Source organism: Gracilibacillus thailandensis (assembly GCF_010994055.1).
In the GTDB taxonomy this organism is placed as follows: domain Bacteria; phylum Bacillota; class Bacilli; order Bacillales; family Amphibacillaceae; genus Gracilibacillus; species Gracilibacillus lacisalsi.
Genome location: NZ_WJID01000050.1, coordinates 1 through 51,291, shown reverse-complemented (window position 1 = coordinate 51,291; position 51,291 = coordinate 1). Strand labels below are relative to the sequence as shown.

Below are 51,291 nucleotides of genomic sequence, written 5' to 3'. Positions count from 1 at the left end.
TTTATTTTTTAATCTGTCTACTTAGAAGGGAGCATATCACTTTTCAGTTGCGTTTTTTTCTTATATGGAAAGAAATCAACGCTCCGACTAATTACTTTCCGTGGGCAACCGCCTTAACTAACTTTGCAAAGAAGAGCACTTTACAAAGTGGATTTTCGGCTCGCGCTATTCTCACAGGAGTTTACGTAATTAGTCTCCGCTATGAGAAGGTGCAACATTTCTTGTCAGAAGTAATAGGTTGACTTTTATAAAATAGATAAGAGCAAGAATCGCTATCCATAAGTATAAAAGCAGCAATGTTATTTCATGCTAGTGTTGTAGAGCAGAATTTAGCGAAGGCCGCCCACTTTCACTCCTGTGGAAACTGTTTGACCTGAAGATCCACTTTTTCGAGCGGTTTTGGTTCGAAAAAGTTAGCTGAAGGCCAAACCCCACGGAAAGGAAAGTGGGCAGCCGGAGTGGTGGTAAGGCTGTTCAAATATTTCAAAATGGATGCTAGAGAAATGGTAAACCTTTAGCTTTTTAGTCATAAGTGCTGAGCGAATTTTGCTCAGTTTTTCTTAACAAAGATAAAATGATCTTCAAAAATTTCAAAAAATTAATGCATAAATATAAATAATATAGTATAATTATAAACAACTAAAGATGAGAAGCTAATGGGAATTGAGATCATATATTGCTAGATATTGGAGGAGGAGCACAATGTCAGAAACTACAGGTTATCTTGTTTTAAATACGGGGGATGTCTTAGAAGGTAAGTGGCTTGGAACACATAAGGAAGTAGAAGGGGAACTTGTATTTAATACAGCGATGACTGGTTATCAGGAAGTGATGACAGACCCATCATATGCAGGTCAAATCGTTACCATGACCTATCCGTTAATCGGAAACTATGGCTGGAACGAAATCGATTATGAAAGTATTAAACCATCTCTGAAAGGTTTTATTATCTCAACACCTAGTCATAACCCAGAACATTATGAATCTAAAAATACACTAATGGAAATGTTGGAGGAGCACGATATTCCAGCACTTTCTCATATTGATACAAGAGCACTGACACGTATTATCCGTGAACACGGAGAAGTGTATGGCAAGATAACCCAGAATCCTAACGAAAAACCTGTCCATACTACCGTTAATTCAAATATTGTTTCCACGGTATCTGTTAAAGAAAAAAAGAGTTACAGCACAGAAACGTCGATAAATCATCCAGCACCACATGTGGTCGTAATGGATTTTGGTTATAAGCATTCCATCGCTAAATCATTATTAGAGTTGGGGTGTGACGTTACTGTTGTGCCTTATAATACCACTTTTGTCGAGATTCAATCATTGGATCCAGATGGTGTATTATTATCCAATGGCCCTGGTGATCCACAAGCATTGGCACATTTATCGGAAAACATTAAACAAATATCGGAAAGCTTTCCGACAATGGGGATTTGTCTTGGCCATCAGCTAATTGCACTGGCACATGGCGCAACGACTAAACGTTTACCATATGGACACAGAGGCAGTAACCATCCAGTGAAAGACTTACAGACTGGTAAAGTAATGATTACATCGCAAAATCATGGTTATGTAGTTGACTATGACTCTGTAAATATGAAAAATTGGTACGTTTCACACGTGAATGTTAATGATAAGTCAGTGGAAGGTTTAAAACATAAAAAGAAGCCTTTAATGACGGTGCAATTTCACCCTGAGGCACATCCTGGTCCGATCGATACTCATCATTTATTCGTAGATTTTATTCAGCAGTTTATTACTAAGGGAGAGAAACAGCATGCCTAAGAAAGACGACATAAAGAAAGTACTCGTAATCGGCTCCGGTCCAATCGTGATTGGGCAGGCAGCCGAATTCGATTACGCTGGTACCCAAGCATGTCTTGCTTTACAAGAAGATGGCGTAGAAGTAATTTTGGTTAATAACAATCCTGCTACAATCATGACGGACGAAAATATAGCAGACAAAGTATATTTGGAACCATTAACTTGTGAGTCGATCACAAAAATTATTGAAAAAGAAAGACCTGATGGTATTTTGCCTACTTTAGGTGGGCAGACAGGTCTTAACATGGCCGTTTTATTAGATGAAGCGGGTGTGTTGGAAAAATACGATGTTACATTATTAGGTACACCGCTTGAAACGATTCAAAAAGGGGAAGACCGTGAGATCTTTAAAGCGATGATGAAAGATATTGACGAACCAATTGCAGAGAGTCTTTCCACTTCTTCTGTTGACGAAGCTGTTCGTTTTGCTGATAAAGTTGGCTATCCGATGATCGTACGTCCTGCATACACATTAGGTGGTGCTGGTGGGGGTATTGCCAATAATGAAGCGGAATTACGTACTATCGTAAAAAACGGGCTTCACTATAGTCCGATCAGTCAAGTTTTGATTGAGCAAAGTGTGAAAGGATGGAAGGAAATTGAGTATGAGGTAATGCGTGATTCCAACGATACTTGCATCATCGTATGTAACATGGAGAACTTTGATCCCGTTGGAGTCCATACCGGAGACAGTATTGTTGTCGCACCATCTCAAACGTTAACAGATCGGCAATATCAAATGCTTCGTACTTCATCAGTAAGGGTTATCCGCGAGTTAGGTGTTATTGGTGGATGCAATATCCAATTTGCCCTGAACCCGGAGAATGATGACTATATCATTATTGAAGTAAACCCGCGAGTAAGTCGTTCCAGCGCGTTAGCGTCGAAAGCAACTGGATATCCGATTGCACGAATCGCGGCAAAAGTAGCACTAGGTTACTACTTGGATGAGGTGATTAACCCGATTACAGGAGATACGTATGCAAGCTTTGAGCCAGCGATTGATTACATTGCAGCCAAAATCCCACGCTGGCCATTCGATAAATTTACTGGAGCCGACCGTCTCTTAGGTACGCAAATGAAGGCAACAGGTGAAGTGATGGCGCTAGCACGTAACTTTCCAATGGCAATCAATAAGGCGATTCGCTCACTAGAAATTGGACTCGATTCATTACATTTACCTGGTATAGAAAAGTTGTCTGAACAGGAACTACATACCGCGCTAGATAAAGCGACAGATGAGCGGTTATTTGTGGTTGCAGAAGGTTTACGCAGGGGAATGACAGTGGAGGAGATCCACGACATTACAGCGATTAACAATTACTTTTTGTATGAGTTAGAAGCAATGATTGCAAAGGAAAAAGAAATAGCAACGAAAGATTGGGAGTCGATAATGAAACAAGATTTGAAAGATGCGAAAGCTTTTGGTATTTCTGATCTTACGTTAGCTAAGCTGCTTCATGTCGACGTAGCAAAGATTCAACAGAAAATAAAAGCAGAAAAACTGGCACCTTCCTATAAAATGGTTGATACTTGTGCTGCTGAATTTTCAGCAGAAACACCGTACTTCTACAGCTCCTGGAATGAATGGGATGAGGTAGAATCGTTGGATGGAGATAAACGGATGGTTGTGCTAGGCTCTGGTCCAATTCGTATTGGTCAAGGCGTGGAATTCGACTATTGCTCTGTTCATGCTGCTAAGTCTTTGCAAGGCCAAGGTATTGATGCGGTTGTCATTAACAACAATCCCGAAACCGTAAGTACCGACTTTAACACAGCAGATCATCTTTATTTTGAGCCATTAACTGTTGAAGATGTGTTACATGTCATTGAAAAGGAAAATGCTCAAGGTGTCTTGGTTCAATTCGGAGGTCAAACCGCGATTAATCTAGCGAACGGTTTACAAAAAGCAGGTGTTAAGATTGCTGGTACCGCACTGGAAGCTATTGAAGCTGTAGAAGATCGTGACTTATTTTATCAACTTTTACAACGATTAAATATTCCACATATTCCAGGTGACACTGTAGTGGCAGTAGAGGATGCTAAAGCAGTCGCTAGAGAAATCGGCTATCCAATTTTAATGCGTCCATCCTATGTTATTGGTGGTCAGGGTATGGTGATTTTGCATAATGAAAATCAACTTGTAGAATATTTAGCTGATTTACAGGCGAAAGCACATGATAATCGGATTTTTCCATTATTAATTGATCGTTACATTGAGGGATATGAAGTAGAAATTGATGCAATTTGTGATGGATCAGATGTATTAATTCCGGGTATTTTTGAACATGTGGAAAAAGCAGGGGTGCACTCTGGTGATAGTGTGGCTATTTTCCCGGCACCGACTTTGACCGAAGAACATAAACAAACGATTGAAATATATGCACAAAAGATTTCTCAAGAATTAAGTGTCAAAGGGATTATGAATATCCAATTTGTTTTAAGTGAAGACCGAAAAACGATTTATGTATTAGAAGTAAACCCGCGTGCTTCGCGGACCGTGCCAATTGCAAGTAAGGTTACGGGGGTTCCAATGGTGGATTTGGCGACTCGTGTACAAATGGGAGAACCGTTGAGCGATCAAGAATGGAAGCTTGGTCTCCATCAAGAAGTACCTTATTATGCAGTAAAAATGCCGATATTCTCTAATAACAAGTTACCAGGATTGGACCCGACTCTAGGGCCTGAAATGAAATCAACCGGAGAAGCGATCGGAATTGGTTCAACGGTGGAACAGGCAATGGCAAAAGCGTTTGGCTGGAAAGAAGATTGCCTGAAAGCATTACATGAACAAGATACCATTTTCTTATCGCTTGCTAAAATAGATGAAAAACTTCAGGAACAATTGAATGCTATAAAAGCAGCTATTGAAGCTGATGAGGAAACCGCAGCACTATTAACGCAACATGGTATCCAAGTTAATACGATCACAAAACTTGAAGAAGCACAACAAAAATGTTTAGACGAGAAGTATGCTTTTATTGCCGATACACACCGTACTGGTGAAAAAGATCAGCATGTTTCATTACGCGAGGCAGCATTACGTTCCGATACATTACATTTTACGGCGATTGACACGTTAAGTGCTTATATCGCAGCAACTAGGACAGAACTTGAATCACCGAGATCTATCCAGAATCACCGTAGCAATAAACTCGACTTAAACAAAAAGGAGCGTGCGATGCCGTGAGTATAAAAGAACAATTAAAGGGGAAAGACCTCCTGACACTTGCAGATTATTCCAAAGCTGAAATAGCATATATATTAGAGTTGGCAGTACAGATCAAAGAAAAACAGAAAAACGGTGAGTTGTATCAACCGTTAAAAGGAAAAACACTAGGGATGATTTTTGAAAAATCATCCACTCGTACCCGTGTATCATTTGAAACAGGGATTTATCAGCTAGGTGGAATGGGTTTATTTTTAAGTTCTAATGATATCCAATTAGGTAGAGGCGAGCCGATTTCCGATACGGCTAAAGTATTGTCCGGCTATTTAGACGGGATAATGATTCGAACCTTTTCGCAACAAGACGTTGTAGATTTAGCAAAGAATGCCTCCATTCCTGTGATAAATGGCTTAACGGATGATTATCACCCTTGCCAAGTATTAGCTGATTTGCAAACTATTAAAGAGGAAAAGGGGAAACTGGAAGGCTTAAAGCTTGCTTATATTGGTGATGGTAACAATATGGCTCATTCTTTAATGATCGGTTGTGCAAAGATGGGCTTGGATGTTGCTGTTGCGGCACCGAAGGGCTATCAGCCTCATAATGAGATTGTGGAGCAAGCACAGTCTTTTGCAGATGGTAGTGAAGTATTGGTAACCGAAGATGTTGTAGAAGCTGTGAAGGATGCGGATATAATATATTCCGATGTATGGGCAAGCATGGGGCAAGAAGCAGAACAAAAAGAACGTGAGAAAGCTTTTACCCATTATCAAGTGAATAAAGAATTGTTCTCCCATGCCAAGCAGGATGCCATTTTTATGCATTGTTTACCAGCACACAGAGAGGAAGAAGTAACCGCAGAAATTATTGATGGACCACAATCAGTTGTTTTTCAAGAAGCGGAAAACAGATTACATGCACAAAAAGCATTAATGGTTGCATTGATGGGCTAGATCTCTTTTTTAGAGATCTAGTTTTTTCATGTTTGCAGTTCATATTTTGTTATTGCTATAATAAAGATTAATTGTGTGGCATTACACAATAGAAAATTAAAGGATTGATCGCACATGAGTATCTTAAAAGAGTTACGAAATATTATAAATCCAGAACATATTTTGATAGATGAACAATTAAAGAATCATACCTATACGAAGTTAGGTGGAAAAGCTGACTTCTTTGTAACACCTTCTACTGTCGAAGAAGTTCAAGAAATCATCCGCTATGCTAAAAAAACAGAGGTCCCTTTTACATTGTTGGGCAATGGTTCCAATGTAATCGTAAGAGATGGTGGAATACGAGGAATTGTCTTAAGTTTAAAAAAATTTACAGGTATTAAAAGAGAAGGGAATAAAGTGATTGCAGAGAGTGGAGCTCGTATAATCGATGCATCACGATTTGCTTTGAGAGAACATTTAACCGGATTAGAGTTTGCCTGCGGAATTCCTGGAACAGTAGGCGGTGCATTATATATGAATGCCGGTGCCTATGGTGGAGAGGTGAAAGATTGCTTAGAAAGCGCCCTTGTTGTTGATTCTGCCGGAGACGTACATCGCTTTTCGGCTGACGCTTTTGACTTAGCATACCGTACAAGTAATATTGCTGAAAAAGGCTATATTGTATTAGAAGCGACCTTTAGCTTAGAAATCGGTGATTACCATGAAATCAAAGCAGTGATGGACGATTTAACCTACAAACGAGAATCCAAGCAACCGTTAGAATACCCATCTTGCGGCAGTGTATTCAAGCGACCACCAGGATACTTTGCTGGAAAGCTGATTCAAGACAGTGAATTACAAGGAAAAGGTGTCGGCGGAGCAGAAGTATCCACAAAACATGCAGGATTCATTGTAAACAAAAACAATGCGACAGCTACTGACTATATCTCTGTAATCGAAATGGTCCAACGCGAAGTAAAAGAAAAATTCGGTGTGGATCTAGAGCGGGAAGTTAGGATATTGGGGGAAGACTGAAGTAGAGTTTTAACCTTTGATCTTACGGACAAAAAATAAAAAGTTCCAAAAGAAATGTCCATAAGAATCAATCTTACAGACAAAATTGTTATACAATCAACAAAAGTGTCCGTGAGAATCATTCTTATAGACAAAAAACACAAAATCTTCTAGGAAGTGTCCATAAGAATCAATCTTACGGTCAAAAAAATTAAAAAAAGCAAAAAAGTGTCCATAAGAATTAATCTTATGGACACAATAGTTAAATTTTCTACAAAGTTGTCTACAATAATTTTTGTGTTTACCCGTAATCATACATAATAAACCCATTTATGATTCCCAACACTTTTAAAATATCTTTCCAAAAAGCGTTTTATACTTTTTTTAGAATAACCCTTACCACACCACTCATATACAAGATTAGTAGTTATTTTCTGGTCTGGAAATAGTAAGCATAGTTCTTTAATGTTTCGTAAGAGAGCATCAGCAACTGATTCTTCATGCTCACACTTGGAACAGAAGCAATTTCTCCCATTAATATTAATGGAGATATCATTACAATTAACGCAGCGCAAGCCCTTTTTTAACTCTTTATATGCGAATGTTGGTATTCTGGGGTGAGGATAATCTCCAATATCTCTAGTGATCAGATGTTGTGCTAACTTGTGTTGTTGTGATGTTACAGGAGGCTTGTGGTTCATGTTGTCGATGAATTTGTGAACTTGTGTAGGAAAAATAAAGTGCTGATTCAATGGAGCTTGATAGAGGGTAAACTCGGGGTTGATAAAAACATCAAAACATTCCATTGGTAAATCAATATGAAGCTCTAGCAAGACTTGTCGCATCAATGTTTCATTACGTTTCAGTTGAAGCAAAGGGTTACTGACTTCCTTACCCGGTAGCTTATACAACCGTTTATCTAAATATTGATAGTCGCCAGGAAAGTTTTTAACGTCGAAGAAGTAAAGAGTGGTACCTGATAGTATGATAGAATCAATTTGAAATGTGGTTGTGCCTATTTCAAATCTTAAATCACTGAGCACTAGCAAGTGGTCATGTAAATCTTTTTTCAATATTTGCTCGAATCGCTGTTCCCCTTGATAACCTTGTTTTAGATTATGATAGTATTTAAGCTCTTTGCTCGAAAACGTAATCCTGGATTCTAAAGCTTCAAAAACTTTTAGTTCAAATGGTTTTTTCAATGCTCGTACAATCATATTCTACTCCTTTCAGATATTACAAAGTTTTCGGCGAATCTGGGGGAATATTTGATAAAATGATATAAATAATAAAACCCGCTCATTACAAAAAGAAAAAGAAGACGGACCAGAAAGGATGATATACCAAAATATTCAGCAATACCACCACATACACCATGAACAGATCGATCACTACCTGACTTTCTCAGTCTTCGTCTCATGTCATCACCTCCTATCCTTTACATATTAACACATTTTTCCACAAACTAACAAAACAGATACTTTGCATTCAAAAGAAAAATTCTATATACTATTTACATAATAAAATAAGCGATTAAGATTCCTTTGGGGCAGGGTGTAATTCCCGACCGACGGTGATAAAAGCAAAGATGCTTTTTTAGTCCGTGACCCGGATCATTTGAAAAAATGTGAAGGTGGATTTGGTGAAAATCCAAAGCCGACAGTAATAGTCTGGATGGGAAAAGGAATTGGTGACGTAGTGACTTTTCTATGGGGAAAAGTAGTTTTTTTGTGTCCCTATAGCGATGTAACCACAAAACCAAGTTCTTTACTGTGAATTAAAATACACAAGCCCTAGGTATATTTCCTAGGGCTTTTTTAGATTTTATCGACAAAAGGTGATGATCAAGTGAGAACGAATGAAGAATGGATGGACCTTGCGCTCAATCTGGCTGAAGCAACGATAGGTCAAACAAGTCCGAATCCTTCAGTTGGAGCGGTAGTCGTGAAAAATGGTGAATTACTCGGTGTCGGTACCCATTTAAAAGCTGGTGAGGCACATGCAGAAGTTCATGCCATTGCTCAAGCAGGTGAGAAGGCAAAAGGAGCGGATGTCTATGTTACGCTGGAACCTTGTGCTCACTACGGTAAAACACCGCCATGTGCAGAACTCCTAGTGAAAAGCGAAGTAAAGAAGGTCTATATTGCATGTCTTGATCCAAACCCTAAAGTAGCAGGAAAAGGTGTAGAAATTTTACAAAATGTTGGTATCGAAGTAGAAATAGGTATTCAAGAACAGCGTGCCTTAAGAATAAACCAACACTTTTTTCATTACTTAGAAAAAAAGCGTCCCTTCATTACTTTGAAAGCAGCGACAACATTGGATGGTAAAACTGCTACTGCTACAGGTGATAGTAAATGGATCACGTCGACAGAAGCAAGAGAAGATGTTCATAAAGAACGGCATAAACATGATGCAATCCTAGTGGGGAGACAAACGGTAGAAAAAGATAATCCCAGTTTAACAACGCGACTGCCCCAAGGCGGAAAAAGTCCGATTCGCATTATTTTAGATACCAATTTATCACTGACAGGCGATCATCATATATTTGAAACTGATTCACCAACTTGGATGGTATGTGGTAATCAAGCAGATAAAGCACAATTTACAACAACGTACCCACATATCAAGGTGATTCAATTGCCTACTGAAAAAATTGCATTAACCGATTTAATGGAAGTCTTAGCAGAGGAAAAAGTCCAGTCCATTTATGTAGAAGGTGGCGCTACTATACATCAAGCTTTTCTCAGAGAAAGATTATTTGATGAATGCCATTGGTATATTGCACCAAAACTATTAGGAGGGCAGGATGCACAGTCCGTAATCGGTGGTGCATCACCGATAGCGATGAAAGAAGCGCAACAACTAGAATTTATAGAAATCCAACAAATTGGTCCAGACCTTAAGCTTATCGCAAAACCGAAGGAGGAGTCCTAATGTTTACTGGCATTGTAGAGGAAAAGGGAAAAATAGCGTCGATAACGCAGAATAATCAAGCTTTACAATTAAAAATACATGGAAAAAAGGTCACAGAAGATGTCTCGGTAGGCGATAGTATTTCTGTCAACGGTGTTTGTTTGACCGTAACTGAATTTGCATCTGATTGGTTTGCCGTTGATGTCATTCCAGAAACATTCCGTGGCTCATCACTATCGAAATTATCTTCACAATCTGAAGTTAATTTAGAACGTGCCATGCATGCCAATGGGAGATTTGGTGGCCATTTTGTCTCCGGTCATGTTGATGCAGTTGGAACGATTGAACGCACATGGCAGGAAGATAACGCTAAGTATTATTACATTTCCGTACCTGAAACACGTTATATTACACTGAAAGGTTCGGTCGCAGTGGATGGTACTTCACTTACTGTTTTTGGAGTGGATGAGAAAGGATTTACCATTTCACTCATCCCAGAAACACAAACAGCAACTGTCCTTGGAGCAAAAAAGCAAGGGGACATAGTAAATGTTGAATTTGATATGTTAGCAAAATATATGGAACGTCTCCTGCAAACATCTAATCAAACAACAGGTATTACAGAAGAGAAATTACAGCAATACGGATTTTAAGGAGGTGTAGCGATGAAGCACTCAGTAGAAGCAGCTATAGAAGCATTAAAAAAAGGAGAAATTGTTATCGTTGTGGATGATGAAGATCGTGAAAATGAAGGGGATTTTATTGCCTTAGCAGAACATACGACTTCAGAAGTGATTAATTTTATGGCTAAGGAAGGTCGCGGATTGATCTGTGCACCGATGACCAAAAGTTACGCTGACCGTTTTCAGTTAGGGGAAATGGTGACACGAAATACCGATGATCACGGTACTAACTTTACTGTCAGTATTGATTATCATACAACACATACGGGAATAAGTGCACAGGAACGCGCATTAACGATTCAGAAATTAGTCGATGATACGACGACAGCACAGGATTTTAAACGACCTGGTCATGTTTTTCCATTAATTGCAAAAACAGCAGGAGTACTGGAACGAACAGGTCACACCGAAGCGGCGATCGATTTAGCACGTTTAGCAGGTTCAAAGCCTGTGGCGGTTATTTGCGAAATTATGAATGAAGATGGAACAATGGCGCGCCAACGTGATTTAGAAAAAATGGCAGACAAACATAACATGCCTATGATTTCGATTCAAGAATTAATCCAATACCGCAAACGTTATGACCAATTAATTGTCAAAGAAACAGAAATTAATTTACCGACTGCATATGGTGACTTTAAACTTGTTGCCTATACAGAAAAATACACTGGTCAGGAACATGTCGCACTATATAAAGGTGAATTAAATCCTCAAGAACCGACATTGGTGCGTGTACATTCTGAATGTTTAACCGGCGATGTCTTCGGCTCGGAGCGTTGTGATTGTGGACCACAATTAGAAAAAGCATTAGAGGAAATCCAAAACACAGGGCGAGGCGTGCTCGTCTATATGCGTCAAGAAGGCCGTGGTATTGGCTTAATTAACAAAATGAAAGCATATAAATTGCAGGAGGAAGGCTATGATACGGTGGAAGCGAATCACCAGTTGGGCTTTCCAGACGATTTAAGAGACTATGCGATCAGTGTTCAAATATTAAGAGATTTAGGAGTTGGAAAGCTGCATTTACTCACGAATAATCCTCGTAAGCTTTCAAGTATTCAAGAGTATGGACTCGAATTAGTAGGAAGAAAAGCAATTGAGATTCCGGCCAATAAAAATAATGAGAGATATTTACAAACAAAAGTAGAAAAATTAGATCATTTATTACATGTAAAAGGTAATCAAGATGGAGGAGGAATTTAACATGACAAAAACATTTGAAGGTAATCTAGTAGGTACAGGTTTAAAAGTAGGGATTGTTGTAGGAAGATTTAATGAATTTATTACAGGTAAACTGTTAAGTGGCGCAGAAGATGCTTTCCGTCGTCACGGTATTTCAGAAGATGATGTCGATGTAGCATGGGTACCAGGAGCATTTGAAATCCCGTTAGTAGCGAAAAAAATGGCCGAATCAGGAAAATATGATGCGGTTGTAACATTAGGTACTGTTATTCGTGGTTCTACACCACACTTTGATTATGTTAGCAATGAAGTATCAAAAGGTGTAGCAGGTGTTTCTATGGATGCTGGTATTCCGGTTATTTTCGGTGTGTTAACAACAGATACGATCGAGCAAGCAATCGAGCGTGCTGGTACTAAAGCAGGAAACAAAGGAGCAGAAGCGGCAATTTCTGCAATCGAAATGGCCAATTTATTAAGAGAGATTAGTTAATTAGAAGAGTGACAGTTTGAATCTAAACTGTCACTCTTAACATTTTTACAGTAATTCTTTTAGGTCTTTTTCTATTTCTTTCGGTTCAGTCTTCGGTGCATAGCGTTTTACGACATTTCCATTCTCATCAATCAAGAATTTCGTGAAATTCCATTTGATTTGATCTGAGATTATTCCAGGTGCTTCTTTAGTGAGGTGCTGAAATAGAGGATGCGCATTTTTGCCTCGTACATCAATTTTTGCAAACATCGGGAAGCTGACTCCATAATTAAGGCGACAATATTCTTCCGCTTCCTCACTCGAGCCAGGCTCTTGATTCATAAACTGGTTACAAGGAAATCCTAAAATTTCTAATCCGTCATCCTTATATTTATTATACAATTCTTGTAGCCCATCAAACTGGGGAGTAAAGCCACATTTACTAGCGGTATTTACAACAATCATCGCTTTTGCCTTATAATCGTTAACTGTTTTTTCTTCACCTTTAACTGTTTCAATTGTAAAATCAAACAATCCCAATTAAATCGCCTCCTATATAAAAGGATAGCATATTAAGTTGGTAACTACGAGGAACAGCTTGTTTCAACGACGAAAAAAGTATAATAAAAAATCACGAGGATTAAACCTCGTGATTTGATTAAGATTCTTGCATTACGCCGTCTTCTTCAGCGATGTGATCCAATCTTGCTTGAATTTCTTCTTCAGAAAGATTGTGTTCTTCCACATATAGATTGCGAGGGTGAACACGGCATTCGTGTGTACATCCGCGCATATATTTATGTTCATTCTCTTCGGAGCATAAAATTTGTTTATTACAGTCAGGGTTAGCGCAATTTACATAGCGTTCACAAGGTTCACCATCAAAGTAATCATTTCCAACTACAACATGTTCTTTGCGGTTTACTGGAACTGAAATTCGTTCATCAAACACATAAAGTTGACCGTCCCATAAGTCACCTTGTACTTCGGGGTCTTTTCCGTAAGTGACAATTCCACCGTGAAGCTGTGCGACATCATCGAATCCTTTTTCTTTCATCCAACCACCGAATTTTTCACAGCGAATTCCGCCAGTACAATACATAAGTATTTTCTTACCTTCTAATTTTTCACGGTTATTCTCAATCCATTCAGGTAAGTCACGGAAAGTCTCAATATCAGGATTAATCGCACCACGGAAATGACCTAGTTCATATTCATAATCATTTCTTGTATCTAAAATAACAGTGTTTTCATCTTGCATTGCTTCATAAAACTCTTTAGGATCCAAAAAGTCAGCATTTTTTTCGCGTGGGTCAACATCTTCTTCACCTAAGCGAAGTGTTACTAACTCTGGACGATGACGACAATGCATTTTCTTAAAGGCATGTCCATCCGACTCATCAACTTTGAACATCATGTCACTGAATTTTGGATCATTATGCATTGCTTCCATATACTTATTAGTTTGTTCCACAGTTCCAGAAACGGTACCATTAATACCTTCTTCAGCTACAAGAATGCGACCTTTTAATCCTAAGTCTTTACAGAATTTTAAGTGTTCTTGTGCAAATGTTTCTGGGTCTTCAATTGTGACAAACTTATAATACAACAATACTTGATACTTTTCTTTGTTCTCCATTTTTTTACCACCTATCAATTCATATTTGCAAGATATAAATGTTTTTAGGTTGGTTTGTACTTTTATAATCTTGCAAGACAATATTCTAACATGTTTTTCTTGACTTCACAATCCATTTTAGTTCTAGTATATGTTCAGATTTTAACACCATTCATTAAGCCTTATACTCCTTCTTTTTCAAAACGATAAATTTCGGAGTTACGCCCCATCACAATTAAAAGATCTTCTTTTAATACTTTTTCTTCAGCTTCTGGTCTTACGATCATTTCTTTATCTCTGTGTATACCGACAATCGTGCATCCGAATCTTTCTCTTACACTCAATTCAGCCAAAGACTTATTATGTAATTTGTTAGTGGCGACGACTTCTACCATACTGTAATCTTCAGATAACTCTATATAGTCAATAACATTGTCAGATACGGTGTGATGAGCGATACGTCTTGCCATTTCTCGTTCTGGCTGGATAACCCTATCGACCCCAATTTTGCTTAACACTTTATGATGATAGTCATTTTGTGCTTTCGACCATACCCTAGGAACTCCAAGATCTTTTAACAATAAGGATGTTAAGATACTGGCTTCAATATTTTCTCCGAACGAGACAAAAGCATGGTCAAAATTCCTAATGCCAATTTCTTTCAAGGAAGCTTCATCAACGCCATTTGCTTGAACCGCATGTGTTGCAATTTTGGAATATTTTTTTACTTTGCTTGGATTTGTATCAATTGCCAATACATCTTCGCCTAACTCAGCAAATGATTTAACTAAATTTCCACCAAATTGACCTAGTCCAAATACTGCGTACTGTTTTTTCATTATTGTATCTCCTTTTTTAAACAGAAAGAGACCACCCTTAATAAGATGGCCAATGATCTCATTAACCCTTTCGCACAAATGCTGACGAGGTTAGCTGTCGGATTAGAGAATGAGGTATCCCTTCTTCACTAAGTATGTTAAGATTCATCCCAAGATAAACATGTAGTTTATCAAAAAAATGATTTCCTCGCTCATATGGTAATGCTTAAAGGGTAGTTTTATAAAAATGATAACTATACAATACTCTTGTAGATTTGGCTAGTCAATAGTAAGTTTGTGATAAAAAGTTTGTTATAGATTTCCTTCAAACCACTTAATCAATGCTTGCGTTCCTCGGTCTTCCAACCCTTTTTCGGCTAACTCTTCATATAATTCTAATGACAAAGCCAATCCAGGTGTTTGTAATCCCATTTTCTTCGCATTTGCTAAGGCAATCTTCATATCCTTAATAAAATGTTTGATATAAAAACCAGGATCGCTGTCGCCTTTGATCATTCGTGGTGCCAAATTAGACAGAGACCAACTGCCTGCTGCACCAGTTGAGATGCTTTTTAAAACGCGTACTGGATCAAGTCCAGCTTTTTTGGCATACATAATTGCTTCTGATACTCCAATCATATTGGAAGCTATTGTAATTTGATTTGCCATTTTCGTATGCTGCCCTGCCCCTGCAGGTCCTTGTAAGACTATATTTTCACCCAATTTTTCAAAGATGGGGCGCATTGCCTCAAAATCCTTTTCTTTGCCACCAGCCATGATGGTCAGTTTGCCATTTTTAGCACCGATATCACCACCGGATACAGGTGCATCTAAACTGTGCAGATCCTTCTTTTCAGCTGCTTGAGAGATTGTTTCGGCAAGAACAGGATCAGAGGTAGTCATATCAATTAAATAGGTTCCAGGTTGTGCATGTGTAATAATACCATCTTCACCAAGGTAAATGGTTTCAACATCGTAAGGATAGCCTACGATAGAAATGATGACGTTTACCCTTTGGGCTAGAGAAGCAATCGATTCTTCCCAGACTGCTCCGGCATCCAGAAGTTCTTGAGCTTTAGCTTTCGTTCGTGTAAAAAGATGAACCTCATATCCAGCTTCAATTAAATGTGTTGCCATACTTTTCCCCATTACACCAGTACCGATAAACCCGATTGTTGTTGTCATATTTCTCCTCCTTTTTCTTTTACTTTACCAAAAAATAGCCGGTTTCCCAATGGTTGTTTTTAAAGACGAGATAATGGGAATAGTTGCATAAGGGGAGGGTGAATATGAATCAAAAAGTATTAGATCATTGTAAACAACTCCTGGAAAAAAGAAAAGAAGAGTTGCATCGTGAACAATTAAGTAAAGATAATCCATTAGATGAAGCAGTAGGTGAACTGTCAACATTTGAGGATAACCATCCTGCAGACATGGGAACAGAGCTTTTTGAAAGGGAAAAAGATATAAGCATCGATCATCACTTGCAGGAAGAGTTAGCGGAGATAGAACATGCTTTAGAAGCAATTGTCAACGAAACCTATCCATTTTGTGAGAAGTGCGGAAAACCTATTGATGAGGATCGTTTGTTGGCTATTCCAACTACGAGATATTGTATTGAACATGGAAAATAGAGAAAACCCCAAGTATTCAAATGCTTGGGGTTTTCATCTTTATTACATATCTTTTTGTTCATTTAAAACTAATGTTGCAGTTTGTAGATTACCTTCACGATAGAAGGATATCGTTACTTCTTCACCAACTTCTGTTTCGCTATACAGATATTTCTTAAGATCTAACATGGATTCGATATCTTTGTCGTTAAGTTTTGTCACGACATCATATTGTTGTAGACCGGCTTCTTCGGCTGGTGAATTTGGCTCAACTTGTGCGATGACAACACCTTTTTCAACACTTTCATCTAATTGCAATGTTTCCTGAATATGACGTTGAGGAACAGTTGAGAGATCAACAGCACTGATTCCGATAAATGGACGTTTAACCTCGTTTCCTGTTTCAAGTTGTTCAACAATTGGTTTCGCATCATTAATCGGAATCGCAAAGCCAATTCCTTCTACGGTAGATTGGGCAATTTTCATGGAGTTAATACCAATCACTTGCCCATTCGTATTAATTAAGGCTCCACCACTGTTACCAGGGTTAATTGCTGCATCTGTTTGAATAACGTTTGTGGTCCAGTCTGGTTGTCCGTCTCTATTTAAGTCGACATCGACTGAACGATCCAACCCACTGATAATACCTTGTGTTACAGATCCAGCAAACTCTTGTCCGAGCGGGTTACCGATCGCAATTGCAGTATCACCTACAGTTAAATCATCTGAAGATCCCAATTCTGCAACTGTCGAAACTTGCTCACTAGGGATACGAAGGACAGCTAAATCGGTTAACGCATCTGTTCCCATTACGTTAGCTGCAACATGTTCACCATTTGTGAGAATCACTTCTACTTCTTGAGCACCCTCCACAACGTGATTGTTCGTAACGACGTAAGCATATTCGTCATCCTTTTTATAAATCACACCTGATCCTGTGCCAGCTGCATCAGATTCTTCCCACAGGCTGATTTGTTGAATGTTGGAGACACCAACTACTGCATCAGATACTTTTTCTACTGCACTGCCAATCGAGTTAGAGGATTGATTAGCAAGATTAGTTGTCGGTACAGCTTCCTCTGTTGAAGTTTGTTCAGTTTGCTCACCATTCTGATTGTTGTCTTCAGAAGAAGTAGCTTGATCATCATTGATCATATTAAGGAAAATACCACCGGTAAACAGTGCGGCAATTACACCACCTGCAACTCCGCTCATTAACATAGCTAATGTGTTTTTCTCTTTTTTCCCTTTTTTATTTTGCTCTGTTGTTTGTTCTTGATTGAATTCTTCATTCATTTATTATCACCCTTTCGCAGGAAATTTAATGTATCTTCTATTATTTATCATACCCGTTATATACGGCATGTTAATGGGATAATTGTATAAAAAATGTGTAAAAGGAATATTTTATCGCTCGTTGCTTAATTTTTCTTTGTAAATGTGCGAAAATAAGAGCAAGTAAATAGGGGTACAATAGGAGAGGTGAAGCAATATGAATCAACACATCTATATTGTAGAAGATGATGCAAATATTAGAGATATCGTAAAAGCTTATTTAATAAAGGGAGGATTTCAAGTAACCCTTTTGGAGAATGCGGAAGATGCATGGCAGCGTGCTCAGAGTGGACAACCTGATATGTGGATTCTTGATATTATGTTACCAGGAATGGATGGTTATGAATTATGTAAAAAAATCCGACAAGTAAGTGAAGTACCGATTATTATCATATCGGCAAAAGATGAGGAAGTCGATAAAATTCTCGGTTTAGAACTTGGCAGTGATGATTATTTAACGAAGCCATTTAGCCCGCGGGAATTAGTAGCGAGAGTGAAGCGGTTGTTTAAAAGAGCAGAAGCGCTGCCAATTCAGCAATCTAATTCAACAGCTGTTATTGAATTGGGAGAATTGGAGATCGATAAAGCAGCACGAATTGTGCATTGGAAGAAAGAGGAAATCGATGTAACATCTAAAGAATTTGCGATGTTAGAAATCTTTGCACAAAAACCAAACCGAGCTTTTTCTAGAGAAGAATTACTTACACTGGTTTGGGGAGATGATTACTTCGGGAGTGATCGGGCAGTGGATGATTTAGTGAAAAGACTAAGAAAAAAACTGGATAGTTTACCGATTGAAACCGTTTGGGGATATGGGTACCGCCTAGAATATGATGAGGGCGACCAATGAAGCTGCAATATCAATTAACAATCGCTTTTACAACATTACTAGTGGTGATCATGACCGTTACTGGTATTATGATTTACTCACAAATGCTCCAAATGTTAATTAAGGACGAGCAACGCCAGTTAGAGGACAAAGGGGAATTGATCGTCAATTTCATATTGTCAGAAGATCTCAATAATACGACAAATGTACAACGATTATTGCAAATGCTAGAGCAATATAATTTGCAAGTCTTTGCGTATGATGAAGCAAGTGAAAGGATCGTTTTTTCCTCGATTCCTAATATGAATACGATTGAATCGTGGATTCAGGAATATGATCTTGACAGTAGGACACAGCCTTTATGGCAGGGAAAAGATGATAATTATGTGGTATCAATAATTCCGATCTTGTCTCCGTTGTCCACTCAACATTTAGTATTACTTACACCGTTAGATGATTTGCAGGACGTACAAAAAAGCTTGATGAACCGATTGTTTTTGATTTTCCTGATTGGAATTGCGGTAGCTGTTTTGCTTAGTCATTATTTGACAACTAAACTTGTTACACCATTAACGAAACTCAAACATCAATTAAAGAAAATCGAAAAACGCAAATTTGATGAGATGGAAGAAGTAAAAGCAACTGGAGAAATCAAAGAGGTCGAGCAAAGTGTTGTTGAAATGGCAAATGAGTTAAATAGTTTTATTCAGTCACAGCACCACTTTTTCCAGAATGCTAGCCATGAACTTAAACCCCCATTAATGACGATTCAAGGTTATGCAGAGGGGATTCGTGATGGAATATTTGAGGGAGAAGAAGCTAGACGTGGTCTGCAAGTGATGGTAGCAGAAATTAAACGTCTGAAAAAAATAATTAACGAAATTATTTTACTAGCTAAACTGGATAGTGAAGCAGATATCTATCGACCAGAAAGGGTAAATAGTAAAATATTTATGGAACAAATTATGGAAAGAGCAATTCCGATCGCAAACGAAAAACAGATTCAAGTTAAACAAAACCAAGTCGATGAAGTGGAAGTTATGTTTGATGGAGAAAAAATGTTACAAGCAGTGATGAATATCATTACAAATGCGATTCGACATGCGGATACCCAAGTGGAAGTGACGGCGTTTACCGAGAATAAACAATTTCAAATCCAAATTACGGATGATGGTGAAGGAATAGATGAAGAACTATTGAAAAAGTTATTTCACCGTTTTGTCAAAGGTGAGAGTGGAGAAACAGGTCTTGGCTTAGCGATTGCACGGGCGATTATCGAGCGGTCAGGAGGATCAATTAAAGCAGAAAATGCGCCGTATGGTGGAGCAAGATTTACGATTATATTTACCGAATTTGAAAAAAATAACGATTATTGATAACAATTCCTGACTATTATGATATACTAGGTAAGTTGTCACGGTGCTAATCGTCCGTAAAACCCCACTTTAAGGTTGAAATAAATCGAAGAAGCTAAGTGGGGATCAGATAAGCTAACAACCTGATAAGTTTCGCTTAGCATCAGTGGGGTCGCTTCCGCAGATGGAAGTCTCACTTTATAATATGATGAACGCATCTTTAAGAGGAGAGAATAAAATGACGCAATTGAGAGAAGAACTTCGCAACATTGCGATTATTGCCCATGTTGACCATGGCAAAACGACGTTAGTTGACCAGTTACTCCGTTACTCAGGAACATTTCGTGAAAATGAGCAAGTGGAAGAGCGTGCAATGGATTCCAACGATATTGAAAAAGAACGTGGAATCACGATTTTAGCGAAAAATACTGCGATTAATTATAATGATACACGCATTAATATATTGGATACACCAGGACACGCTGACTTCGGTGGTGAAGTAGAGCGGATTATGAAAATGGTGGACGGGGTATTGCTTGTGGTGGATGCTTATGAAGGATGTATGCCACAGACCCGTTTTGTACTAAAAAAAGCATTGGAACAAAAATTGCAGCCAGTTGTTGTACTAAACAAAATCGATAGACCTAATGCGCGTCCAGATGAAGTTGTTGATGAAGTATTAGATTTATTTATTGAACTTGGTGCTGATGATGATCAATTAGAATTCCCGGTTGTTTATGCTTCTGCGTTAAATGGTACATCCAGTTATCCAGATGAAGAGCAACAGGAAACAATGGAGCCAATTTTTGAAACGATCCTAGAAAAAATTCCTGCACCTGTTAATAATGCGGATGAGCCTCTGCAATTCCAGATCACCATGCTTGATTACAATGACTACTTAGGACGTATCGGTGTTGGCCGTGTCTTCCGTGGCTCGATTAAAGTAGGACAGCAAGTATCACTGATGAAGACTGATGGTTCGGTGAAAAACTTCCGTGTAACTAAATTATTTGGATTTATCGGTTTGAAACGAATCGAAATTGAAGAAGCAACAGCGGGAGATATTATTGCGGTTGCCGGTATGGAGGATATTAACGTAGGTGAAACGGTTTGTCCGACTGAACATCAGGAAGCATTACCGATTTTACGTATCGACGAACCGACATTACAAATGACGTTTGTAGTGAATAACAGTCCTTTTGCTGGTAGAGAAGGTAAATATATTACCTCCCGTCAAATCGAAGAACGTCTATTATCACAATTAGAAACAGATGTAAGTTTACGTGTTGACCCAACTGATTCACCAGATGCATGGACCGTATCGGGGCGTGGTGAACTACACTTGTCTATATTAGTTGAGAATATGCGTCGTGAAGGTTATGAACTGCAGCTTTCTAAACCGCAAGTTATCATTAAAGAAATCGACGGTCAGCAATGTGAACCAGTTGAACGTGTCCAAATCGACGTACCAGAAGATTATACAGGTCCAGTTATGGAATCTCTAGGTGCACGTAAAGGTGAAATGCTCGATATGGTAAATCATGGAACTGGACAAGTTCGTATGGAATTTAAAGTGCCATCTCGTGGATTAATCGGTTATGCCACAGAATTTATGACACAGACACGTGGTTACGGAATTATCAACCATACGTTCGAAGAATATGCTCCACTTGTAAAAGGGCAAGTAGGCGGCCGTCGCGAAGGTGTACTAGTAGCGCTAGAAAATGGCAAAGCATCTACGTATGGTATCATGAACCTAGAAGACCGTGGTGTCATTTTTGTTGAGCCAGGTACAGAAGTATATGCAGGAATGATAGTTGGCGAACATAACCGTGAGAATGACCTAACGGTAAATATCACCAAAGAAAAACACTTAACCAACGTACGTTCTGCAACGAAAGATCAAACTGCAACGATTCGTAAAACACGTAAAATGTCATTAGAAGAAGCAATTCAATACTTGAATGACGATGAATATTGTGAGGTTACTCCAGAAACTGTTCGTTTACGTAAGAAGATCTTAAACAAAAACGAACGTGAAAAAGCAGCAAAGAAAAAAGGTTAATGGATAAATAAGAAAAACCCGTTTTGATAGCTATCAAAACGGGTTTTCATTTATATCAAAGTCCTTTCTTCCGCGGATAAACGATTATATCCAAGGAAGGGAAGGAAATATCCCTGGAAGCGCCATTCTGTTCCGAGGAAAAGGTCTTCTCTTCCGGGGATAATCGGCTATATCCAGGGAAGGGAAGGAAATATCCCCGGAAGCGCCGTCCTGTTCCAAGGAAAAAGTCTTCTCTTCCGGGGATAATCGGCTATATCCAGGGAAGGGAAGGAAATATCCCCGGAAGCGCCGTCCTGTTCCAAGGAAAAAGTCTTCTCTTCCGGGGATAATCGGCTATATCCAGGGAAGGGAAGGAAATATCCCCGGAAGCGCCGTCCTGTTCCAAGGAAACAGTCTTCTCTTCCGGGGATAATCGGCTATATCCAGGGAAGAGAAGGAAATACCCTGGAAGCGCCATCCTGTTCCGAGGAAAAAAGTTTTTCTTCCGAGGATAATCGGCTATATCCAGGGAAGAGAAGGAAATATCTCGGAAGCGCCATTCTGTTCGCATCTATTGTGCTAGGTTTTTTAACTTAGATATTGGGGTATATTTTAGGTGATGGAATCGAAGAAAAGAGGGGATATCATGCGTTTTTTTAGACGCTTCAAATTTCTATTCAAATTCCGTAAATCGTTTCCTTTCTTTAAGGAATTCTACTTATCCAAAGAAGTAAAAGTGACTGCAAAGTTAGCATCACTTATTCTCATCATCGGATATATCATTTTCCCGTTTGATGTAATACCCGATTATTTGTTAGTACTCGGTTTATTTGATGATGTTATGGTTGCGACATTGATTCTTCAGCAAATGGTCAAGATGGCGCCTGATAGTTTACGTAAAAAATACGATATAGAGAGTAAATAACTCTCTATATCTCTCTTCTCATCGCTTTTAATACATCAATTTGTGTAGCTCGTTTAGCAGGCTTTAAGCCAGAAAGAACCGTTACAATTAAACAGATCACAGCTGCAATAACAATCAATGAAGGAGGGATACTGGAAAACTGGAATCCTTCAGGTAACTCCTGCTCAAAGGCAGATTCAATGATTAATGGTAATCCAATGTTTAAGAGAATGCTAATGACAAAAGCTACTACAGTACCGATAAATGCCCCAAGTAGACCGATATAACTACTTTCAAGCAAAAAGATCTGCTTAATTTTTTTCGGGTGGGCACCAATTGCTTTCATAATGCCAATATCGGAAGTTCTCTCGGTAACGGCCATTGTCATCGTATTATATATACCAATCGATGCAATTATGATAGCAATCGTTCCAATAAAAATCAGTCCGGCTTTTGCGATCGTAAAAAAGGTATTTAAATGGTCTAGTTCGCTCGCTGCAGAATATACTAAGTAATTCTCTTCAGTTAAATACTCCGAAATCTCTTGTACTTCTCCCAACGAATTAGCATATCCATAGACATAATCATAACCAGTAACTTCTTGTTCAGCTTCAGGATAGTTAGGATCAACTATCGCTCCTCTAGATGTTTCCGTGAATGATTCTACTTCAGTTAAAACATCATCCGATATATATACTTGTCTATCTTGCATCCAATCTCTAGCAGGTGGTTCAACGATACCAGTAATGGTTAAAGTAATCTCATGCTCTTTCGTTTCACCATCTACATTTTGCTCGACTACCATTTCAATTTCCTGACCAATAAGTGATCCGTCATATTTAAATTCCTCTTTCAACATACCTTCTTCATCATAAATCTCTTCATCTGCTGAGAGATCTTCAGGATAAAGATTTTCTAAAAAATGTGAGCCTACTACAGCTTCGTAAGGCTCTTCCGGTAAATTACCATCAGTAAGTTCCATTCCTGCCTTTAATTCTGATGGGAAGTGGGATACGACTGTTTCCGTACTTCCGCTGTAACCATCCATGTTAAATAGAGGTGTTTGTCTTAATGTTTGTTGTCTAGTGACAGTTTTCATACCTTCGACTTTTTCAAGTTCCTCTATTTCTTTATCCGTAATCGGTGCATAGCCATCTTCTTTTTCGATTCCCCCTATTTGCATTTGAGTGACCGAGCGATCGCGAATGATATCGTCGATAAAGGTTGTATGTAAACCAAAACCAACAGAAGCTAAAACAATTAAAAACGCGACCCCCATCGCGGTTGCCAATACCGTCATAAATATTCTGGATTTACTCCGTTTCATATTACTGCGGACAAACCGCCATTGATCTTTAAATGTCATGCACTAACTTCCTCCTTTACAATTTCACCGTCATGAATATGGATCTGTTTCGAAGCAATTTGAGCAACCTCTTCGTCGTGTGTAATCATTAAAAAGGTAATGCCTAAGTCCCGATTTAATCCGGTAATCAAATCTAAGATTTCTTGTTCCGTTTCACTGTCTAAACTACCTGTCGGTTCATCAGCAAGAATGATAGGTGGTTCTATTACGAGTGTTCGTGCGATACTTACCCGTTGCTGCTGACCACCAGACAATTCGCTAGGATAATGATGATGGTAATTGGAGAGGCCGACTTGTTCTAATGTTTGTTCGGTCTTCTCTTTTCTTTCTTTCTCTGACAGCCCTTTTAACACTAAAGGTAGTTCTACATTTTCAAAGGCGGTCATACTTGGGATCAATTGAAAGTTTTGAAAGATAAAACCGATATTTTCTAATCGAAAATCCGCATATTCTCCTTCGTTTAAATTGGTTACATTCATCTCCTTAATCCATACCGATCCGCTAGTTGGTTTCATAAATCCGCCGATAATGTTGAGTAAGGTCGATTTACCAGACCCGCTTTTACCTGTTATCGCCAGAATCTCCCCTTTATCTACAGAAAATGAAATGTTTTTTAACACTGGAAGTGCTGTTTCATTCTGTTTTTTTCCTAATAAAAATGTATGGTTGATGTCTCTTACATCTATCATGTTTCATCCTCCTTTTTTTCCTTTCACTAGTAACTGACGAATGAAAATCTTTCATTACTTCATTTTTTTGGCAATAAATATTATTTTTTTATGTTAAAATAAGGGGAGTCTTCTTGGAGGAGTTTTTGTATGAAGCATGCTAGTACCATTTGTTTGCTGTTGCTATTATTGGTTACAGGTTGTGCAGGACACCAAGAATATCAGGGACACTTTCACCATATGGATAAAAAAGAAAGATCTTACAAAGAATCCGATATCCGTTTCACTACAAATGAAATAGATATCGCTGCGATTGGAGATTTGCTAATTCATGAACGAGTTTATAATGATGCGTGGAATGGTGAAAAATATGATTTTCTGTCGATGATCAACCCTGTACAGGACTATTTAAAGACACCAGACATTACAATGGCTAACCAGGAAACGATTATGGGTGGAGAAGAAATTGGTTTATCCGACTATCCACAATTTAACAGCCCTTTTGATTTAGGAGATGATTTGCAAGAAGCTGGTGTTGATATCGTAACGATGGCCAATAATCATACGCTAGATAGAGGGGAAGAAGCGATTCGTAATGCGATTGCATATTACGAGGAGATCGATATGCCTTATACCGGAAGCTTCAAAAGTGAGGAAGATCAACAAACATTACGAGTTTTAGAAACAGAAGAAGGTATTTCAGTAGCTTTCTTAAGTTATACATACGGTACGAATGGCATACCGATTCCAGATGGGAAGGAATATTTAGTCAACTTAATTGATCATGAGCAAATTAAAAAAGATGTTTCCGAAGCTGAAGAGTTAGCGGAAGTTACGATCGTGAGTTATCATTTTGGACAAGAATATCAGCGGCTGCCGAATCAGGAACAAAAGGATCTAGCGCAATTTGCGGCAGATCTTGGTGTTCATGTGGTGATTGGTCATCACCCACATGTGCTGCAGCCGATTGATTGGCTAGAAGGTAAAGACGGTAACAAGACGTTGGTCGCCTATTCGTTAGGAAATTTCCTTTCAGGTCAATATGAGCTATACAGGAGGATCGGTGGGATTTTACAATTTTCCATTTCAAAAGATGGATCAAATGTAAAGGTGCATTCTCCGTCTTTTTTACCGACTTTTGTTCAATTTGACCTCATTGATGAGACGATCACAGACTTGCAAGTATTACCGTTAAAGGATGTCTCAGAGCAACAATTACCTGATGCATCAGATCATTTATCAGAGATTAAAGAGCATCTCTCAAAAAATATAGAGGATCTTGAGTTTATAGAATAAGGAGAATGAGGAATGGAATGGCGAAATATTTATCGTGGCATGTTAATGGGAGCAAGTGATGTTGTTCCAGGTGTTAGTGGTGGTACAATTGCTGTTGTATTGGGTATTTATGACCGATTAATCGAAGCAATAAACGGATTTTTAAGTAAGGATTATAAGAGACATTTAAAGTTTTTAATTCCGCTTGGTGTAGGCGTTTTAGCAGCAATTTTTCTATTGGCTAAAGTAATTAAGTGGTTGTTTGCGCATTATCCTGAACAGACTCAATTTGCTTTCTTAGGTTTAATTATCGGGGTTTTGCCATTTCTCTTTCAAAAATCAAATGCTAGAAACACTTTTAGAGCAAAACATATCATTTTAATGGTAATTGGTACTTGTATCGTTGGCTCTATGGCCTTCTTTCAAACGGGAGAACCAGAACCAGTTACCGTTTTTCATACAACAACATACCTCTGGTTATTTGGTTCAGGCTTCCTAGCAAGTGCAGCGATGATTTTACCTGGAATCAGTGGTTCTATGCTGTTGTTAATTTTGGGATCATACTCGACAATAATTCACGCAATAGATAGTCTGAATTTCTTCGTAATAGCGGTAGTTGGTATAGGAATTTTACTAGGCATTGTATTAATGAGTAAAATTATTCGATATTTTTTAATGACATTTCCGACTGCTACTTACGCTTTTGTGATTGGTATGGTGATCGGATCTGTATTTGTTATTTTTCCAGGATGGCCAGCTAGTGTTGGAGCAACAGTTATGTGTATCATCACTTTTGCAGGTGGTCTACTTTTTGCCTATTTATTAGGCAGGGTGGAATATCGTTAAACAGAATAGTTGCTTTCAAATCCTGTTCATGCTAGCTTTTACTAAAGTACCACTTGAAAAAGGAGAATGCATAATGGAAGCTATTAAAACAGAAGAACAGTTTAATCAAATTATCGCTTCAGAAGATCCAGTTATTATTAAATTTTATGCGGACTGGTGTCCTGACTGCAAGCGTATGGATATGTTTATTGGAGATATTTTAGAACAGTACAATAACTATGATTGGTATGAAGTCAATAGTGATGAAGTACAAGGATTGGCTGAAAAGTATGAAGTAATGGGTATCCCAAGCTTACTTATTTTTCAAAACGGAGAAAAACTAGCACATCGCCACAGTGCCTACACCAAAACACCAGACGATGTATTAGAGTTCTTACAAGAAGAGTTAGCCTAAGAGACAGTCTCAGCACTGTCTCTTTTTATGTCGTAAAATAGTTCATAAACTGTGGAGTAACGTTGACAAGGATTTGCTCTCTTCCATTCTTCACTAAGAGAGTGCTGACGAACCGCTCCGGCAGAATACTGCGCTTTCCGTGGGCACGGCCACCACAACACTATGCAAAGCGAAGTATCTTCTCGGAGCGTATACAAGCATTCAGCAAAAATCAGCTTGGAAGAAAGCCTCATTCCGGAAATTTTCCCAATTCACAGCAGTTTTTATCTATTACGAATCTGATAAGTAGAGCAGCACTATTTTTTATTATCGCTTATTTGTATAAAATGACAATTTCGGAAACCTTTTGACAACATTTTTCGTATATATGTGAAGGGGGGCGTTTATGTGTTAGAAGTGAAGCAGCTAAAAGTTGAAATTGGGAAAGAAACCATCCTTGAAGACGTAGGATTTTCCGTTGAAAAAGGAAGCATTGTAGGTTTGATCGGTCATAACGGGGCAGGGAAATCAACCGTTATGAAAACAATCATGGGGTGGCAAGACAAAAAAGAAGGCACTATTATTTTGAATCAAGTGGATCAAGATCAATCATTTATCACCTTTAAAAAACAACTAGCTTATATCCCAGAAGAACCATTTTTATTACCGGAACTAACAACGATGCAACATTTTCAACTATATGGTCAAAGCTATCAGCTCGATGAAAAAACATTTACAAGACGTGCAAAACAACTTTCAGAGCAATTTGAAATAGCGGATAAACTAAATGAATACCCAGAATCACTTTCGAAAGGTATGCGTCAAAAAGTGCAAACGATTTGTGCATTATTACCAGAAGTCCCATTACTATTAATTGACGAACCTTTTATGGGTCTAGATATACATGCAGCACATGACCTGCAAGAAATGTTGAAGAAAAAGGCGGAAAATGGTACAAGCATTCTACTCACCTCCCATCAATTAGAGAGAATGGAAGAGTTAGCAGATACATATATTATGCTGCATCAAGGACGTGTAGCAGAACATGGCTTGATGGAAGAGTTCCACTCACTATCAAGGAGAGGGACAGAATGAAAGCTACCGTTCAAATGATGCGATTTCTTAAAAAGAGTCGCATACGTAAAAAGCAAAAATTATACAAATTAGCCTTTGGTGTGGCATTTGATTGGACAACAACAATCTATACCGGTTTCTTTGCGATCATGTTTTTATTTATTGCATATGATACCTTCAAAAGCATGGAGGCTGTCTTTCTGAACTATCAGGCAAATATCGAATTATTTTTTCCGCTAATAGTATTGGGTTTGATATTCGGCGCGATTGTGCTTTCCTTTCAACATCCATCGCTACCGATTACAAGTGCAGAATGGAAGTTGACGTCGCTTCCTTTTTCGATAAAAAATATATGGTTATATGCTTTATGGATCGTGATTAGAAAACGGTTCGTTGCTTTAACGTTAATGTTGTTGCTACTAGTGCTGGTTACTCCTTTTTCTACATTAGTTCTCGTAAAATGGTATGCTGCTATTTTAATAGTAGTATTTTTAACTGTCATACCTCAATGGTACTTTTTTCAGATAGAAGGTTTTAAAAAAATCGGACTCTATCTGTTGGCTGTTTTGGTTATTGGTGTAATTCGTCTGACTTTTGTATTATTAGAGTTAAACGCGGACTCTGTCTGGATGCTTATTATCTTCCTATTTGCCCTTAACGTATGGATATGGCCACGTCGGTTGACAAAAGTCAATTGGATGAAAGTGATTGAGAAAAGTGATGACAAAGAATGGAACATGTTCTTTGTTAAACAAATGAGTAGAATGGATCAAGTAAAGCAGCAACGAAGAAATTATTTCTTGAAAACACTTTTCACATCCAAAAAAGCAAAACTTCCTTTTCCTTATCAGCAGCCGACTAAACTAATGCGAAAATTATGGAGGCGTAGTATCAATCAGGAAATCAGTATTATCTATACGATGCTATTTTCGATATTAATTATTATGATTTTGCTTTCCTTAAGAGGAGGCCCACTATTACAAGGGATTGCTATTATATTGTCGTTGTTTATCTTCATTAAGGTTATAGCAAGTTTTTTTACTGCGATTTTTAAAGACAAATTACTTCACAGTATTCCTTGGAATATGTCGGTAATAACAACTGCTTTTTGGCAAATGTCATCTTTACTAAGTATCATAGTGATGTTGGTTGTTTCAGTGGTTGTCTTACTTACGAATACATGGAGTTGGTGGTTAATAGCTCAGCTTTTATATGCTTTTATAGCACTATTCTTTTTGTTAGATTGTGAGATAGAGAGAAAAGTAAAAGCATTAAATGAAAAATGGTATACGCCATCTTTTGTTGATCAAGTGATGGGAATATCCACTTATGTGACAATGGCGTTTAGTGTGTTATATCCTGTTATGATTAGTTATTTATTAATAATCTTAGTATACTGGATAGTGAAGAAACATTATTTCCCATTAAAAATTGACTAGTTCTAGTTGTTTGCCTATAATACCATTCATATATAGATAATGAGAGAGGATGAGAGGGATGGATCAAAAGAGAAACGAATATTTAAAAAAGAAGCAAGACCCTTCCCTAAAATTATTTGTTGTGTTGTCGAAGGCTTATCGAGCAGTTGCCGATCAAGTAGCGAAAGATATTCGAAGCCATGGTTTAAATACAACTGATTTTGGTGTATTAGAACTACTATATCATCAGGGAGAACAACCTTTACAAAAAATAGGGGATAAAATTTTATTAGCTAGTGGAAGTATTACATACGTGGTAGATAAATTAGAGAAAAAAGGGTTAGTTAAGCGAACACCATGTCCTAGTGACCGGAGAATTACCTATGCATCTATTACAGAAAATGGGCAACAGTTGCTTAATGATATATTTCCAGAACATTGGAAACAAATTGAAGCAATTACTGCTGGATTAGATGAAGAGGAGAAAGTAGAAGCGATTAGACTGATGAAAAAACTGGGAATGTATGCAGATCATTTTTCTGAAAAACAATAGAAAATGATAAGTTTATATGTTGTTTGTAGTGGGTAATTATTACTATAGGAGGTTATAGTTAAGGGGGTTACCTACATGCGGGAACAACAGATAGACGTATATGTCAGTGATAATTGTACAGAATGTGATCAACTTGTACAGTACTTAACACAACGGAATATTCCATTTCAGCTAAAAAATACAACAGTAAATAAAGAGAATTTACGGCAATTACAGCAAGAGAACATTTATATAACTCCTACGATTATTATTGATAATGATTATCGAATTATCGGTTTTCAGGAAAGTAAGTTAAAGCAATTACTTAGGTAGTAGCGAACCAATTTCCCTTTATCTGCATAAGCTAATACTAAATTAGCAGATGGAGGGGAGAAAATGGATTACAGATATAGTGGCTTTTCTAATTATCAAAACCCTTATCAGCAGGGGATGCATCCTTATCAGCCGCCAACATATACATCACCAATGCCGATGACACCATTTCAATATTATCAAAAGCCGATGGTACCAAATCCATATGATGGGTTCGACACTCCTTCGCCTTCCTTTTTCGGAAAGCCAAATAATCCGATGCTGCAGTATTTTCAAAATAAAAATGGTGAAATGGATTTGGATAAAGTGTTTAATACCGTGAATCAAGTGGCAAACACTTATCAACAGGTATCACCTTTATTCAAAAATTTCGGTAATATTTTAAAATCTTTTCAGAAATAATGTAAAATGATCCTTGTCGATTATGGCAAGGATTTCTGTTGTGATAGATATTTTATACTGATCATAGTCTCACTTTATTGGGAGGTAGGCAACTAATGACTGCATGTCTTATTATTCATGGGTTTACTGGTGGTCCATATGAAGTAGAACCACTTGCTTATTACATAGAGAAACAGACAGATTGGCATGTAGTAACACCTAATTTACCTGGACATGGCTTAGGTGAGGGAAGGGATTTAGACCTTTTAGATGTATCCTATAAAGATTGGATACATGAAGCAGAACGAGCCTATCTGGAATTGAAGGAAGATCACGATGACATTTATTTGATCGGTTTTTCGATGGGAGGAATGATAGCAGCATACTTAGCAGCAAAGTATACGTGTAAGAAGTTAGTATTGCTATCTACATCAAGAAGGTATATTAGTATTCCACGGATAAGTGTTGATTTAATGAATTTCGCTCAAAAAGCAGTGAGGCGAAAGTTGAAAGAGGATGCCTTGTATAATCACTACCGAACGAAATATGGATCTGTTCCGATAAGGGCAATTCGAGAGTTTTTGAAATGTATGAAATTTACCAAACCATACTTAAAGGAGATTCACTGTCCAGTTTTTATTGCACAAGGAATGCAGGATGGAATGGTGCCATACAAAACAGTACATTATCTGGACAAAGAAATACCAGTTGATGCGGAGATTATTTATTTCCATGATTCAAAGCATCTAATTTGTCTGGGTGAGGATAAAGATGTCGTCATTAATGCTGTCTATCAATTTTTGTTAAAGTAAGACTGCGGTTAACGAGCGCGTGCTCTCGAAGACAAAGTAGAGCGAAAAAGAAAAAAAGTGTCTTCGAGAAGCGTTCTCGAGGACAAAGTAGAGCGAAAATGAGAAAAAGTGTCTTCGAGAAGTGCTATCGAGGACAAAGTAGAGCGAAAAAGAAGAAAAGTGTCTTCGAGAACAAAAGACAGAGGCTAGGTCACCTCTGTCTAATTGTGTTCAATCGTGATTTTCATTTTGCGTTTTCTCCGGGTGCTGGCGATGAAAAGGAGCAGGCCGAAGATGACAATCGTTCCTCCTAGCCACTGGGACCAGGTGATCAGTTCGTTTAGTATGATATAGGCTAATAAGGAGGCGCCGATTGGTTCAAATAGGATTCCCATTGAAATAACGGATGTGCTCACCCATTTTAGTGCCCAGTTAAGCAAATTGAGTCCTAGAATCGTTGGAACGATGGCTAGAGAAAGGAAGATCACCCATTCATTTGGCTCATAACCTGTTAAAGGGTTCGAGACAGAGAGGTTATAGGCAATAATCGTTAATGCTCCGATACTGTACGCTATGAACGTATAGCTCATCACGGAAAGTTTTGTCCGCACACCTTGACCAAGTAAAAAGTAAATCGTAATAAACATTGCTCCTAACAAGGCCAGAAAATCTCCATAAAGGGCTTCACCCGCTATCTGGAAATCCCCCCACGCAATAATAACACTGCCAAAAATGGCAATCAGCATACTAATCACTGTACCGGCAGAAAAACGTTCATGAAAGAACAGATAGGTACCGATAAAGGCGAAGATAGGTTGTAAGGTCACGATTACAGTAGAACTGGCCACAGATGTATACTGAAAGGATTCGAACCAGACGATATAATGAATCGCTAAGCTAATACCAGCAACAATCGTGAGTATCCATTCTCTTTTGGCTAATTTTCTTAATTCATCTCTTCTTTTGAAAAGAATATATGGTAACAATAAAATTGCTGCGAATAACAAGCGGTAATTGGCTGTTACTGCCGAAGGGACTTCTGCGGCTAATTTTACAAGTACCGCAGCTGTAGAAACGGAGATTACACCGATGATAATCGCTATATATGGAATGAATTGCTTATTCACAACATCACCTACAATATTAAAAAATCAATCTTTTTCTTAAGTATAACAATTATTTTAAGAAATCCTAATAATATCTATCCAGTATAAACGCAATTGTTTGAAACGATACGAAATATTATATAGAATTAAAATGAAGAGTGTGTTATGATGTAATAATCCATTGAGTGGTCATTTATAAGCCTCTTCCAAATGTGGAGGAAGGCTTTTTTCATTGTTATTCGTATGTATCTTAGTCAAAGTCAAGATTTATTACGATAACGGCATTTATAAAGTGAAACCTATCAGGGTGTTAGCACCTGAAAAAGGGTAGCTTATCCTACTTTTTTGCAACTTTTTTTAATGTAGATAGTATAACTTGGATACACTGATAATAACGACGAAAAAATGATAATAAAGATGAGATTTATATAGTGAAAAAAGGAGTAGAAATTAATAGTGACAAATTTTAATCAATTAGGTATTTCAGCGTCAATTATGAAAGCATTAGAGAAAATGGGTTTTGAAGAGGCAACACCAATTCAAGCTCAAACGATTCCATTAGGGATGGAAGGTAAAGACGTTATTGGCCAGGCGCAAACGGGTACTGGTAAAACGGCTGCCTTCGGTATTCCGATGATCGAAAAAATTGACCCTAACGAACGTAAAATTCAAGGGTTGATTGTAGCACCTACAAGAGAATTAGCGATACAGGTGTCAGAAGAAATGCATAAACTTGCAAAGTTTAAAGGTGTTCGTACATTACCTGTCTATGGTGGTCAACATATGGAACGTCAAATTAAAGCGTTAAAGGATCGTCCACATATTGTAGTAGCCACTCCAGGCCGGTTATTAGACCACTTACGTCGTCGTACTATTCGTGTTGATCAAGTACACACTGCTGTACTAGATGAAGCGGATGAAATGTTGAACATGGGCTTTATCGATGATATTCGTGATATCTTAAAGGCGATTCCGGAAGAGAGACAAACTTTATTGTTCTCAGCAACTATGCCAAAAGAAATTCGTGATATTGCAGCAACATTGATGAAGCAACCAGAAGAGGTAAAAGTAAAATCAAAGGAAATGACGGTTTCGAATATCGATCAATTCTTTGTAGAAGTACATGAGAAACAGAAATTCGATACTTTGACAAACTTGTTAGATATTCATGTTCCAGAATTAGCGATTATTTTTGGGCGTACCAAAAAACGTGTCGATGAGTTGACGGAAGGTTTGCAAGCACGTGGTTTTCGTGCAGAAGGAATCCATGGTGATCTAACCCAAGGTAAACGGACATCCGTTTTGAAAAAGTTTAAATTCGGTCGTATTGAAATTCTCGTAGCAACCGACGTAGCTGCACGTGGATTAGACATTTCTGGGGTAACCCATGTATATAATTTTGATATTCCACAGGATCCAGAAAGCTATGTGCACCGTATCGGACGTACAGGTCGTGCTGGTAAGATGGGTGAGGCTATTTCGTTTATTACACCAAGAGAAATGCCACACTTGCATTTAATTGAAAAAGTAACAAAAAGTAAAATGAAGCGTATGACAGCACCTAGTTATGATGAAGCAAAACGAGGTCAACAACAGCTGACAGTACAAAAATTAATCAAAACAATTGAAAAGAAAGAACTTCAAGATTATCGTGAGACAGCGAGCGAAATTCTAGACGAATACGATTCTGCAACAGTTGTCGCGGCGGCATTAAAAATGCTAACCAAAGAAAGAAGACAAACACCAGTTACCTTAACATCTGTTCAACCGGTAAGTGTTAAAAAAGGAAACAATAAAGGTAATAACAAAAAATTCAGAAATGATAAACGCGGATTTGGTCGTAAAGGCAAACAGGGAGGCGGCCGTAACCGCAAATTCCAAAACAAACGTAATAATAATAAAAGATAAGAAAAGCGCAGAGCGCCCGCTTAAAAACGTAGCGGCTGGAGCTAATCAACTGAGATAAAGGAATCACTGAGAAAAGCGAACCGATGATGACTTATCGTAGGGCGATTCGTGAAGTCGCCTAGTTTTTGGGCGCTCGGAGCTAGACATCTGCGCAAACTTTATACTTTCCTTACATTAAAAAAGTCCGTTGCAAACCATGCAACGGACTTTTGCTATACACATAATCCCACACTACACTAAAAATATCGCAACGATTGCTAAAATAGGAATACCTAACACTGTCATATAGCCAATAAAGGAAAGTGATTTTACATAGCTGAGTTCTTCTGCGTTTAAGCTGGATGCTACTTCCATCACTTCTGCTTTTGTTTTTTGAATTTGAAGCAGACTGAAAATGATGACAGCTAAAATAATGAGTAAAGGTAAAAGTAAGCTAGCGGTGGATAAGTTTTCCTCACCCATAAACATAAATCCTAAAATAATTAGAAATATCGGAACTGCTTCGATTAAACCAACTTGAATAAAAAAGCGAATTTGATCTTTTTGCAAACCTTTAAAGTGAAATTCATTTCGTTTAATCCGATAAGCTAATCCTTTCATTAATCGCTTAAAGGCAAATAAAATACCTAATCCAGCGATAATGGATGATACGGTAAACAACCAAACTGCTGTCAAAATACATTCTCCTTTCGGTTAAAATAGAGTGGAAATGAATCCGAGTAAAACTAATGCGATCAATATACCAAATAAAACTGGCTTCAAATAAGGTTTGTAACGATAACGTTTTTTGTTCCAACGATTAGGATCAAATCCGATATCGTCATCTTTTACTTTGCGTCTATTTTTCCATGGAGAGAATGGTTGTGTATTTCTCAAGATAACAGGACCGAGTGCAAACCCGGCAATAAATCCGAATAGATGACCTGCGACATTAATGTTTGCTCGGAAAAAGGTCATCACTAATCCGATTACAGAAATGATTAAAATTAGTCGCGCGTTTTGGGGATCAATTAATCTTTTTTCAAAAAAGACCATGAATAAATATAACCCGAATAACCCGAAAATTGCACCTGAGGCTCCAACGTGTGTGTACATAGGATTCGGTTCAACAATATAAGTAAGAATATTTGCAGCAATACCGGCAGTAAAATAAACAATTAAAAACTTTACTTTCCCAAGCATTTGTTCTAATGCTGGCGCAAATAAAATCAGTGAAAAGGAATTAAATAGGATATGACCGAAACCAGCATGCAAAAATATTGGCGTAACTAATCGCCAATATTCACCTTGGCTAATCATCAAATTCCAACCGATGCCCGTTGTATAAATCCATTCCCCTAAACCAGGCACTATCCCAACGACAAGCCAAATAATGACTTGAAACGCAATAATCGCTGAAACAACCGGATAAAAATGTAGAAAATCCCGAAAGCTTTCCGTACGTAAAAACATAGCATTCTCCCTTTTATGGTTAATTGCTTATATTTTAGCACAACTGTAAATGATATGGACAGTAGAATTAACCATTTTAATTATCACCGTAATTAGGCTATACTTACCATATAAAATGGAGTTGATCTAAATGATAAAAGGAATCGGAATTGATATTATAGAGTTGCGACGAATAAAAGAAATAGTAGAACGTCAACCGAAAATGTTGGATCGAATATTAACCAATGCAGAAAAGCAATCGTTAGAGAATCTTCAATCGAATAAAAGAAAAATAGAATTTATCGCTGGAAGATTTGCAGCGAAAGAAGCTTTTTCAAAAGCAAGAGGAACTGGGATTGGACCATTAAGTTTCTTAGATATTGAAATTATCAATCAAAAAAATGGAGCACCTGTTTTGCAATCAAAAGTTTTAAATGCTGAGACATGCTTCGTATCAATCTCTCACAGTGATGATTATGCAGTGGCACAAGTAATAATTGAAAGTGAATCTGCATATTAAGAGAGTTTGTCTCATACTATTTTAGTGCGGGTAGGAGGGAACAAGATGTACATCGTAACCGCGGAAGAAATGTACGAAATAGATCGTTATGCGATTGAAAAAGGGGGAATCGAGGGCAAGGTTCTAATGGAAAATGCCGGATCACAAGTAGCCCAGCAAATCATTCAAAGCTATGATAACAATCAGAAGGTGGCAATTGTAGTTGGCAGTGGAAATAATGGCGGTGATGGTTTTGTTATTGCCCGCTACTTAGCGGAATATAGTTATGATATCTCAGTTTTTCAATTAGTAGCAGATCATAAAATTAAAGGTGATGCAGCCTTTCACAAAGCATTGTGGTTAAATACGTCAGACAAGCTTGTCCATGTGACAGACTCGCATCAGTTAAAGCAAAGATTAGTAGATTGTGATATCGTTATTGATGCGATTCTGGGGATAGGTGTTTCTGGAGCAATTCGTGAGCCAATCCGGAGTATGATCGACGCCATTAATCATTTACCTGTCGAGAAAATTTCGGTTGACATTCCAAGTGGTTTGCCGGCAAATGATGGGCTGGAGGTTGATCTTGCTATTCATGCAGATCAGACATATATCATTGAAGCTCCAAAAGAAACGGCTTTTTGTGAAAAGACTAGTATTTACTATGGCAAATGGGAAACGGTAAAAATCGGTATATCACAGATGGCTTATGCCAAGCATGCATCGAAACAAAGATGGTGCATAAAAAATGTCCGTGCTACTTTTCCGAAACGTGAAAAGTATGCTCACAAAGGATCGAATGGCAGGGGACTGGTGATTGGTGGGCAGCAAACGATGCCGGGGGCAATTGTGTTAGCTGCCAGAGCAGCACTCCGATCAGGTGCGGGGCTGGTAACTGTTGCTACAATCAAGGAGAATCTCCCAATCGTATCGAGTAGTTGTATCGAAGCAACGTATCACCTTTTGCCAAACTTAACGGACCGATTGACAGACCGTGATCTCGAAGCCTTTGAAAAAATAGATGCTATTACATTTGGCATGGGGATCGGACGTGATGACTCTCAGCTGCTCTCTGATTTGATTGAAAAACTAGACAAGCCACTACTAATTGATGCAGATGGTCTGTATCATGCAAAGCCATTATTGGAAACACTGTTGCAGCACAAAGCGCCAATTGTGGTTACACCACATTATGGAGAAATGGCTATGCTGACAAATAAAACTGTTCCAGAAGTAAAGCGGTCGCCTTTTTCTATCTCTCGGCAGTTTGCTGAAAAGTATCAAGTCTATGTCGTGTTAAAAGGTAAGCACACTATTATTACAGCACCGAATGGTGAGCAAATTGTCAGCGATCAAGGGAATGCCGGCTTAGCAAAGGGTGGAACAGGAGACGTTTTGACAGGGATTTTACTCACCATGATTATGCAGCATGAAGAATTGCTGCCTGCTCTTGCAAATGGCTGTTATCTCCATGGTACATCAGCAGATTATCTGGTGGAAGATAACCACACAGAGAGGGATTTATTAGCTACCGATGTGATCGAAGGACTATCGCAAGTATTTCGTACATTATCTTAACGTGTGATCGTGTTCCCTTTGTCCACTTGAGATGAGACAAAGGAGAGATGTCGCGATGAAAAAATATAAAAGTCTGGTAATTGGTATATTATTGCTTATTGTGTTAACAGCATGTGGGGAAAAGTCTAAGGACGATGTTGTAGAGAAACTGGAAGATATCGTGGAGAATATGAGTGCTTATCAATCACAGGCAATGATGACATTGGATACAGGAAAAGAAAAACAGGCATACCGGGTTGAAGTTTCCCATAAGAAAAAAGATTACTATCGTGTACTGTTAAAGAATGAAAATGATGAGGAAAGCAGCCAAATTATTTTACGTAATGACGATGGGGTGTTTGTATTAACGCCAGCATTAAACAAAAGCTTTAAATTTCAAAGTGAATGGCCGGAAAACAATAGCCAGCCATATCTCTTCCAATCATTAATACAAGACCTAGTCGATGACAGTGATGCAACTTTTACGGTGACAGACAGTTATTTTGTCTTTGAAACGAAAACAAGCTATGAAAGTAATAGTAACCTCCCATATCAAACTATTTATTTTGATAAGAAAACTTACGAACCTGTGTTAGTCAAGGTATTGGACCATGATAAAAATCCGTTAGTTGAAGTAGAGTTTACAAACTTTGAGATAGATCCTGATTTACCGGAAAACACATTTGATATGGAAACAAATATGACGAGCAGTATTTTCGGAGTACCTGTAATGGCACAAGAAGATCTGCCATCACAATTAACGGTGCTTTATCCTTCTGAAAATTTAGGTTCAGAGCTGGTCGAAGAGGATCAAATGGACGTCGAAAACGGTAAACGTGTAATGTTATCTTATGAAGGAGATAAAAATTTCACGATTATTCAAGAGACAGTAGACGTGCTCCCAACAAGTACAGCAGTACCAGAAGTAGTAAACGGAGAACCAATTGATCTAAGTTTTACCGTTGGAGCACTTTCTGAGAATTCATTACAATGGCATTACCAAGGGGTTAATTATTATGTCGCAAGTGAACAACTAACTAAAGAAGAAATGAAAGAAGTAGCAAGATCCATGTCAACAGAAGACGCGATGAAATAAGCGAAAGGCAGACTTTTCAAGAAGTCTGCTTTTTTCTGTATCAGCATAGGAATCTTCAGAGAAAACATAAACTGCGAAGTAAAGTAGATATGAACCCCCCCTCTAATTCCTGGAAGCGACGTTCTGTTCCGAGGAAAAAGTCTTCTCTTCCGGGGATAAATGCTTATATCCAGGGAAGGGGAGAAAATATCCCCGGAACAGCAAAGGGTATCTTCGGAAGCGCCGTTCTGTCTAAACAGAACTTTCATTAGTTCGCAGTTTGTATCGAGTGTGCGTTGATTAAAGATATGCCGTGTGCAATCTGGTCTGTTTTAATTTATACCCTTTTTGCTTTAAATGGTTTATAATGGATTGCGTTAGACTCAATCGAAATGAAGGGGTATAAACATGGAACAAAAATTTTACCGTGATTCTTGGGTAGAAGTGAATTTGGATCATATTATATATAATATACAGCAATTAAAGAATAAATTAGCAGATAAAACGAAAATCTATGCAGTAGTGAAAGCAAACGCATATGGACATGGGGATATGGAAGTGGCCAATGCAGCACTTAATGGAGGTGCAACAAGGCTCGCTGTCGCTATTTTAGATGAAGCATTGCGCCTGCGACAAGGAGGTATTACAGCTCCTATTTTAGTTATGGGATGGATCCGTCCAGAAGATGCCAAAATTGCTGCGAAACATGATATTACTGTTACTTGTTATCAGAAAGAATGGCTAGAGGAAGTGCAAAAGCTCACCCTTGCAAAACCGCTCACAGTTCATCTTAAATGGGACACTGGCATGGGGCGTATCGGTATTCGGACAGAACAGGAATTATTAGAAATCATCCCGTTTCTTCAACATGAAAATATTTATTTAGAAGCAATCTTCACCCACTTTGCCACTGCTGATGAAGAAAAACTAGAGCACTTCGAAAAGCAATTAAACCAGTTCGATAAACTATGGACTATCTTTCAAAACAATTGGACACAACATAAGGTGATGGTGCATACCGGAAATAGTGCAGCAAGCATGCGTTTTCCTGAAAAAATGGTTGACTTTGTCCGTTTTGGTATCAGCATGTATGGACTGTATCCCTCACCAGTTGTTAAATTAGAAAAGCCGATTGAGCTAAAGTCAGCACTTGCATTACACAGCCGTTTAATCCATGTAAAAAAAGTAGAAAAAGGAACACCGATTAGTTATGGAGCGACATATTTAGCGAACGAGGAGGAGTGGATTGGCACGGTCCCACTTGGTTATGCGGATGGTATTCGTCGTGCTTTACAAGGTGCACAAGTTTTAGTTAATGGTGAACGATGTACCATTGTCGGCCGGATTTGTATGGATCAATTGATGGTTCGCTTAACCAAACCTGCTAAAGTAGGAGATAAGGTCACCTTAATAGGTTCACAAGGCGGAGAACGTATCGAGATGGACGAATGGGCAGCACATTTGGACACGATTAATTATGAAATTGCTTGTATGATTAGTTACCGAGTTCCAAGAGTATATTCATAATAATTAAAAAAATAGTCGGTAAGACAAGATAATTCTTCAATCTTCTGGTAATACTGAAGATATATTGTAGAAAAAAACGAAAAATTATCAAAAACCCCTTTGCAATGCCTGTTTCGGAATGGTATGATTATAGTGGATTATCATTTTAGGCTTGTCAATGTTGGTGGAGGTGTATGGTTTTGTCTGAAGACTTACAAGAAGTTGCTGTGAGATTACCTAAAAACCTGCTGAATGAGGTGGATGGCTTGATGAAAAGTGAAGATAGCAATTTAAGTGATTTTATTTGCCAGGCAACGAAGACGTATTTACGCGAAACGAAGAAACGCCATATCCAAGAATCGATGCAACGAGGTTATATGGAAATGGCAAAAATCAATTTGAATATTGCTTCAGAAGCTTTTCAAGCGGAAGAGGAGGCAGAAAACACCCTAGAGCGCTTAGTGAGCGGGGTGTAGGTCTTGATTGTAAAAAGAGGCGACGTATACTTCGCCGATCTCTCCCCTGTTGTGGGATCTGAACAGGGCGGTGTGCGTCCTGTATTAGTTTTGCAAAATGATATTGGAAACCGTTTCAGTCCCACTGTTATTGTTGCGGCCATCACAGCTCAGATTCAAAAGGCGAAATTGCCAACACATGTCGAAATTGATGCTGAAAAATATGGCTTTGAACGGAATTCAGTTATTTTATTAGAACAAATTCGTACGATCGACAAACAACGATTGACAGATAAAATAACTCAATTGGACAATAACATGATGGAACGTATAGATAGAGGATTAGAAATTAGTTTAGGCTTAACTGATTTCTAATCCTCTATCTTCAAAACACCCTTGCTACTATAAAAGCAAGGGTGTTTTTGGCAAATAATAGCAAAAAATGACTGTTTGTGTAATCGCGTAAATGATATTAATCGAAAATTAAACTATTTTATTGTAAACTGTTATATACAAAAGAAGAAAATAGTGGAGGTTGGAACAATGCCAGAAACATTACGAAGAATCGTAATAGAGAACAGTGATGTAATTTCTAAAAATTGGTTAGATGATATAACAGAAAAACGTAAATCTGACTACACTTCAACTATATCGGATAACTTGTACCACACTACTAATCAAGAATTCATCAATGTTATTTTTTCTAGTATTAACCGTCAAGGCGATACAGGGGAAATGGATGATTTTGCTGAACGACTCATAAATCTCGGCTGGCCATTAAGTTATATTACAGATGGTCTGCAAACATTTAGAAGAGTTACAATAGATTTTATTTTAAGTCAATCTGAACAAGTAGATACAGAAGAGTTTTCGCGTATTCTGAGTATTGTCGAAAATTGGGTTGAACCAATTATCAATCAGTTGGTGAACCAATATTCAGGAAGTTGGGAACACACTGTTTCATTGCAGAGAATGGCGCTGCAGGAATTGTCTGCTCCACTTATTCCTGTTATGGACAACATTACCGTCATGCCGTTAATTGGAACGATCGACACAGAGCGTGCCAAATTAATTATGGAGAACCTTTTAGAAGGTGTAATGAAACATAATTCTGAAGTTGTATTGATCGATATTACCGGTGTACCAGTTGTTGATACAATGGTAGCACACCATATCATTCAAGCAGCAGAAGCTGTGCGTTTAATTGGAGCAACTTGTATATTAGTAGGTATCCGACCGGAAATCGCTCAAACTATCGTCAATTTAGGTATTGATTTAAGTAAATTTCCGACAAAGAGTTCCTTAAAGAAAGGGTTTAATACAGCATTAAAATTGACTAACCGTGAGATAGTTGATTTAGGTAATTCTAAAGAAGATATAACTAAAATCATTGACTCAATTAAATAGGGAGGTGCTTAATATGAGAATACCAATTTTAAAGCTACAAAATTATTTATTGGTATCCATCCAAATCGATCTTGATGATCAAACGGCAATTGACTTTCAAGAAGATCTGCTTAGTAAAATACATAAAAGTGGCGCATCGGGTGTGGTCATCGATTTAACCTCTGTTGATATAATCGATTCCTTTATTGCAAAAGTATTAGGTGACGTTGTATCTATGTCAGACCTAATGGGCGCAAAAGTAGTGTTAACCGGTATTCAGCCGGCGGTTGCGATGACTTTAATCGATTTAGGAATTCATTTGCAAAACGTTCCTACAGCACTTGATTTAGAACAGGGGCTGATTAAACTTCGCCAGGAACTGGAGGAGTAGTCATGATAACAAAATCAAGTGTACAAATAAATAAAGAATGGGATATTGTAGGAGCAAGACAGATGGGAAGAGAACTAGCAAAGGATCTTGGATTCGGCACAGTAGACCAAGCTAGGATCGCTACTGCAATTTCAGAATTAGCACGCAATATTTATCTATATGCTGAGAAAGGCAAAATAGCCTATGAAACTGTGGAAGATATGAATAAGAAAGGGCTGAAAATCATCGCTTCTGATCAAGGGCCTGGCATTAATGATTTAAGCAAGGTAATGGAAGACGGTTTTTCTACTTCTGGGGGGCTCGGTGCAGGTTTGCCAGGTGTAAAAAGATTAATGGATTATTTTGATGTTGTGTCTGAGCCGGGTAAGGGAACGACCATAACTACGATCAAATGGGTTCGGTAAGCTAGGTTACTAGTATAACTGATTAATAGAAGATTCAATTTACCCCTATACCAAAATGACAATGAAGTAAAAAGTTTGTACTAATCGTAGTTAGGAGGTAATGAGATGGAGCCCTATAAGTTCGATGTCAACAATTATCGGAATTTGTTGAAAAAATATATCGCGTCTCAAGACGAAAAGTCATTGTATCAAGCTGAACAATTTAGTAAGTTATCGATGAAACATAATATATCTCCTGAGGAAATTATTAATGTGCATATACAAGCATTAAAAGAATTATATCCTGATTTACCAACGGAGATAGACTCTTCTATGAACTTCCTTTTAGAAACAATGATTTCTTATGGGTTAGCTTACCAGGAGTTTCAGTCCTTAAGAGAAAAACAAGGAGAGCTAGAGTCGGAAATCTCAATTGCTGCTAATATGCAACAGACTCTACTTTCAACAACGAAACCGGATATAAAAGGCATGGATATAGGTGCGATTAGTGTACCTTCTCATCAAATGAATGGTGATTACTATCATTTTGTAACGGACGAATCTAATAATCTCGGTATTGCAATTGCTGATGTTATTGGTAAAGGGATACCTGCAGCATTAGCGATGTCAATGATCAAATATTCCTTGGATAGTTTCCCGGAAACAATGAGAAACCCTAGTGTGATATTGGAAAATTTAAACCGTGTGGTAGAGCGTAATGTGGACACTAGCATGTTTATCACGATGTTTTATGGATTATTTAATCATGAAACAGGTTCCTTGCAGTTTTCTTCGGCTGGTCACGAGCCAGGGTTTTATTACTGCGCAGCTAAAGATCAATTTCATGAAATCACAACAAAAGGCCTAGTGTTAGGTGTTTCTGATCAGGCAACCTATGAAGAGTTAGAGATTACCATGGAGCCTGATGATATGGTTGTATTGTTAACAGACGGTGTAACGGAATGCCGGATCGGCGAACGATTTATTGAAACAGAAGAAGTGCTTGAAGTGATTCGTCAATATATGCATCTCCCTGCGCAAGAAGCAGTCGAGTCAGTATATCGTCATTTTGAACGTTTACAGGATTTCCAGTTAAGAGATGACTTTACACTTATCTTCTTAAAAAAATAGTTTATCATGCAAAGAAACAGGGAATGGTGAACTGTAAGCCAAAAACCAACATTATGACATGTCTTAACTATCATTCAATAGATGACAAATATGACTGAAAACTTACAGAATGACGAGGAGGTAACCGTTTTGAACTTAAATATTGATCGTAATGATAATGGTGAAACACAAGAGTTAAAATTAGCAGGGGAGATTGATGCCTATACCGCTCCCCAACTAAAAGAAGCTCTTTTGCCATTAACCAAGGCGGAAGGAACGACGGTTATTGTTGATTTAGAGGGCGTTAATTATATGGATAGTACGGGACTAGGAGTATTTATCAGTGCGCTGAAGTCCACCAAAGAATACAATAGTGACTTACGATTAGTCGCCTTACAAGATCGTGTTAGACGATTATTTGAAATTACTGGATTAGATAGCATTATTTATATTGACTCAACGGTACGAGGTGGGAAATAATATGGAATCCTTTGACTTCATTGAAATGAAAGTGCCAGCAAGGGCAGAATATGTAGGAGTAGTGAGGTTAAGTACATCAGGTATTGCCAATCGAATGGGTTTTAGCTACGAAGAGATTGAAGACTTAAAAGTAGCTATATCAGAAGCACTGTCAAATGCCACCGAACATGCCTATAAAACGGAAGATGACGGGGAGGTAACCATTGGTTTTGGTGTTTATCAAGACCGTTTAGAAGTGATGGTTGCAGACCGTGGAGGTAGTTTTGATCTGCAAAAAGTCAAAAAAGATATTGGACCTTATGAAAATAATCAATCCATTGAAGATTTGCGAGAAGGAGGCTTTGGCCTATTTCTTATTGAAGCTCTGATGGACAAGGTAGAGATCAAAAATGATTATGGTGTGATTGTTTTAATGACCAAATACCTCCATGAAAATGAGGTGGATATTAATGACGACCAAATCTCGACCACACAATAATCGTGAGGATGAGATTTACCAGTGGATTCGTGCTTTTCAAGAGAACCCTGAGGATCAAGCGATACAAGAGAAAATTGTCTTAACATATGAAAAACTGGTGAAATCTCTGGCTCGAAAATATGCCAAAAATGAAACGATTTACGAGGATCTCGAACAAGTTGGGATGTTAGGGCTCTTAGCAGCTATTAGAAGATACGATCCAGATGTAGGTAAATCTTTTGAATCGTTTGCTATCCCTACGATTATTGGAGAAATTAAACGTTTTATTCGTGATAAAACATGGAGTGTACATGTTCCCAGAAGAATTAAAGAGTTAGGACCAAAGATCAAAAAAGCAACGGAAGCCTTAACAACTGACAATCAAAAATCACCTTCCATTAAAGAAATCGCTGAATATATAGAAGTAACAGAAGAAGAAGTGCTCGAAACGATGGAAATGAGCCAAAGTTACAACGCATTATCGGTTGATCGAAAAATTGAGGCGGATGCAGATGGTAGTGAAGTATCGATATTGGATTTAGTCGGCAACCAAGAGTCTGGATATGAAGATGTGGATCGTCAATTGTTGCTTGAAAAAATAATGCCTATTTTAAATGAACGAGAACAGGAAATTCTTCGATATACTTATTTTGAGAATAAAAGTCAGAAAGAAACTGGAGAATTATTAGGAATATCACAAATGCATGTATCAAGAATTCAACGTCATGCATTGAAAAAACTGCGTGAAGCACTACAAGCTGAGAATATGGAGGCCATTCGTTAATGCAAAGTAGTCATCAAGTAGAAGTGTCTGTTTTTCAAAAAGCTAAAAAAGGTAATTATTATTGTGGAGACAGCTATTTCTACCATGAGTCTGACGATAAGTTTATCTGTGCGCTAGCTGATGGTCTTGGCAGTGGTGAATTCGCAAAAGAATCATCGCAAATTGTGATGGAAGTGATTCGTGATAATAAAGATGATTCTGTTGCATCAATAATGAGAAAAAGTAATGAAAAGTTAGTGGGAAAACGCGGTGTCGTCTTAGGAATTCTACAAATTGACTTGCAATCGAAAGATTATGCCTATTCTTCGATCGGAAACATAGGTTTAATGACGATAACTACTAATTCGATTAAAAAAAGAAATATTCCGCAGGCTGGCTACTTAAGTGGTTATGAAAGACCGTTCAAAGTGATGACAGACAAGCTAGAACAAGGGATGATTTTTGTCATGTTCTCTGATGGTATAACATCCAAAGAAATATCCAACTCGTATTTTCTTCACAAAGAAGTAGATCATATAACAGACACCTTTGCTTATCTATATCAACAAAAGCTAGATGATGATACTACCCTGATTGCCATGAAATACAACGAGGAATCCCGTTAAAAAACGGGATTCCTTTTTAGTTTATATAAATTGTATAATGGTGCAATATCATTCTTTTGGGGTGTAAAATCGGTGTTGCGAAGAAATGCTCTTTTCAGGTTTTATGTGAACTAACCAATTCTTTTTGTTAAAATAAAGTAGGATTAGTATGAAGGAGGAAACGCTTTGGTAAATAGTGAAGATTATATCCAATTAATTAATGCAGTTACGGATAGGACAAAAATTAATCAAAAAGCAGTAAAAAGTGTTATTCAATTATTAGAGGAAGGTAATACCGTCCCATTTATTGCGCGTTATCGAAAAGAGATGACAGGCTCCCTAGATGAAGTGCAAATTAAAGATATTCAAGATGCATGGAATTACGTCAATACATTAGCTGATCGTAAACAAGAGGTGATCAGACTAATCGATGAACAAGGAAAACTAACAGAAGATTTACAAAAGGAAATCGAACAAGCAACACAATTACAGAAAGTAGAAGACTTGTATCGTCCATATAAACAGAAGCGCCGGACAAGAGCAACGGTCGCCAAAGAAAAGGGCTTAGAGCCATTAGCTGAAACTATCTATAACCAACAAAATATCGATTTGGCTCAAGCTTCTGACTTTTTATCAGAAGAACATGAATTACATACGATTGAAGATGTCCTTGCGGGTGTTCAAGATATCATTGCCGAATGGATAGCAGATGAACCGAAATATCGTGAACACATTCGTAAGCTAACACACCAAAAAGGACTCATTACTTCCAAAGCGAAGAAGCCAGAGTTGGATGAGAAAAAAATCTTTGAAATGTACTACGAGTATAGTGAAGCAGTTAGTAAAATTGTTTCACACCGAATCTTAGCACTTAATCGTGGTGAAAAAGAAGATGTGCTAAAGGTATCGATTGAACCGCCAACAGATGGAGTGATTGAGTACCTTCAAAAACAAGTAATTCAAAAAGATGCAACTGCACAGATAAAAGAATTTATCATTCAAGTAATAGAAGATAGCTATAAGCGGTTAACACAACCATCAGTTGAAAGAGAAATTCGATCTGTTTTATCAGATGGGGCCGAAGAACAAGCAATCGATATTTTCTCTAAAAACTTGAAGAACTTATTATTACAGCCGCCGTTAAAAGGTAAATATGTTTTAGGAGTTGACCCGGCATTCCGAACAGGGTGTAAATTAGCGGTTGTTGATGATACAGGGAAGGTAAAAGCAGTAGATGTGATGTACCCGACAGCACCAAAAAAAGATACGGTAGGTGCAGAGAAAAAGGTTATCAAATTTTTAAAGGAATTCCCAGTGGAGTTAATTGCGATTGGTAATGGAACAGCGTCAAGAGAAACAGAGCAGTTTATCGCAGGTGTGATTGATAAACATCAGTTGGACATTGCGTATATCATAGTTAATGAAGCGGGAGCAAGTGTATATTCCGCCTCCAAATTAGCACGTGAAGAATTTCCTGATTTACAGGTGGAAGAAAGAAGTGCGGTTTCAATTGCCAGACGAATTCAAGATCCCTTGGCAGAGTTAGTAAAAATAGAACCGAAAGCAATCGGTGTTGGACAATATCAACATGATGTTAGTCAAAAAAGGCTAACAGAATCATTAACATTTGTTGTTGAAACAGCGGTTAACCAAGTTGGAGTCAATGTAAATACTGCTTCTTCATCTCTATTACAATATGTATCAGGATTAAATAAGACGGTGGCAAATAATATTGTAAAATATCGTGATGAACATGGAAAATTCACTAATCGAAAACAATTAAAAGACATACCTAGGCTAGGGAACAAAACATATGAACAAAGTATCGGATTTTTACGAGTAGTAGATGGAGAAGAACCATTAGATCGTACCCCGATTCACCCGGAATCATATGCTGCAGCAAAACAGATTCTTACAGAAGTTAATTGTTCGGTTAAAGACTTAGGTACAGAACAATTGAAGGAATTAGTTAATCAGTTAGACAAAAAAGCGTTAGCTAATTCATTAGAAATCGGCCTACCAACTTTAGAAGATATTTTGAAGGCATTAGCGAGTCCAAATCGAGATCCTCGTGATGATTTACCAAAACCACTATTAAAGAAAAATGTATTATCGATGGAAGATCTTCAAAGTGGTATGGAACTTCAAGGTACTGTCCGAAATGTAGTCGATTTTGGTGTGTTTGTCGATATCGGAGTAAAGCAAGATGGATTAGTTCATATTTCGAAAATGTCCAATGAGTTTGTAAAGCATCCCATGGACATTGCCTCTGTAGGAGATGTGATCACAGTATGGGTAGATCAAGTCGATCATGAAAAGCAACGGATTGCCTTAACCATGATTCCATCTTAAAGAAAATATGCTAACCATTTATATTTTCCTGGTGCCGTAAAAAAAGAGAGTAAAGGGTACTTTTCCGGTGCCTTTTACTCCGCTTTATTTTGCTCTTTGTCACAGTAGAAAAACCAGCATTGATTTAATAAACGAATTTGATACTTGTTTTTATGAAGGAATGCGCCTGCTAATTGTCTTTTTAGCCAATTAGGCATGTTAATCATCCTTTAATTAATGATGTTGTTTTATGTTATGTAATATGATAGATAGGTGTGAACGCATGGAAATGATGACACAAAATGAATTAGAGAAGCTTACAAAAGATATATCTAATGAAGTATTTAACAAACCATTTATTGATGAGGTACGTTTTAATAATCGATTAAGAACAACGGGTGGTCGTTATATACCAGCTAAACGAGTAATTGAATTAAACCCTAAGTATTATCAGGAATTAGGATATGATGAGTTTGTTGGTATTATTAAACATGAATTATGTCATTACCATCTTCATATAGAAGGAAAAGGATATCAACACCGTGATCCTGAGTTTAAACAACTTTTAAAAGTAACGAATTCTCCAAGACATTGTAATCCCTTGCCGTCTATGAATAATGATTTTAAGTATCAATATCAATGCTCCTCTTGTTACCATGTATATAAACGACGAAAAAGAATCAATGTAAGAAGGTATCGTTGTGGGAAGTGTAGAGGTAAATTATCATTGGTTCAAAATAAATAAAAAAAATTGATAATTCTATTGACTAAGATGCAAACAATATGATAAATTATATTGGCGTCACTTTGAAAAGACGCTTGTCTTTGATTCAGACAACAACTGAAAAAATAATAAAAAACAGTTGACAATCTGATGTGATTATTATATTATATTTAACGTCGTCAACATGAATTGACTCATTATTCCACAGTAGCTCAGTGGTAGAGCAATCGGCTGTTAACCGATCGGTCGTAGGTTCGAATCCTACCTGTGGAGCCATGGAGAAGTACTCAAGTGGCTGAAGAGGCGCCCCTGCTAAGGGTGTAGGTCGCGTAAGCGGCGCGAGGGTTCAAATCCCTCCTTCTCCGCCATTAACACTTCAAATTAATGGCCCGTTGGTCAAGTGGTTAAGACACCGCCCTTTCACGGCGGTAACACGGGTTCGAATCCCGTACGGGTCATCCCATTTATATTAGAAAATTAATAGGTCCGGTAGTTCAGTTGGTTAGAATGCCTGCCTGTCACGCAGGAGGTCGCGGGTTCGAGTCCCGTCCGGACCGCCATTGTTGGGCTATAGCCAAGCGGTAAGGCAACGGTTTTTGGTACCGTCATGCGCTGGTTCGAATCCAGCTAGCCCAGCCATTTTTTTGACTAAAAATAACTTTAATCATTCGTCGCTATGACGAATATACTATTCCAACCACTTGATCGATTCTTCACAAAGTGGATCGGAATAAAATCAAATGAAGTAGATGTAGTTGAGGATGCTTCTACTGTTTCTCTGATTCTACTATATATGTAGTTTTTGAGGCAGAAAGTGAGCTACCCGTCGTGATTAGCATTGCATCAAGAGCCATTAGCTCAGTTGGTAGAGCATCTGACTTTTAATCAGAGGGTCGGAGGTTCGAATCCTCCATGGCTCACCATCTATATATTGAATTGCATGGATAACGAGCGGTCGTGGCGGAATGGCAGACGCGCTAGGTTGAGGGCCTAGTGGGAGGTAATCCCGTGGAGGTTCAAGTCCTCTCGACCGCATCAAAAAATAAATAAAAACTATTGACTTGGTCAAACGCATTGTGTTATATTAATAGATGTCGCTTTGATAAGCGCCCGTAGCTCAATTGGATAGAGCGTTTGACTACGGATCAAAAGGTTAGGGGTTCGACTCCTCTCGGGCGCGCCATGACCGGGAAGTAGCTCACCTTGGTAGAGCACTTGGTTTGGGACCAAGGGGTCGCAGGTTCAAATCCTGTCTTCCCGACCAGTCGATCACATTATTAGACACTTCTTAATATAATACTTTATACCATGCGGGTGTAGTTTAGTGGTAAAACCTCAGCCTTCCAA

54 protein-coding genes, 9 tRNA genes and 2 riboswitches are annotated in these 51,291 nt (G+C 38.0%); of the genes, 50 read left to right on the top strand and 13 right to left on the bottom strand.

The window, feature by feature from the left end; genetic code table 11:
* From GH715_RS21365 to murB, 5 genes are all read left to right on the top strand, one after another.
* Positions 1–242: hypothetical protein (locus tag GH715_RS21365; protein WP_205601863.1), on the top strand; the 242-nt coding region annotated here is incomplete at its 5' end.
* 460 nt (positions 243–702) lie between these two features.
* Positions 703–1,797, top strand: coding sequence for a carbamoyl phosphate synthase small subunit (locus GH715_RS14750; RefSeq protein WP_153835972.1), 1,095 nt, complete (start codon positions 703–705; stop codon positions 1,795–1,797).
* A complete protein-coding gene (gene carB, locus GH715_RS14745) occupies positions 1,790–5,026 on the top strand; it encodes a carbamoyl-phosphate synthase (glutamine-hydrolyzing) large subunit (protein WP_153835973.1) in 3,237 nt (1,078 codons plus the stop codon). Before GH715_RS14750 ends, carB begins: the two co-directional genes overlap by 8 nt.
* Positions 5,023–5,958, top strand: coding sequence for an ornithine carbamoyltransferase (gene argF, locus GH715_RS14740; protein WP_163578681.1), 936 nt, complete (start codon positions 5,023–5,025; stop codon positions 5,956–5,958). The genes carB and argF overlap by 4 nt, the downstream gene beginning before the upstream one ends.
* A 114-nt stretch (positions 5,959–6,072) precedes the next feature.
* Positions 6,073–6,975 carry a UDP-N-acetylmuramate dehydrogenase gene (gene murB, locus GH715_RS14735; RefSeq protein WP_153835974.1) on the top strand — a complete coding sequence of 301 codons (903 nt, stop codon included), beginning with the start codon at positions 6,073–6,075 and terminating at the stop codon, positions 6,973–6,975.
* A gap of 290 nt (positions 6,976–7,265) precedes the next feature.
* Here the strand turns inward: murB and GH715_RS14730 are convergent, their stop codons facing one another.
* Positions 7,266–8,171: a nuclease-related domain-containing protein gene (locus GH715_RS14730; protein WP_153835975.1), complete on the bottom strand. Its 906-nt coding sequence runs from the start codon at positions 8,169–8,171 to the stop codon at positions 7,266–7,268.
* Positions 8,168–8,374: a PspC domain-containing protein gene (locus GH715_RS14725; RefSeq protein ID WP_228760318.1), complete on the bottom strand. Its 207-nt coding sequence runs from the start codon at positions 8,372–8,374 to the stop codon at positions 8,168–8,170. Before GH715_RS14725 ends, GH715_RS14730 begins: the two co-directional genes overlap by 4 nt.
* A gap of 116 nt (positions 8,375–8,490) precedes the next feature.
* Positions 8,491–8,644, top strand: a riboswitch (FMN riboswitch).
* A gap of 158 nt (positions 8,645–8,802) precedes the next feature.
* Here GH715_RS14725 and ribD point away from each other — a divergent pair.
* The 4 genes from ribD to ribH are packed head-to-tail and all read left to right on the top strand — an operon-like array spanning position 8,803 to position 12,225.
* Positions 8,803–9,891 (top strand): bifunctional diaminohydroxyphosphoribosylaminopyrimidine deaminase/5-amino-6-(5-phosphoribosylamino)uracil reductase RibD, encoded by a 1,089-nt coding sequence (ribD, locus tag GH715_RS14720; RefSeq protein ID WP_276208118.1) that lies wholly within the window; start codon positions 8,803–8,805, stop codon positions 9,889–9,891.
* Positions 9,891–10,523, top strand: a complete 633-nt coding sequence (ribE, locus tag GH715_RS14715; RefSeq protein WP_153835976.1) for a riboflavin synthase — start codon at positions 9,891–9,893, stop codon at positions 10,521–10,523. Before ribD ends, ribE begins: the two co-directional genes overlap by 1 nt.
* A gap of 12 nt (positions 10,524–10,535) precedes the next feature.
* A complete protein-coding gene (locus GH715_RS14710; protein ID WP_153835977.1) occupies positions 10,536–11,756 on the top strand; it encodes a bifunctional 3,4-dihydroxy-2-butanone-4-phosphate synthase/GTP cyclohydrolase II in 1,221 nt (406 codons plus the stop codon).
* Position 11,757: 1 nt separating this feature from the next.
* On the top strand, positions 11,758–12,225 hold the full coding sequence (gene ribH / locus GH715_RS14705; protein WP_153835978.1) for a 6,7-dimethyl-8-ribityllumazine synthase: 468 nt from the start codon (positions 11,758–11,760) through the stop codon (positions 12,223–12,225).
* A 45-nt stretch (positions 12,226–12,270) separates the two neighbouring features.
* Here the strand turns inward: ribH and GH715_RS14700 are convergent, their stop codons facing one another.
* The 4 genes from GH715_RS14700 to GH715_RS14685 all read right to left on the bottom strand — a co-directional run bounded on the left by GH715_RS14700 (position 12,271) and on the right by GH715_RS14685 (position 15,825).
* Positions 12,271–12,744: a glutathione peroxidase gene (locus GH715_RS14700; RefSeq protein ID WP_153835979.1), complete on the bottom strand. Its 474-nt coding sequence runs from the start codon at positions 12,742–12,744 to the stop codon at positions 12,271–12,273.
* 118 nt (positions 12,745–12,862) lie between these two features.
* Positions 12,863–13,843: an oxygen-dependent tRNA uridine(34) hydroxylase TrhO gene (trhO, locus tag GH715_RS14695; RefSeq protein WP_153835980.1), complete on the bottom strand. Its 981-nt coding sequence runs from the start codon at positions 13,841–13,843 to the stop codon at positions 12,863–12,865.
* 161 nt (positions 13,844–14,004) lie between these two features.
* Entirely contained in the window at positions 14,005–14,661 is a 657-nt protein-coding gene (locus tag GH715_RS14690; protein ID WP_153835981.1) for a potassium channel family protein, read from the bottom strand.
* Positions 14,662–14,725: 64 nt separating this feature from the next.
* Positions 14,726–14,884: riboswitch (cyclic di-AMP (ydaO/yuaA leader) on the bottom strand.
* A 68-nt stretch (positions 14,885–14,952) separates the two neighbouring features.
* Positions 14,953–15,825, bottom strand: a complete 873-nt coding sequence (locus tag GH715_RS14685; RefSeq protein ID WP_153835982.1) for an NAD(P)-dependent oxidoreductase — start codon at positions 15,823–15,825, stop codon at positions 14,953–14,955.
* Between the two features lie 104 nt (positions 15,826–15,929).
* Here GH715_RS14685 and GH715_RS14680 point away from each other — a divergent pair, with 104 nt between their 5' ends.
* On the top strand, positions 15,930–16,274 hold the full coding sequence (locus GH715_RS14680) for a TraR/DksA C4-type zinc finger protein (RefSeq protein ID WP_153835983.1): 345 nt from the start codon (positions 15,930–15,932) through the stop codon (positions 16,272–16,274).
* A gap of 42 nt (positions 16,275–16,316) precedes the next feature.
* Here GH715_RS14680 and GH715_RS14675 read toward each other — a convergent pair whose 3' ends face one another.
* Complete coding sequence (locus GH715_RS14675; protein WP_153835984.1) at positions 16,317–17,549, bottom strand: S1C family serine protease; 1,233 nt, start codon at positions 17,547–17,549, stop codon at positions 16,317–16,319.
* Between the two features lie 196 nt (positions 17,550–17,745).
* On the opposite strand from GH715_RS14675, the gene GH715_RS14670 reads away from it, so the two are divergent.
* From GH715_RS14670 to GH715_RS14655, 4 genes are all read left to right on the top strand, one after another.
* On the top strand, positions 17,746–18,438 hold the full coding sequence (locus tag GH715_RS14670; protein WP_153835985.1) for a response regulator transcription factor: 693 nt from the start codon (positions 17,746–17,748) through the stop codon (positions 18,436–18,438).
* Entirely contained in the window at positions 18,435–19,793 is a 1,359-nt protein-coding gene (locus GH715_RS14665) for a sensor histidine kinase (RefSeq protein ID WP_153835986.1), read from the top strand. The genes GH715_RS14670 and GH715_RS14665 overlap by 4 nt, the downstream gene beginning before the upstream one ends.
* Before the next feature lie 217 nt (positions 19,794–20,010).
* Positions 20,011–21,837 (top strand): translational GTPase TypA, encoded by a 1,827-nt coding sequence (typA, locus tag GH715_RS14660; protein WP_018932025.1) that lies wholly within the window; start codon positions 20,011–20,013, stop codon positions 21,835–21,837.
* A gap of 625 nt (positions 21,838–22,462) precedes the next feature.
* Positions 22,463–22,741 (top strand): YkvA family protein, encoded by a 279-nt coding sequence (locus GH715_RS14655; RefSeq protein ID WP_153835987.1) that lies wholly within the window; start codon positions 22,463–22,465, stop codon positions 22,739–22,741.
* A 4-nt stretch (positions 22,742–22,745) separates the two neighbouring features.
* On the opposite strand, the gene GH715_RS14650 is transcribed toward GH715_RS14655, so the two are convergent.
* Both GH715_RS14650 and GH715_RS14645 read right to left on the bottom strand, forming a co-directional pair.
* Positions 22,746–24,086, bottom strand: a complete 1,341-nt coding sequence (locus GH715_RS14650; protein WP_153835988.1) for an ABC transporter permease — start codon at positions 24,084–24,086, stop codon at positions 22,746–22,748.
* Entirely contained in the window at positions 24,083–24,775 is a 693-nt protein-coding gene (locus GH715_RS14645; protein ID WP_153835989.1) for an ABC transporter ATP-binding protein, read from the bottom strand. The genes GH715_RS14650 and GH715_RS14645 overlap by 4 nt, the downstream gene beginning before the upstream one ends.
* A gap of 129 nt (positions 24,776–24,904) precedes the next feature.
* Between GH715_RS14645 and GH715_RS14640 the strand changes: the two genes are divergently transcribed.
* The 9 genes from GH715_RS14640 to GH715_RS14600 all read left to right on the top strand — a co-directional run bounded on the left by GH715_RS14640 (position 24,905) and on the right by GH715_RS14600 (position 31,798).
* Positions 24,905–26,050, top strand: coding sequence for a CapA family protein (locus tag GH715_RS14640; RefSeq protein ID WP_153835990.1), 1,146 nt, complete (start codon positions 24,905–24,907; stop codon positions 26,048–26,050).
* 12 nt (positions 26,051–26,062) lie between these two features.
* On the top strand, positions 26,063–26,875 hold the full coding sequence (locus GH715_RS14635) for a DUF368 domain-containing protein (RefSeq protein WP_153835991.1): 813 nt from the start codon (positions 26,063–26,065) through the stop codon (positions 26,873–26,875).
* Between the two features lie 73 nt (positions 26,876–26,948).
* Complete coding sequence (locus tag GH715_RS14630; protein ID WP_153835992.1) at positions 26,949–27,269, top strand: thioredoxin family protein; 321 nt, start codon at positions 26,949–26,951, stop codon at positions 27,267–27,269.
* A 387-nt stretch (positions 27,270–27,656) separates the two neighbouring features.
* Complete coding sequence (locus tag GH715_RS14625) at positions 27,657–28,343, top strand: ABC transporter ATP-binding protein (RefSeq protein ID WP_163578680.1); 687 nt, start codon at positions 27,657–27,659, stop codon at positions 28,341–28,343.
* Positions 28,340–29,761, top strand: a complete 1,422-nt coding sequence (locus GH715_RS14620) for a hypothetical protein (RefSeq protein ID WP_153835993.1) — start codon at positions 28,340–28,342, stop codon at positions 29,759–29,761. The genes GH715_RS14625 and GH715_RS14620 overlap by 4 nt, the downstream gene beginning before the upstream one ends.
* A 58-nt stretch (positions 29,762–29,819) precedes the next feature.
* The gene (locus tag GH715_RS14615) at positions 29,820–30,293 is read left to right on the top strand and encodes a MarR family winged helix-turn-helix transcriptional regulator (RefSeq protein WP_153835994.1); all 474 of its coding nucleotides are present in this window, start codon (positions 29,820–29,822) and stop codon (positions 30,291–30,293) included.
* Between the two features lie 75 nt (positions 30,294–30,368).
* On the top strand, positions 30,369–30,605 hold the full coding sequence (locus GH715_RS14610) for a glutaredoxin family protein (protein WP_153835995.1): 237 nt from the start codon (positions 30,369–30,371) through the stop codon (positions 30,603–30,605).
* 63 nt (positions 30,606–30,668) lie between these two features.
* Positions 30,669–31,007 carry a YppG family protein gene (locus GH715_RS14605; RefSeq protein ID WP_018932014.1) on the top strand — a complete coding sequence of 113 codons (339 nt, stop codon included), beginning with the start codon at positions 30,669–30,671 and terminating at the stop codon, positions 31,005–31,007.
* 95 nt (positions 31,008–31,102) lie between these two features.
* Complete coding sequence (locus tag GH715_RS14600) at positions 31,103–31,798, top strand: alpha/beta hydrolase (protein ID WP_153835996.1); 696 nt, start codon at positions 31,103–31,105, stop codon at positions 31,796–31,798.
* A 200-nt stretch (positions 31,799–31,998) separates the two neighbouring features.
* Here GH715_RS14600 and GH715_RS14595 read toward each other — a convergent pair whose 3' ends face one another.
* Positions 31,999–32,904 (bottom strand): DMT family transporter, encoded by a 906-nt coding sequence (locus GH715_RS14595; protein WP_163578679.1) that lies wholly within the window; start codon positions 32,902–32,904, stop codon positions 31,999–32,001.
* A 435-nt stretch (positions 32,905–33,339) separates the two neighbouring features.
* On the opposite strand from GH715_RS14595, the gene cshA reads away from it, so the two are divergent.
* Positions 33,340–34,791: a degradosome RNA helicase CshA gene (gene cshA, locus GH715_RS14590; RefSeq protein WP_018932011.1), complete on the top strand. Its 1,452-nt coding sequence runs from the start codon at positions 33,340–33,342 to the stop codon at positions 34,789–34,791.
* Between the two features lie 231 nt (positions 34,792–35,022).
* On the opposite strand, the gene GH715_RS14585 is transcribed toward cshA, so the two are convergent.
* Entirely contained in the window at positions 35,023–35,466 is a 444-nt protein-coding gene (locus tag GH715_RS14585) for a hypothetical protein (protein ID WP_153835997.1), read from the bottom strand.
* Between the two features lie 18 nt (positions 35,467–35,484).
* Complete coding sequence (locus GH715_RS14580) at positions 35,485–36,243, bottom strand: rhomboid family intramembrane serine protease (protein ID WP_153835998.1); 759 nt, start codon at positions 36,241–36,243, stop codon at positions 35,485–35,487.
* Between the two features lie 130 nt (positions 36,244–36,373).
* On the opposite strand from GH715_RS14580, the gene acpS reads away from it, so the two are divergent.
* The 15 genes from acpS (at position 36,374) to GH715_RS14505 (ending at position 49,241) form a co-directional block, all read left to right on the top strand.
* Entirely contained in the window at positions 36,374–36,742 is a 369-nt protein-coding gene (gene acpS, locus GH715_RS14575; protein ID WP_153835999.1) for a holo-ACP synthase, read from the top strand.
* A 45-nt stretch (positions 36,743–36,787) separates the two neighbouring features.
* Entirely contained in the window at positions 36,788–38,299 is a 1,512-nt protein-coding gene (locus tag GH715_RS14570) for an NAD(P)H-hydrate dehydratase (protein WP_153836000.1), read from the top strand.
* Between the two features lie 55 nt (positions 38,300–38,354).
* Complete coding sequence (locus GH715_RS14565; protein WP_153836001.1) at positions 38,355–39,374, top strand: LolA family protein; 1,020 nt, start codon at positions 38,355–38,357, stop codon at positions 39,372–39,374.
* Positions 39,375–39,761: 387 nt separating this feature from the next.
* Positions 39,762–40,880, top strand: a complete 1,119-nt coding sequence (gene alr, locus GH715_RS14560) for an alanine racemase (protein WP_153836002.1) — start codon at positions 39,762–39,764, stop codon at positions 40,878–40,880.
* Between the two features lie 173 nt (positions 40,881–41,053).
* Positions 41,054–41,335, top strand: coding sequence for a CopG family ribbon-helix-helix protein (locus GH715_RS14555; RefSeq protein WP_018932004.1), 282 nt, complete (start codon positions 41,054–41,056; stop codon positions 41,333–41,335).
* Positions 41,336–41,338: 3 nt separating this feature from the next.
* A complete protein-coding gene (locus GH715_RS14550) occupies positions 41,339–41,689 on the top strand; it encodes a type II toxin-antitoxin system PemK/MazF family toxin (protein ID WP_026287269.1) in 351 nt (116 codons plus the stop codon).
* Between the two features lie 168 nt (positions 41,690–41,857).
* On the top strand, positions 41,858–42,721 hold the full coding sequence (locus GH715_RS14545) for an RsbT co-antagonist protein RsbRA (protein ID WP_153836003.1): 864 nt from the start codon (positions 41,858–41,860) through the stop codon (positions 42,719–42,721).
* A gap of 13 nt (positions 42,722–42,734) precedes the next feature.
* Complete coding sequence (locus GH715_RS14540) at positions 42,735–43,091, top strand: STAS domain-containing protein (protein WP_018932001.1); 357 nt, start codon at positions 42,735–42,737, stop codon at positions 43,089–43,091.
* A 2-nt stretch (positions 43,092–43,093) separates the two neighbouring features.
* Positions 43,094–43,495: an anti-sigma regulatory factor gene (locus GH715_RS14535; RefSeq protein ID WP_018932000.1), complete on the top strand. Its 402-nt coding sequence runs from the start codon at positions 43,094–43,096 to the stop codon at positions 43,493–43,495.
* 105 nt (positions 43,496–43,600) lie between these two features.
* On the top strand, positions 43,601–44,605 hold the full coding sequence (locus tag GH715_RS14530; protein ID WP_153836004.1) for a PP2C family protein-serine/threonine phosphatase: 1,005 nt from the start codon (positions 43,601–43,603) through the stop codon (positions 44,603–44,605).
* A 129-nt stretch (positions 44,606–44,734) separates the two neighbouring features.
* Positions 44,735–45,064, top strand: a complete 330-nt coding sequence (locus tag GH715_RS14525) for an STAS domain-containing protein (protein ID WP_153836005.1) — start codon at positions 44,735–44,737, stop codon at positions 45,062–45,064.
* 1 nt (position 45,065) lies between these two features.
* Positions 45,066–45,542: an anti-sigma B factor RsbW gene (rsbW, locus tag GH715_RS14520; protein WP_153836006.1), complete on the top strand. Its 477-nt coding sequence runs from the start codon at positions 45,066–45,068 to the stop codon at positions 45,540–45,542.
* Entirely contained in the window at positions 45,514–46,305 is a 792-nt protein-coding gene (gene sigB, locus GH715_RS14515) for an RNA polymerase sigma factor SigB (protein ID WP_018931996.1), read from the top strand. The genes rsbW and sigB overlap by 29 nt, the downstream gene beginning before the upstream one ends.
* Positions 46,305–46,910 (top strand): SpoIIE family protein phosphatase, encoded by a 606-nt coding sequence (locus GH715_RS14510; RefSeq protein WP_153836007.1) that lies wholly within the window; start codon positions 46,305–46,307, stop codon positions 46,908–46,910. Before sigB ends, GH715_RS14510 begins: the two co-directional genes overlap by 1 nt.
* A 165-nt stretch (positions 46,911–47,075) precedes the next feature.
* Positions 47,076–49,241: a Tex family protein gene (locus GH715_RS14505; protein WP_153836008.1), complete on the top strand. Its 2,166-nt coding sequence runs from the start codon at positions 47,076–47,078 to the stop codon at positions 49,239–49,241.
* A 74-nt stretch (positions 49,242–49,315) separates the two neighbouring features.
* Here GH715_RS14505 and cmpA read toward each other — a convergent pair whose 3' ends face one another.
* Positions 49,316–49,438, bottom strand: a complete 123-nt coding sequence (cmpA, locus tag GH715_RS14500) for a cortex morphogenetic protein CmpA (protein WP_091485331.1) — start codon at positions 49,436–49,438, stop codon at positions 49,316–49,318.
* A gap of 65 nt (positions 49,439–49,503) precedes the next feature.
* Here cmpA and GH715_RS14495 point away from each other — a divergent pair, with 65 nt between their 5' ends.
* The 11 genes from GH715_RS14495 to GH715_RS14450 all read left to right on the top strand — a co-directional run bounded on the left by GH715_RS14495 (position 49,504) and on the right by GH715_RS14450 (position 51,208).
* Positions 49,504–49,965: a SprT family protein gene (locus tag GH715_RS14495; RefSeq protein ID WP_153836009.1), complete on the top strand. Its 462-nt coding sequence runs from the start codon at positions 49,504–49,506 to the stop codon at positions 49,963–49,965.
* A gap of 180 nt (positions 49,966–50,145) precedes the next feature.
* Positions 50,146–50,220 (top strand) — tRNA-Asn (locus GH715_RS14490).
* A 1-nt stretch (position 50,221) separates the two neighbouring features.
* Positions 50,222–50,312, top strand: a tRNA-Ser gene (locus tag GH715_RS14485).
* An 18-nt stretch (positions 50,313–50,330) separates the two neighbouring features.
* A tRNA-Glu gene (locus GH715_RS14480) sits at positions 50,331–50,402 on the top strand.
* Between the two features lie 25 nt (positions 50,403–50,427).
* Positions 50,428–50,504: transfer RNA gene (locus tag GH715_RS14475), tRNA-Asp, on the top strand.
* A 4-nt stretch (positions 50,505–50,508) separates the two neighbouring features.
* Positions 50,509–50,583: transfer RNA gene (locus tag GH715_RS14470), tRNA-Gln, on the top strand.
* Positions 50,584–50,620: 37 nt separating this feature from the next.
* Positions 50,621–50,743: a hypothetical protein gene (locus tag GH715_RS21810; RefSeq protein WP_276208117.1), complete on the top strand. Its 123-nt coding sequence runs from the start codon at positions 50,621–50,623 to the stop codon at positions 50,741–50,743.
* A gap of 48 nt (positions 50,744–50,791) precedes the next feature.
* A tRNA-Lys gene (locus tag GH715_RS14465) sits at positions 50,792–50,867 on the top strand.
* 28 nt (positions 50,868–50,895) lie between these two features.
* Positions 50,896–50,979: transfer RNA gene (locus GH715_RS14460), tRNA-Leu, on the top strand.
* 71 nt (positions 50,980–51,050) lie between these two features.
* Positions 51,051–51,127 (top strand) — tRNA-Arg (locus tag GH715_RS14455).
* Between the two features lie 4 nt (positions 51,128–51,131).
* Positions 51,132–51,208: transfer RNA gene (locus GH715_RS14450), tRNA-Pro, on the top strand.
* The last annotated feature ends 83 nt before the right edge of the window (positions 51,209–51,291 follow it).

What these genes read in the sequence shown, in the direction of transcription:
- GH715_RS14750 (WP_153835972.1), top strand. Translation starts at nt 703, where the DNA reads ATGTCAGAAACTACAGGTTATCTTGTTTTAAATACGGGGGATGTCTTA.
- carB (WP_153835973.1), top strand. Translation starts at nt 1,790, where the DNA reads ATGCCTAAGAAAGACGACATAAAGAAAGTACTCGTAATCGGCTCCGGT.
- murB (WP_153835974.1), top strand. Translation starts at nt 6,073, where the DNA reads ATGAGTATCTTAAAAGAGTTACGAAATATTATAAATCCAGAACATATT.
- GH715_RS14730 (WP_153835975.1), bottom strand. Translation starts at nt 8,171, where the DNA reads ATGATTGTACGAGCATTGAAAAAACCATTTGAACTAAAAGTTTTTGAA.
- GH715_RS14725 (WP_228760318.1), bottom strand. Translation starts at nt 8,374, where the DNA reads ATGAGACGAAGACTGAGAAAGTCAGGTAGTGATCGATCTGTTCATGGT.
- ribE (WP_153835976.1), top strand. Translation starts at nt 9,891, where the DNA reads ATGTTTACTGGCATTGTAGAGGAAAAGGGAAAAATAGCGTCGATAACG.
- GH715_RS14710 (WP_153835977.1), top strand. Translation starts at nt 10,536, where the DNA reads ATGAAGCACTCAGTAGAAGCAGCTATAGAAGCATTAAAAAAAGGAGAA.
- ribH (WP_153835978.1), top strand. Translation starts at nt 11,758, where the DNA reads ATGACAAAAACATTTGAAGGTAATCTAGTAGGTACAGGTTTAAAAGTA.
- trhO (WP_153835980.1), bottom strand. Translation starts at nt 13,843, where the DNA reads ATGGAGAACAAAGAAAAGTATCAAGTATTGTTGTATTATAAGTTTGTC.
- GH715_RS14690 (WP_153835981.1), bottom strand. Translation starts at nt 14,661, where the DNA reads ATGAAAAAACAGTACGCAGTATTTGGACTAGGTCAATTTGGTGGAAAT.
- GH715_RS14685 (WP_153835982.1), bottom strand. Translation starts at nt 15,825, where the DNA reads ATGACAACAACAATCGGGTTTATCGGTACTGGTGTAATGGGGAAAAGT.
- GH715_RS14680 (WP_153835983.1), top strand. Translation starts at nt 15,930, where the DNA reads ATGAATCAAAAAGTATTAGATCATTGTAAACAACTCCTGGAAAAAAGA.
- GH715_RS14675 (WP_153835984.1), bottom strand. Translation starts at nt 17,549, where the DNA reads ATGAATGAAGAATTCAATCAAGAACAAACAACAGAGCAAAATAAAAAA.
- GH715_RS14670 (WP_153835985.1), top strand. Translation starts at nt 17,746, where the DNA reads ATGAATCAACACATCTATATTGTAGAAGATGATGCAAATATTAGAGAT.
- GH715_RS14665 (WP_153835986.1), top strand. Translation starts at nt 18,435, where the DNA reads ATGAAGCTGCAATATCAATTAACAATCGCTTTTACAACATTACTAGTG.
- typA (WP_018932025.1), top strand. Translation starts at nt 20,011, where the DNA reads ATGACGCAATTGAGAGAAGAACTTCGCAACATTGCGATTATTGCCCAT.
- GH715_RS14655 (WP_153835987.1), top strand. Translation starts at nt 22,463, where the DNA reads ATGCGTTTTTTTAGACGCTTCAAATTTCTATTCAAATTCCGTAAATCG.
- GH715_RS14650 (WP_153835988.1), bottom strand. Translation starts at nt 24,086, where the DNA reads ATGACATTTAAAGATCAATGGCGGTTTGTCCGCAGTAATATGAAACGG.
- GH715_RS14645 (WP_153835989.1), bottom strand. Translation starts at nt 24,775, where the DNA reads ATGATAGATGTAAGAGACATCAACCATACATTTTTATTAGGAAAAAAA.
- GH715_RS14640 (WP_153835990.1), top strand. Translation starts at nt 24,905, where the DNA reads ATGAAGCATGCTAGTACCATTTGTTTGCTGTTGCTATTATTGGTTACA.
- GH715_RS14635 (WP_153835991.1), top strand. Translation starts at nt 26,063, where the DNA reads ATGGAATGGCGAAATATTTATCGTGGCATGTTAATGGGAGCAAGTGAT.
- GH715_RS14630 (WP_153835992.1), top strand. Translation starts at nt 26,949, where the DNA reads ATGGAAGCTATTAAAACAGAAGAACAGTTTAATCAAATTATCGCTTCA.
- GH715_RS14620 (WP_153835993.1), top strand. Translation starts at nt 28,340, where the DNA reads ATGAAAGCTACCGTTCAAATGATGCGATTTCTTAAAAAGAGTCGCATA.
- GH715_RS14615 (WP_153835994.1), top strand. Translation starts at nt 29,820, where the DNA reads ATGGATCAAAAGAGAAACGAATATTTAAAAAAGAAGCAAGACCCTTCC.
- GH715_RS14610 (WP_153835995.1), top strand. Translation starts at nt 30,369, where the DNA reads ATGCGGGAACAACAGATAGACGTATATGTCAGTGATAATTGTACAGAA.
- GH715_RS14605 (WP_018932014.1), top strand. Translation starts at nt 30,669, where the DNA reads ATGGATTACAGATATAGTGGCTTTTCTAATTATCAAAACCCTTATCAG.
- GH715_RS14600 (WP_153835996.1), top strand. Translation starts at nt 31,103, where the DNA reads ATGACTGCATGTCTTATTATTCATGGGTTTACTGGTGGTCCATATGAA.
- GH715_RS14580 (WP_153835998.1), bottom strand. Translation starts at nt 36,243, where the DNA reads ATGTTTTTACGTACGGAAAGCTTTCGGGATTTTCTACATTTTTATCCG.
- acpS (WP_153835999.1), top strand. Translation starts at nt 36,374, where the DNA reads ATGATAAAAGGAATCGGAATTGATATTATAGAGTTGCGACGAATAAAA.
- GH715_RS14570 (WP_153836000.1), top strand. Translation starts at nt 36,788, where the DNA reads ATGTACATCGTAACCGCGGAAGAAATGTACGAAATAGATCGTTATGCG.
- GH715_RS14565 (WP_153836001.1), top strand. Translation starts at nt 38,355, where the DNA reads ATGAAAAAATATAAAAGTCTGGTAATTGGTATATTATTGCTTATTGTG.
- alr (WP_153836002.1), top strand. Translation starts at nt 39,762, where the DNA reads ATGGAACAAAAATTTTACCGTGATTCTTGGGTAGAAGTGAATTTGGAT.
- GH715_RS14555 (WP_018932004.1), top strand. Translation starts at nt 41,054, where the DNA reads ATGGTTTTGTCTGAAGACTTACAAGAAGTTGCTGTGAGATTACCTAAA.
- GH715_RS14545 (WP_153836003.1), top strand. Translation starts at nt 41,858, where the DNA reads ATGCCAGAAACATTACGAAGAATCGTAATAGAGAACAGTGATGTAATT.
- GH715_RS14540 (WP_018932001.1), top strand. Translation starts at nt 42,735, where the DNA reads ATGAGAATACCAATTTTAAAGCTACAAAATTATTTATTGGTATCCATC.
- GH715_RS14535 (WP_018932000.1), top strand. Translation starts at nt 43,094, where the DNA reads ATGATAACAAAATCAAGTGTACAAATAAATAAAGAATGGGATATTGTA.
- GH715_RS14530 (WP_153836004.1), top strand. Translation starts at nt 43,601, where the DNA reads ATGGAGCCCTATAAGTTCGATGTCAACAATTATCGGAATTTGTTGAAA.
- rsbW (WP_153836006.1), top strand. Translation starts at nt 45,066, where the DNA reads ATGGAATCCTTTGACTTCATTGAAATGAAAGTGCCAGCAAGGGCAGAA.
- sigB (WP_018931996.1), top strand. Translation starts at nt 45,514, where the DNA reads ATGACGACCAAATCTCGACCACACAATAATCGTGAGGATGAGATTTAC.
- GH715_RS14510 (WP_153836007.1), top strand. Translation starts at nt 46,305, where the DNA reads ATGCAAAGTAGTCATCAAGTAGAAGTGTCTGTTTTTCAAAAAGCTAAA.
- cmpA (WP_091485331.1), bottom strand. Translation starts at nt 49,438, where the DNA reads ATGCCTAATTGGCTAAAAAGACAATTAGCAGGCGCATTCCTTCATAAA.
- GH715_RS14495 (WP_153836009.1), top strand. Translation starts at nt 49,504, where the DNA reads ATGGAAATGATGACACAAAATGAATTAGAGAAGCTTACAAAAGATATA.
- GH715_RS21810 (WP_276208117.1), top strand. Translation starts at nt 50,621, where the DNA reads ATGACGAATATACTATTCCAACCACTTGATCGATTCTTCACAAAGTGG.